The 56,085-nt window shown below is 64.7% G+C and carries 53 protein-coding genes (2 of these 53 running past the window's edge); 27 read left to right on the top strand and 26 right to left on the bottom strand.

Annotated elements, in window-relative coordinates:
- From iscU to uvrB, 8 genes are all read right to left on the bottom strand, one after another.
- Positions 1–387 carry the 5' portion of a Fe-S cluster assembly scaffold IscU gene (gene iscU, locus WD006_RS04830; protein ID WP_008649297.1) on the bottom strand. The gene continues 15 nt to the left of window position 1, outside the view, so the window shows 387 of its 402 coding nt (coding positions 1–387); the start codon lies at positions 385–387; its stop codon lies off the left edge, out of view.
- 56 nt (positions 388–443) lie between these two features.
- Positions 444–1,664, bottom strand: coding sequence for an IscS subfamily cysteine desulfurase (locus WD006_RS04825; protein WP_011515819.1), 1,221 nt, complete (start codon positions 1,662–1,664; stop codon positions 444–446).
- Positions 1,665–1,739: 75 nt separating this feature from the next.
- Positions 1,740–2,294, bottom strand: a complete 555-nt coding sequence (iscR, locus tag WD006_RS04820) for a Fe-S cluster assembly transcriptional regulator IscR (RefSeq protein WP_008649299.1) — start codon at positions 2,292–2,294, stop codon at positions 1,740–1,742.
- A gap of 97 nt (positions 2,295–2,391) precedes the next feature.
- Entirely contained in the window at positions 2,392–4,503 is a 2,112-nt protein-coding gene (locus WD006_RS04815) for a site-specific recombinase (RefSeq protein WP_029308220.1), read from the bottom strand.
- Positions 4,503–4,982, bottom strand: a complete 480-nt coding sequence (locus tag WD006_RS04810) for a low molecular weight protein-tyrosine-phosphatase (RefSeq protein WP_011515817.1) — start codon at positions 4,980–4,982, stop codon at positions 4,503–4,505. Before WD006_RS04810 ends, WD006_RS04815 begins: the two co-directional genes overlap by 1 nt.
- Before the next feature lie 49 nt (positions 4,983–5,031).
- Positions 5,032–5,271: a hypothetical protein gene (locus tag WD006_RS04805; protein WP_008649302.1), complete on the bottom strand. Its 240-nt coding sequence runs from the start codon at positions 5,269–5,271 to the stop codon at positions 5,032–5,034.
- A gap of 50 nt (positions 5,272–5,321) precedes the next feature.
- Positions 5,322–5,543 carry a hypothetical protein gene (locus WD006_RS04800; protein WP_008649303.1) on the bottom strand — a complete coding sequence of 74 codons (222 nt, stop codon included), beginning with the start codon at positions 5,541–5,543 and terminating at the stop codon, positions 5,322–5,324.
- A 94-nt stretch (positions 5,544–5,637) separates the two neighbouring features.
- Positions 5,638–7,731 carry an excinuclease ABC subunit UvrB gene (gene uvrB / locus WD006_RS04795; RefSeq protein ID WP_029308221.1) on the bottom strand — a complete coding sequence of 698 codons (2,094 nt, stop codon included), beginning with the start codon at positions 7,729–7,731 and terminating at the stop codon, positions 5,638–5,640.
- Positions 7,732–7,928: 197 nt separating this feature from the next.
- Here uvrB and WD006_RS04790 point away from each other — a divergent pair, with 197 nt between their 5' ends.
- Positions 7,929–9,125, top strand: a complete 1,197-nt coding sequence (locus WD006_RS04790; RefSeq protein ID WP_011515815.1) for an amino acid aminotransferase — start codon at positions 7,929–7,931, stop codon at positions 9,123–9,125.
- Positions 9,126–9,377: 252 nt separating this feature from the next.
- Positions 9,378–10,622, top strand: coding sequence for a polyhydroxyalkanoate depolymerase (locus tag WD006_RS04785; protein WP_008649308.1), 1,245 nt, complete (start codon positions 9,378–9,380; stop codon positions 10,620–10,622).
- Positions 10,623–10,700: 78 nt separating this feature from the next.
- On the opposite strand, the gene WD006_RS04780 is transcribed toward WD006_RS04785, so the two are convergent.
- Positions 10,701–11,333, bottom strand: a complete 633-nt coding sequence (locus WD006_RS04780; RefSeq protein WP_011515814.1) for a TetR family transcriptional regulator — start codon at positions 11,331–11,333, stop codon at positions 10,701–10,703.
- Between the two features lie 194 nt (positions 11,334–11,527).
- Between WD006_RS04780 and rsxB the strand changes: the two genes are divergently transcribed.
- Entirely contained in the window at positions 11,528–12,367 is an 840-nt protein-coding gene (rsxB, locus tag WD006_RS04775; protein WP_011515813.1) for an electron transport complex subunit RsxB, read from the top strand.
- Positions 12,364–13,008 carry an endonuclease III gene (nth, locus tag WD006_RS04770; protein WP_011515812.1) on the top strand — a complete coding sequence of 215 codons (645 nt, stop codon included), beginning with the start codon at positions 12,364–12,366 and terminating at the stop codon, positions 13,006–13,008. Before rsxB ends, nth begins: the two co-directional genes overlap by 4 nt.
- 21 nt (positions 13,009–13,029) lie before the next feature.
- Here the strand turns inward: nth and WD006_RS04765 are convergent, their stop codons facing one another.
- On the bottom strand, positions 13,030–13,659 hold the full coding sequence (locus WD006_RS04765; RefSeq protein WP_008649315.1) for a TetR/AcrR family transcriptional regulator: 630 nt from the start codon (positions 13,657–13,659) through the stop codon (positions 13,030–13,032).
- A 74-nt stretch (positions 13,660–13,733) separates the two neighbouring features.
- Between WD006_RS04765 and WD006_RS04760 the strand changes: the two genes are divergently transcribed.
- From WD006_RS04760 to WD006_RS04750, 3 genes are read left to right on the top strand one after another with little or no spacing between them, the layout of a single operon-like run.
- A complete protein-coding gene (locus WD006_RS04760) occupies positions 13,734–15,251 on the top strand; it encodes a flavin-containing monooxygenase (protein ID WP_029308222.1) in 1,518 nt (505 codons plus the stop codon).
- Positions 15,248–16,216, top strand: coding sequence for an alpha/beta fold hydrolase (locus tag WD006_RS04755; RefSeq protein WP_029308223.1), 969 nt, complete (start codon positions 15,248–15,250; stop codon positions 16,214–16,216). Before WD006_RS04760 ends, WD006_RS04755 begins: the two co-directional genes overlap by 4 nt.
- Positions 16,217–16,245: 29 nt before the next feature.
- The gene (locus WD006_RS04750) at positions 16,246–16,971 is read left to right on the top strand and encodes a Coq4 family protein (protein WP_029308224.1); all 726 of its coding nucleotides are present in this window, start codon (positions 16,246–16,248) and stop codon (positions 16,969–16,971) included.
- 96 nt (positions 16,972–17,067) lie between these two features.
- Here the strand turns inward: WD006_RS04750 and WD006_RS04745 are convergent, their stop codons facing one another.
- Both WD006_RS04745 and WD006_RS04740 read right to left on the bottom strand, forming a co-directional pair.
- Positions 17,068–17,655: a malonic semialdehyde reductase gene (locus WD006_RS04745; RefSeq protein ID WP_008649321.1), complete on the bottom strand. Its 588-nt coding sequence runs from the start codon at positions 17,653–17,655 to the stop codon at positions 17,068–17,070.
- An 87-nt stretch (positions 17,656–17,742) separates the two neighbouring features.
- Positions 17,743–18,681 (bottom strand): DMT family transporter, encoded by a 939-nt coding sequence (locus WD006_RS04740; protein WP_029308225.1) that lies wholly within the window; start codon positions 18,679–18,681, stop codon positions 17,743–17,745.
- Between the two features lie 150 nt (positions 18,682–18,831).
- Between WD006_RS04740 and WD006_RS04735 the strand changes: the two genes are divergently transcribed.
- Both WD006_RS04735 and WD006_RS04730 read left to right on the top strand, forming a co-directional pair.
- Complete coding sequence (locus tag WD006_RS04735) at positions 18,832–19,263, top strand: DUF1841 family protein (protein WP_011515807.1); 432 nt, start codon at positions 18,832–18,834, stop codon at positions 19,261–19,263.
- 156 nt (positions 19,264–19,419) lie between these two features.
- Positions 19,420–20,721, top strand: coding sequence for a phospholipase A (locus WD006_RS04730; RefSeq protein ID WP_029308226.1), 1,302 nt, complete (start codon positions 19,420–19,422; stop codon positions 20,719–20,721).
- On the opposite strand, the gene WD006_RS04725 is transcribed toward WD006_RS04730, so the two are convergent.
- Together WD006_RS04725 and grpE are read right to left on the bottom strand one after the other, a co-directional pair.
- Positions 20,710–21,114, bottom strand: a complete 405-nt coding sequence (locus WD006_RS04725; protein ID WP_011515805.1) for a thioredoxin family protein — start codon at positions 21,112–21,114, stop codon at positions 20,710–20,712. The two genes, WD006_RS04730 and WD006_RS04725, sit on opposite strands and share 12 nt — an antisense overlap.
- A gap of 78 nt (positions 21,115–21,192) precedes the next feature.
- A complete protein-coding gene (grpE, locus tag WD006_RS04720) occupies positions 21,193–21,735 on the bottom strand; it encodes a nucleotide exchange factor GrpE (RefSeq protein ID WP_011515804.1) in 543 nt (180 codons plus the stop codon).
- 284 nt (positions 21,736–22,019) lie between these two features.
- Here grpE and WD006_RS04715 point away from each other — a divergent pair, with 284 nt between their 5' ends.
- Positions 22,020–22,175 (top strand): hypothetical protein, encoded by a 156-nt coding sequence (locus tag WD006_RS04715; RefSeq protein ID WP_024569136.1) that lies wholly within the window; start codon positions 22,020–22,022, stop codon positions 22,173–22,175.
- A 51-nt stretch (positions 22,176–22,226) separates the two neighbouring features.
- Here the strand turns inward: WD006_RS04715 and WD006_RS04710 are convergent, their stop codons facing one another.
- The 3 genes from WD006_RS04710 to hrcA all read right to left on the bottom strand — a co-directional run bounded on the left by WD006_RS04710 (position 22,227) and on the right by hrcA (position 24,944).
- Complete coding sequence (locus WD006_RS04710) at positions 22,227–22,622, bottom strand: RNA-binding S4 domain-containing protein (protein ID WP_011515802.1); 396 nt, start codon at positions 22,620–22,622, stop codon at positions 22,227–22,229.
- A 49-nt stretch (positions 22,623–22,671) separates the two neighbouring features.
- The gene (gene hemH / locus WD006_RS04705) at positions 22,672–23,787 is read right to left on the bottom strand and encodes a ferrochelatase (RefSeq protein WP_029308227.1); all 1,116 of its coding nucleotides are present in this window, start codon (positions 23,785–23,787) and stop codon (positions 22,672–22,674) included.
- Positions 23,788–23,897: 110 nt separating this feature from the next.
- Positions 23,898–24,944 (bottom strand): heat-inducible transcriptional repressor HrcA, encoded by a 1,047-nt coding sequence (gene hrcA / locus WD006_RS04700; protein WP_008649330.1) that lies wholly within the window; start codon positions 24,942–24,944, stop codon positions 23,898–23,900.
- A gap of 100 nt (positions 24,945–25,044) precedes the next feature.
- On the opposite strand from hrcA, the gene WD006_RS04695 reads away from it, so the two are divergent.
- From WD006_RS04695 to mprA, 4 genes are all read left to right on the top strand, one after another.
- The gene (locus tag WD006_RS04695) at positions 25,045–25,962 is read left to right on the top strand and encodes an NAD kinase (protein WP_008649331.1); all 918 of its coding nucleotides are present in this window, start codon (positions 25,045–25,047) and stop codon (positions 25,960–25,962) included.
- Positions 25,963–26,042: 80 nt separating this feature from the next.
- Positions 26,043–27,812 carry a DNA repair protein RecN gene (gene recN, locus WD006_RS04690; protein WP_029308228.1) on the top strand — a complete coding sequence of 590 codons (1,770 nt, stop codon included), beginning with the start codon at positions 26,043–26,045 and terminating at the stop codon, positions 27,810–27,812.
- Between the two features lie 36 nt (positions 27,813–27,848).
- Complete coding sequence (locus WD006_RS04685; RefSeq protein WP_011515798.1) at positions 27,849–28,274, top strand: hypothetical protein; 426 nt, start codon at positions 27,849–27,851, stop codon at positions 28,272–28,274.
- A 99-nt stretch (positions 28,275–28,373) separates the two neighbouring features.
- Positions 28,374–29,996, top strand: coding sequence for an MprA protease, GlyGly-CTERM protein-sorting domain-containing form (gene mprA / locus WD006_RS04680; protein WP_011515797.1), 1,623 nt, complete (start codon positions 28,374–28,376; stop codon positions 29,994–29,996).
- 145 nt (positions 29,997–30,141) lie between these two features.
- Here the strand turns inward: mprA and rrtA are convergent, their stop codons facing one another.
- Complete coding sequence (gene rrtA, locus WD006_RS04675; protein ID WP_035832959.1) at positions 30,142–30,717, bottom strand: rhombosortase; 576 nt, start codon at positions 30,715–30,717, stop codon at positions 30,142–30,144.
- Positions 30,718–30,742: 25 nt separating this feature from the next.
- Positions 30,743–33,598: a bifunctional [glutamate--ammonia ligase]-adenylyl-L-tyrosine phosphorylase/[glutamate--ammonia-ligase] adenylyltransferase gene (gene glnE, locus WD006_RS04670; RefSeq protein ID WP_375199023.1), complete on the bottom strand. Its 2,856-nt coding sequence runs from the start codon at positions 33,596–33,598 to the stop codon at positions 30,743–30,745.
- Positions 33,599–33,928: 330 nt separating this feature from the next.
- Here glnE and WD006_RS04665 point away from each other — a divergent pair, with 330 nt between their 5' ends.
- The 3 genes from WD006_RS04665 to tldD all read left to right on the top strand — a co-directional run bounded on the left by WD006_RS04665 (position 33,929) and on the right by tldD (position 40,502).
- Positions 33,929–38,125, top strand: coding sequence for a YhdP family protein (locus WD006_RS04665; RefSeq protein WP_029308231.1), 4,197 nt, complete (start codon positions 33,929–33,931; stop codon positions 38,123–38,125).
- Positions 38,126–38,153: 28 nt separating this feature from the next.
- Positions 38,154–38,975, top strand: a complete 822-nt coding sequence (locus tag WD006_RS04660) for a carbon-nitrogen hydrolase family protein (protein WP_011515793.1) — start codon at positions 38,154–38,156, stop codon at positions 38,973–38,975.
- A 66-nt stretch (positions 38,976–39,041) separates the two neighbouring features.
- Positions 39,042–40,502, top strand: a complete 1,461-nt coding sequence (gene tldD, locus WD006_RS04655) for a metalloprotease TldD (protein WP_008641746.1) — start codon at positions 39,042–39,044, stop codon at positions 40,500–40,502.
- A gap of 55 nt (positions 40,503–40,557) precedes the next feature.
- Here tldD and WD006_RS04650 read toward each other — a convergent pair whose 3' ends face one another.
- On the bottom strand, positions 40,558–41,613 hold the full coding sequence (locus tag WD006_RS04650) for a class I SAM-dependent methyltransferase (RefSeq protein WP_029308232.1): 1,056 nt from the start codon (positions 41,611–41,613) through the stop codon (positions 40,558–40,560).
- A 455-nt stretch (positions 41,614–42,068) separates the two neighbouring features.
- Here WD006_RS04650 and aroG point away from each other — a divergent pair, with 455 nt between their 5' ends.
- Positions 42,069–43,148, top strand: coding sequence for a 3-deoxy-7-phosphoheptulonate synthase AroG (gene aroG / locus WD006_RS04645; protein ID WP_011515790.1), 1,080 nt, complete (start codon positions 42,069–42,071; stop codon positions 43,146–43,148).
- A gap of 97 nt (positions 43,149–43,245) precedes the next feature.
- Here the strand turns inward: aroG and WD006_RS04640 are convergent, their stop codons facing one another.
- Together WD006_RS04640 and WD006_RS04635 are read right to left on the bottom strand one after the other, a co-directional pair.
- The gene (locus tag WD006_RS04640) at positions 43,246–43,644 is read right to left on the bottom strand and encodes a c-type cytochrome (RefSeq protein ID WP_029308233.1); all 399 of its coding nucleotides are present in this window, start codon (positions 43,642–43,644) and stop codon (positions 43,246–43,248) included.
- Positions 43,645–43,657: 13 nt separating this feature from the next.
- Positions 43,658–44,002, bottom strand: a complete 345-nt coding sequence (locus tag WD006_RS04635; RefSeq protein WP_008641741.1) for a c-type cytochrome — start codon at positions 44,000–44,002, stop codon at positions 43,658–43,660.
- Positions 44,003–44,444: 442 nt separating this feature from the next.
- Here WD006_RS04635 and WD006_RS04630 point away from each other — a divergent pair, with 442 nt between their 5' ends.
- Genes WD006_RS04630 through WD006_RS04620 form a run of 3 tightly spaced genes read left to right on the top strand, consistent with a single transcriptional unit; the run spans position 44,445 to position 47,119 of the window.
- Positions 44,445–45,323 (top strand): AAA family ATPase, encoded by an 879-nt coding sequence (locus WD006_RS04630; protein ID WP_029308234.1) that lies wholly within the window; start codon positions 44,445–44,447, stop codon positions 45,321–45,323.
- A 10-nt stretch (positions 45,324–45,333) separates the two neighbouring features.
- Entirely contained in the window at positions 45,334–45,927 is a 594-nt protein-coding gene (locus tag WD006_RS04625; RefSeq protein ID WP_029308235.1) for a GNAT family N-acetyltransferase, read from the top strand.
- A gap of 16 nt (positions 45,928–45,943) precedes the next feature.
- The gene (locus WD006_RS04620) at positions 45,944–47,119 is read left to right on the top strand and encodes a vWA domain-containing protein (protein WP_008641734.1); all 1,176 of its coding nucleotides are present in this window, start codon (positions 45,944–45,946) and stop codon (positions 47,117–47,119) included.
- Positions 47,120–47,171: 52 nt separating this feature from the next.
- On the opposite strand, the gene WD006_RS04615 is transcribed toward WD006_RS04620, so the two are convergent.
- Positions 47,172–48,074, bottom strand: a complete 903-nt coding sequence (locus tag WD006_RS04615) for a LysR family transcriptional regulator (protein ID WP_024569128.1) — start codon at positions 48,072–48,074, stop codon at positions 47,172–47,174.
- A gap of 148 nt (positions 48,075–48,222) precedes the next feature.
- Here WD006_RS04615 and WD006_RS04610 point away from each other — a divergent pair, with 148 nt between their 5' ends.
- From WD006_RS04610 to WD006_RS04600, 3 genes are all read left to right on the top strand, one after another.
- Positions 48,223–49,209 carry a Bug family tripartite tricarboxylate transporter substrate binding protein gene (locus WD006_RS04610; RefSeq protein WP_011515786.1) on the top strand — a complete coding sequence of 329 codons (987 nt, stop codon included), beginning with the start codon at positions 48,223–48,225 and terminating at the stop codon, positions 49,207–49,209.
- A gap of 20 nt (positions 49,210–49,229) precedes the next feature.
- Positions 49,230–50,102: an N-formylglutamate amidohydrolase gene (locus WD006_RS04605; RefSeq protein ID WP_011515785.1), complete on the top strand. Its 873-nt coding sequence runs from the start codon at positions 49,230–49,232 to the stop codon at positions 50,100–50,102.
- A 251-nt stretch (positions 50,103–50,353) separates the two neighbouring features.
- Positions 50,354–51,148, top strand: a complete 795-nt coding sequence (locus WD006_RS04600; RefSeq protein WP_375199021.1) for a BspC domain-containing protein — start codon at positions 50,354–50,356, stop codon at positions 51,146–51,148.
- A gap of 95 nt (positions 51,149–51,243) precedes the next feature.
- Here WD006_RS04600 and WD006_RS04595 read toward each other — a convergent pair whose 3' ends face one another.
- Positions 51,244–52,386, bottom strand: coding sequence for a M14 family metallopeptidase (locus tag WD006_RS04595; RefSeq protein ID WP_011515783.1), 1,143 nt, complete (start codon positions 52,384–52,386; stop codon positions 51,244–51,246).
- Positions 52,387–52,404: 18 nt separating this feature from the next.
- Positions 52,405–53,190, bottom strand: a complete 786-nt coding sequence (gene yaaA, locus WD006_RS04590; RefSeq protein WP_011515782.1) for a peroxide stress protein YaaA — start codon at positions 53,188–53,190, stop codon at positions 52,405–52,407.
- 40 nt (positions 53,191–53,230) lie between these two features.
- On the opposite strand from yaaA, the gene WD006_RS04585 reads away from it, so the two are divergent.
- Both WD006_RS04585 and WD006_RS04580 read left to right on the top strand, forming a co-directional pair.
- Positions 53,231–53,770, top strand: coding sequence for a putative toxin-antitoxin system toxin component, PIN family (locus WD006_RS04585; RefSeq protein ID WP_011515781.1), 540 nt, complete (start codon positions 53,231–53,233; stop codon positions 53,768–53,770).
- 48 nt (positions 53,771–53,818) lie between these two features.
- A complete protein-coding gene (locus tag WD006_RS04580) occupies positions 53,819–54,988 on the top strand; it encodes a pyridoxal phosphate-dependent aminotransferase (RefSeq protein ID WP_011515780.1) in 1,170 nt (389 codons plus the stop codon).
- Between the two features lie 60 nt (positions 54,989–55,048).
- Here the strand turns inward: WD006_RS04580 and WD006_RS04575 are convergent, their stop codons facing one another.
- On the bottom strand, positions 55,049–55,690 hold the full coding sequence (locus WD006_RS04575; protein WP_011515779.1) for a glutathione S-transferase: 642 nt from the start codon (positions 55,688–55,690) through the stop codon (positions 55,049–55,051).
- A 176-nt stretch (positions 55,691–55,866) separates the two neighbouring features.
- On the opposite strand from WD006_RS04575, the gene WD006_RS04570 reads away from it, so the two are divergent.
- On the top strand, positions 55,867–56,085 hold the 5' portion of the coding sequence (locus tag WD006_RS04570) for a 3-hydroxyacyl-CoA dehydrogenase (protein WP_029308236.1). It continues 1,305 nt past the right edge of the window; 219 of the gene's 1,524 nt are visible here — the first part of the coding sequence; its start codon is at positions 55,867–55,869; the stop codon falls past the right edge of the window.

Genomic DNA, 56,085 nt, shown 5'->3' with positions numbered 1-56,085 from the left:
CTCGGCGCCCGGGTGCTTCTTCTTGTAATCATCGACGGCCGCCTTGATGGCGTCCTCGGCGAGGATCGAGCAGTGGATCTTCACCGGCGGCAGAGCCAGTTCCTCGGCGATCTGGGTGTTCTTGATCTCCAGCGCCTGGTCCACGGTCTTGCCCTTGACCCACTCGGTCACCAGCGACGACGAGGCGATCGCCGAACCACAACCATAGGTCTTGAACTTGGCGTCCTCGATCACGCCCGCCTCGTTCACCTTGATCTGCAGCTTCATCACGTCGCCGCAGGCCGGGGCGCCGACCATGCCGGTACCCACCGCGTCGTCGTTCTTGTCGAACGAACCGACGTTACGCGGATTTTCATAGTGGTCGAGAACCTTGTTGCTGTAAGACATTTTGGCTACCTCTAATCAATCTTTTAATGGGGTTGTTCTTTTTACGTGTGCCGCAATCAGTGCGCGGCCCACTGGATCGAATTCAGGTCGACGCCGTCCTTGAACATTTCCCACAGCGGCGACAGGTCGCGCAGCTTGCCGATCTTGTTCTTGAGCAGTTCGACGGTGTAGTCGATTTCGGCTTCGGTCGTGAAGCGGCCCACGGTGAAACGGATCGAGCTGTGCGCCAGTTCGTCATTGCGCCCAAGGGCGCGCAGCACGTACGACGGCTCCAGCGAAGCCGACGTGCAGGCCGAACCCGACGACACGGCCACATCCTTGATCGCCATGATCAGCGACTCACCCTCGACGAAGTTGAAGCTGACGTTGAGGTTGTGCGGCACGCGGTGTTCCATCGAACCGTTCAGATACACCTCTTCCATGCTCGACAGACCATTCCACAGGCGGTCGCGCAGCATCCGGATACGTTCGTTTTCCGTGGCCATTTCCTCGCGGGCCAGACGGAATGCCTCGCCCATGCCGACGATCTGGTGCGGGGCCAGCGTGCCCGAACGCATGCCACGCTCGTGACCGCCGCCGTGCATTTGCGCTTCGATGCGCACGCGCGGCTTGCGGCGAACATACAGCGCGCCGATGCCCTTCGGACCATAGGTCTTGTGGGCCGAGAACGACATCAGGTCGCACTTCAGCGTGCTCAGGTCGATGGTCACCTTGCCGGTCGCCTGCGCGGCGTCGCAATGGAAGATGATGCCCTTCTCGCGGCAGATCTCACCGATCTGCTCGACGTCCTGGATCACACCAATCTCATTGTTCACGAGCATCACCGACACCAGGATCGTGTCCGGGCGAATCGCCTGCTTGAACACATCCATGTCGATCAGGCCGTCATCCTTGACGTCGAGGTACGTCACCTCGAAGCCCTGACGCTCCAGTTCGCGCGTGGTATCGAGCACGGCCTTGTGCTCGGTCTTCACGGTGATGATGTGCTTGCCCTTGCCCGAGTAGAAATTCGCCGCGCCCTTGATGGCGAGGTTGTCCGACTCGGTCGCGCCCGACGTCCAGACGATTTCGCGCGGATCGGCGTCGACCAGCGCGGCCACCTGCTCGCGCGCCTCTTCCACGGCGCGCTCGGCGTCCCAGCCATACGCGTGGCTACGCGACGCCGGATTACCGAACTGCTCGCGCAGGTACGGAATCATCTTGTCGGCCACGCGCGGGTCCACCGGCGTCGTTGCCGAGTAATCCATGTAGATCGGGAAATGTGGGGTGGTGCTCATCGTTATGACTGCCTTATAGGTACAGCTAATCGCTTAATGTCTACCGATAGTTTACTGCAGCCGCGAAATCCCTGCTCAGGACTGCGCGAGGCTGAATACCGAATTGACCACGCGGGGGCGTGCCGGCTTTTCCTGCTTGTCCGCCTTGCCACGGGACACGGCGACCGGCTGCTGCGCGGCGTCTTCGCGCATGTCGTGCAGCACCGCCGGCTGGCGGGCGCGCTGCTGGTCGACCAGATTCTTCAGGGAGACGGAGTCGAGATACTCAACCATCTTCTGGTTCAGCGTGGCCCACAGTTCGTGGGTCATGCAGCGTCCGCTTCCGTCATCTCCGTTACAATTGCCTTTTCCCCCGCACTGCGTCGCATCGAGCGGTTCGTCCACAGCGATGATGATGTCCGCCACCGTGACGTCCTCGGCCTTGCGGGCGAGACTGTACCCGCCGCCCGGGCCACGCACGCTCTCCACGATTTCGTGGCGACGCAGCTTGCCGAACAGCTGTTCCAGGTACGACAGGGAGATCTTCTGACGTTGACTGATGCCTGCCAGGGTGACAGGACCCTGATCCTGGCGCATGGCCAAGTCGATCATGGCGGTTACCGCGAAACGGCCTTTGGTGGTCAGTCTCATGATGCTCGGGGAGGAATACTTGAGGATTTCGGTCGAGTATAAGATTTTCCGACTAAATCAGTCAAGTACCCCTTGCTGCAATGCAGTGTTCCACTCGCTATAACGACGGGCTTCCCTCGGGTGCCGAATCCGGCGCTTTACGCGGCGGAATCAGCAATGAAAGCGGATGCCGGAGAATGCGCTGACGCACCGCCCGCACCACTTCCCGCCGGTCGACCCGACGCAGGTTGCGCGAGCGCAGCGCCATGTTGAAAGCCAGCGCGAAGCTCACCGCCACGTTCAACACCCCCATCAGCGCGATCCCCGCCACCGCTAGCCACAGGGACGGCATGCGCAGCGCATCGAGCCCAAGCACGCCAATGGCCGCGCCGATCGAACCAGTCGAAAGCGTCACATGACGCACTTCCATGTGCGGACCGAAGAAGCTCAGGATCTCCGGCCCCAGCCCAAGCAGGAAGCCCAGCGACACGTTGGCCGTGATGCCCGAGAGATTGCGTTTCCAGAAATCGGCCAGGCGCATCGCACCGCGTTGACCGAGCACATAGCGCAAGCGCCGGTTGTAGGCCATGACGTCGTGCACGCGATGCAGCGCGAACCAGTTGTCGGCCCATCCCGCGATCAGGCTCGACAGCCAGAGCAGCACGCCCGTGAAGATCGCATAGAGCGGCGTGGGACCCAGGATCGAGAACGATTCGATCGTCGCGATCGCCTTCGCGGGCGTCAGCAAGTGGGCGCCGAACGCCTTGCCCACGCCCCACTCGATCGCCAGCGCCACCGGGAACACCACGGACAGGTTGCCGAAGATCGCGGCCGCATTTGACCGGATCATGGCGATCGTGTCGTCGACGAAAATCTCGCGCCCTTCCGGCCGCCCCGCGCCGTCGAGCCGGTGCGCCAGCGCCGGCCCGGTCATGGCTGGCTGCTTGGTGGCCAGCGTGAAATGTGCGAAATGGATCGCGAGGAAGCTGCCCGCGTAGTTCAGCGAGGCCAGGAAGCCTTCGATGAACTTGTCCAGGTGAAGCCCGTAGATCAGGAACTTCAGGTAGACGGTAAGGACGGTAACCAGACCACCGCCCATCGCGGCGCGCATCAGTTCGCCATACTCCTTGCGATCGCGCGTGATGTAGTGCTCGCCGCTCTCGGCCGAACGCTCGACGACCTTGCGCGCGAGTTGCGCGAACGACGAACTCATCAGATGCCCGACGCTGCGCCGCGCCTGCGTCGACCGGATCAACTCGGCAATCAGGTGCGCGTGCCGCCCATGGTGCGAGGGATCAACCCATGCGGTGAGGAGCAGATCGATACGTGCCAGGCGAGCCTTCATCCGCTCGATCTGGAACACCACTTCTACGGAGACGCCGTTTTCCTCGAGATCCTCGTAGACCTGGCGCGCGGCTGCGTGGCAACCATCGAGCAGGCCGCGGAAGTAATTGAGCCGATGGACGAATGCACCATCATCGTGCGCCAGTCCGTCCTCGCACAATGCCGCGACGGCGCGGTCCAGGCGGAAGAACGGTGTCTCGTCCACGCGCCCGCGCAGGCGGCTGCGGATCGCCTGACTCAGCCCCGTCGCCCTCACCTGGCTCACCAGAACCTGGATGCTGGCCGTCAGCGTCGCCTCGCGCGCCTTGCGCAGGCGCTTGACGCCATCGCCTTCTTCCGCGCCACCATCCGCCCCATCCTCAGCGCCCACCAGCAGCGCCTGGGCAAACCGCTCGACCAGTTCGTCGTCGAGTGCCTCTACCCAGTCGGCGTCGTTCTCATCGACAAACAGCAGCGCGAACAGACCTGCCATATCGCTGCGATTGGGGGGCGGCGGCAGGAAGCGCGCCTGGAGCCGGTCTGCCATCTCGCTCCAGATCCCCGGGTGGGAGGCCACGCCGGTATCGCAGAACAGCGAGGTCGGATCGTTGTCGCGCACGATCGAGCGGACCGTGCGGGCGAAGCTGTCGGCCCAGTCGGGATGCCGGGCCAGCACCTGCAGCAGGTAACGCAGGCGAACATGGACCGGGAAACTGCGGCTGCCGGCCCCGCCCGCCTCCGCGCCGGCATCGAGATTGCCGTCCCGGCGCAGCCAGTAGGCGAGTTCGATCAGCCATTGATTTCGGTCGGCGAGCAGCGCATCGGGGTCGGCCGCGGCCAGGATGGCATCCAGCTGCAGGCTGGCATTGCGTGACTCGCGCCACTTTCGAAACAGGGAACGCAGCATCAGGTCAGCCGCTTCCGCAACATCTCGATCACGCCGTCACAGGCATCCTCGATATAGTCCAGCACGCGCTCGAAACCATCGCCCTCGCCGTAGTACGGGTCGGGCACTTCCTCGGCGTTGTGCTGCGTGGCAAAGCTCATCAGCAGGCGCAGCTTGTCGGCGCCGGCATCGGCATGGAGCGCGTGCAGCGCCGAAAGGTTGGCCTGGTCCATCGCAAGCACCAGGTCGAAGCGGCTGAAGTCCGCCACGACCACCTGCCGGGCACGCAGTGCGGACAAGTCGTAGCCGCGTCGCAGCGCATGGCGCTGGCTGCGCGCGTCGGGCGCCCTGCCCACGTGATAGTCATGCGTGCCGGCCGAATCGAGTTCGACCAGATCGGCAAGGCCGGCGGCCTCGAGCTTGGCGCGCAGGACACCCTCCGCCGTCGGGGAACGGCAGATATTGCCCATGCAACACATCAAAATGGCGTACTTTTTCATCGGCGCGATTCTACCGCCTGCCGACTGACGCCGAAACGACTTCGCCCGGTCAGAGTTGCTCGGCGATCGCCTTGCCTCGTGCGAATCCGGCCGCCTCGGCTTCTTCGGGCGTTCCGTACCGCTCGGAGGGTGGCGCTGTTTCCACCATCGTGCTGGCAGCGCGGATATTCGTGCCCTTGCGGCACACCCGCACCGTGTATTCCCATGCGATCGGTGAACGGGGTTTCACCAGCACCTGAATCTCGTGCGTCTCGAAAACCCTCTTCTTCCACTCACTGCTATAGGCCATTGCCTGTCTCCTGCGACCTGCGCTTCCGGATGTTTCGCCTTGCCGGCCCGTCAGTTCACTTCACCGGCGTCGATCGTACGCATGGCCTCGGCTTCCGCCAGGGCAAGCGCAGCCTCGGGCGAATGCGCCGTGCCGGTTTCCGTCTCGAAAGTCGGGCCGCCGGGCTCGCCGAACGCGTCGGCAATCGTCAATACCCCGGCAAACCCACCGCCCGCGTGCGGGACTGCACGGGCCACTACCGCATAACCACCATATTCGAACTGACTCACCATGGTGTGCTCCTTGTCCGTGATCCGGCGTCTCCGCCCCAACCACTATAGGATGCCGGCGATACGCCGTGGCTCGGGGTGATCCCCGATCGACCTCTTACGCGGACGGCGGCAGGAGATGATCGCCTTCGGCCCCAGCCCCGAACACCTGCGACCGCAGCTTCGCGAGTTGATCGCGCACCTGGGCCGCCTTTTCGAACTCCAGGTTCTTGGCGTGGTCGAGCATCTGCTTCTCCAGGCGCTTGATCTCCTTGGCCACCTGCTTTTCGCTCATGTCCTCGTACCTGGCCCGCTCGGCGGCGGCCGTCAGTTCGGCCTTGACGTCGTCGGCGTTGTAGACCCCGTCGATGATGTCCTTGATGCGCTTGACCACGCCTCGCGGCGTGATGCCGTTGGCTTCGTTGAAGGCCATCTGCTTCTCGCGGCGACGCTCGGTTTCCCGGATCGCCACCTTCATCGAGTCGGTCATACGATCGCCGTACAGGATGGCCGTGCCATTGACGTTACGCGCGGCGCGCCCGATGGTCTGGATCAGAGAACGCTCGGCGCGCAGGAAGCCCTCCTTGTCCGCATCGAGGATCGCCACCAGCGACACCTCGGGGATGTCGAGCCCCTCGCGCAGCAGGTTGATACCCACGAGCACGTCGAACGTGCCAAGCCGCAGGTCGCGAATGATTTCCACGCGCTCGACGGTATCGATGTCCGAATGCAGGTAGCGGACCTTCACGCCGTTTTCCGAAAGGAATTCGGTCAGTTGCTCCGCCATGCGCTTGGTCAGCGTCGTTACCAGTACACGCTCATTGACCTTGACCCGCTGATGAATCTCCCCAAGCAGGTCGTCCACCTGCGTCGTGGCGGGCCGCACCTCGATCACCGGATCGACCAGGCCCGTCGGCCGCACCACCTGCTCGACCACCTGCCCCGCGTGCTCCTTCTCGTAATTCGCCGGAGTGGCTGTCACGAACACCGCCTGGCGCATCTTGCGCTCGTACTCGTCGAACTTGAGCGGTCGGTTGTCCAGCGCCGAGGGCAAGCGGAAGCCGTACTCGACCAGCGTGGTCTTGCGCGCGCGGTCGCCGTTGTACATGCCGTTTAACTGGCCGATCAGCACGTGGGACTCGTCCAGGAACATCAGCGCGTCTGGCGGCAGATAGTCAACCAGCGTCGGCGGCGGCTCGCCCGGCTTCGCGCCCGACAGATGGCGCGAATAGTTCTCGATGCCCTTGCAGAAGCCCAGTTCGGTGAGCATTTCCAGATCGAACCGCGTACGCTGCTCGAGCCGCTGCGCCTCTACGAGGCGGTTCTCCTTGTAGAAGAAATCCAGCCGCTCGCGCAGCTCCACCTTGATGTCCTCGATCGCGCGCAGCACCGTTTCGCGCGGCGTCACGTAGTGGCTCGAGGGATAGACCGTGAAACGCGGAATCTTCTGGCGCACGCGGCCGGTCAGCGGATCGAAGAACTGCAGCGAATCCACCTCGTCGTCGAACAGTTCGACGCGCACCGCCATCTCGGCGTGCTCGGCCGGAAAGATGTCGAGCGTGTCGCCGCGCACGCGGAACGTGCCGCGCTGGAAGTCGGTCTCGTTGCGCGTGTACTGCATCGCGATCAGGCGGGCGATGACATCGCGCTGGCTGATCTTGTCGCCAGTACGCAGCGTCAGGATCATCTGGTGGTATTCGCTCGGATTGCCGATACCGTAGATCGCCGACACCGTGGCGACGATGATCGTGTCGCGCCGCTCCAGCAGGCTCTTGGTCGCCGACAGCCGCATCTGCTCGATATGCTCGTTGATCGACGAGTCCTTTTCGATGAACAGGTCGCGCTGCGGCACGTAGGCTTCGGGCTGGTAGTAGTCGTAGTAGCTGACGAAATACTCGACCGCATTGCGCGGGAAGAACTCCCGGAACTCGGAATACAGCTGTGCCGCCAGCGTCTTGTTTGGCGCGAAGACAATGGCCGGCCGGCCCATCCGGGCGATCACGTTGGCCATCGTGAAGGTCTTGCCGGAGCCGGTCACGCCCAGCAGCGTCTGGTACGACAGGCCGTCCTCCACGCCCTCCACCAGTTGGCGGATCGCCTCCGGCTGGTCGCCCGCCGGCGGATACGGCTGATAAAGCTGGAATGGAGACCCCGGAAACGTGACGAATTTGTCTTCATCCAGGGCGGGGGCGGCTTCAGCAAGGTTCGTCATAAACGTAGGGAAATACCTGAGGAAAACTGGCGGATACGCTAGAATCTTGGGGTTGCGCGGCTTGGTTCAAGCACAGTCTGCCCGACGCTGCTGTCAGGTTCTGTCAGGAGTGTGTTCCAGGTTCCGCTGCAGCCACTGCGCAGTCGAAGCGATTCTACGCCCTCCGTTTTGTTACACAGCTGACCACGAGATCCCAAATGAGTTTGTTTTCTGCCGTCGAGATGGCCCCGCGCGACCCGATCCTGGGCCTGAATGAAGCGTTCAATGCCGATACCCGCGCCACCAAGGTGAACCTGGGCGTTGGCGTGTACTTCACCGACGAAGGGAAAATTCCGCTGCTGCGCGCCGTGCAGGAGGCCGAAAAGGCCCGCCTGACGACCGCCACGCCGCGCGGCTACCTGCCGATCGAAGGCATCGCCGCCTATGACCAGGCCGTGCAAACCTTGCTGTTCGGCAAGGAATCGCCCCTGATCACCGAAGGCCGCGTGGTGACGGCTCAGGCACTCGGCGGCACTGGCGCCCTGAAGATCGGCGCCGACTTCCTGAAGCGCCTGTACCCGAACGCGTCGGTCGCGATCAGCGATCCGAGCTGGGAAAACCACCGCGCGCTGTTCGAAGCTGCCGGCTTCCCCGTGGTCAACTACGCCTACTACGACGCTGCCAGCCACGGCCTGAACTTCGCCGGCATGGTGGAATCGCTGAAGTCGTACCCGGCCAACACGATCGTCGTGCTGCACGCCTGCTGCCACAACCCGACCGGCGTGGACCTGGACGAAGCCCAGTGGAAGCAGGTCGTGGAACTGGTCAAGGAACGTAACCTGATCCCGTTCCTGGACATGGCCTACCAAGGCTTTGCCGAGGGTATCGAGCCGGACGGCGCCGCTGTGCGCCTGTTCGCGGAGTCGGGCCTGCCGTTCTTCGTTTCCAGCTCGTTCTCGAAGAGCTTCTCGTTGTACGGCGAGCGCGTTGGCGCCCTGTCGATCGTGACCACGGGCAAGGAAGAAGCCCAGCGCGTGATGTCGCAGATCAAGCGCGTCATCCGCACGAACTACTCGAACCCGCCGACCCACGGCGGCACTGTGGTGGCCACCGTGCTGAACAGCCCGGAACTGCGCGCCATGTGGGAGCAGGAACTGGCCGAAATGCGCGACCGCATCAAGCTGATGCGCCATGCGCTGGTCGACAAGCTGGCCGCCAAGGGCGTGCCGGGCGACTTCTCGTTCGTGAAGGCCCAGCGCGGCATGTTCTCGTACTCGGGCCTGACCTCGGCCCAGGTTGACCGCCTGCGCACCGAACACGGCATCTACGCCGTGGGCACGGGCCGCATCTGCGTGGCAGCGTTGAACAGCCGCAACATCGACGCCGTGGTGAACGCGATCGCCGCCGTCTACTAAACCGGCAACATCGAACGGGTGCCGCACCAAAATGTGGCATCCGGCAGCGAAAGGCGACCTGGAGGCCACTCCGGTCGCCTTTTTCTTTGGCCGCTCGGAAATGTCATCTGGAATATAGGCAAATGCCCTATTGTCTTCCCCACTTGCAGGTACAACGATGAGGTTTATGCTGCAAAGCACGATCGTTCTATTCCGTGCATAATCGGTTGCACGACATCCGTTGGCGACAAGAAAGGCTAGACAGGTACCCCCATGCTTTATCAACTGCATGAATTCCAGCGCACGATGCTGAACCCGCTTACCGCGTGGGCCCAAGCGACTGCAAAGACATTTACGAACCCCCTCAGCCCCCTTTCACTGGTCCCCGGCGCCCCTCGGCTGGCAGCAGGCTACGAACTGCTGTACCGATTGGGAAAAGCCTACGAAAAGCCGGAATTCAACATCAAATCCGTCCGTTCGAATGGCCGCGACATTCCGATCGTCGAACAAACCATCCTGGACAAGCCGTTCTGCAAGCTGGTGCGCTTCAAGCGCTATGCGGACGATCCGGACACCATCAAGCTGCTCAAGGACGAGCCGGTCGTGCTGGTCTGCGCGCCGCTGTCCGGTCACCACTCCACGCTGCTGCGCGATACCGTGCGTACTTTGCTGCAGGACCACAAAGTCTATGTGACCGACTGGGTGGACGCCCGCATGGTGCCGGTGGAGCATGGTGAGTTCCATCTGTCCGACTACATCCGTTACATCCAGGAGTTCATCCGTCACATTGGCGCGGAGAACCTGAATGTGATCTCCGTGTGCCAGCCGACTGTGCCGGTGCTCGCCGCGATCTCGCTGATGGCGTCGGCAGGTGAGAAGACCCCGCGCACCATGACGATGATGGGTGGCCCGATCGATGCGCGAAAGAGCGCAACGGCGGTCAACTCGCTCGCCACCAACAAGTCCTACGAGTGGTTCGAGAACAACGTCATCTACACGGTGCCGGCCAACTACCCGGGCCACGGCCGCCGCGTCTATCCAGGCTTCCTGCAGCACGCTGGCTTCGTGGCGATGAACCCGGACCGCCATGTGTCATCGCACTATGACTACTACCTGAGCCTGGTCCAGGGCGGGTCCGACGACGCCGAGGCGCACGTCAAGTTCTATGACGAGTACAACGCCGTGCTCGACATGGCGGCCGAGTACTACCTTGAGACGATTCGCACGGTGTTCCAGGAATTCCGCCTGGCCAATGGCACGTGGGTCGTCGACGGCGAGCCCGTGCGTCCGCAGGACATCAAGAGCACTGCCCTGCTGACGATCGAAGGCGAGCTCGACGATATTTCGGGCGCCGGCCAGACCGCTGCCGCGCACGACTTGTGCACCGGTATCGCGAAAACCCGCAAGCAACACCTGACCGCCGAGAAATGCGGCCACTACGGGATTTTCTCGGGCCGCCGCTGGCGCGATAGCGTCTATCCGGAACTGCGCGATTTCATCCGCAAGTACCGCGCCTGACCGTCGCGCGTCGCATCAAAGTCAAACGCCCGCGAAGACTCGCGGGCGTTTTTTTATCTGCCGATGCCGGCGACAGCTTCAGCGCTTCAGGTACGACAGCAGCATCTCGGTATGCAGATCGGCAAAGCGATCGTGCTCCTCCTCCGAGGCCACGTCCCGGCCGATCACGGCACTGATCGTGTAACGATTCGACAGCACGTAATAGCCGAGCGCCGAGATGGTCAGATAGAACTGCGGCACGTCGATGTCATCGCGGAACAGGCCCCGCTTCTGTCCTCGCTTGATGATGTCGGCCAGCACGTCGACCACCGGGTTGACGAGCTGATGCAATTGCGCGGACTTCTTCAGGTGCCGCGCCTCGTGCAGGTTCTCGCTGTTCACCAGCCGGATAAACTCCGGATGCTTGTAATACCAGTCCCAGACGAAGCGGGCCAGCGTGCGGACGGCGGCAACCGGGTCTTCGTCGGTGATGTGGAGACGCTCCTCGTCCGCGCGAAATTCCGCATACTGCTTTTCGAGCACCGCCAGGAACAAGCCCTCCTTGCTGCCGTAGTAGTAATACAGCATCCGCTCGTTGGTCTCGGCACGGCGTGCGATCTGGTCGACGCGCGCGCCGGCCAGCCCGCCCTTGGCAAACTCTTCCGTGGCCGCAGCCAGAATGCGCCGGCGCGTGCCCTCGGGGTCCCGCTTGGTTCTTGGCTCGTTTGACATGAATTCCTGGTCTGTGAGTTGCGCGGATTATGGCACACAGCAATGTCGCGTCGCCCTGCTCCTCCCCGAACAGGTGACGCAGCGCATCATCGCTTTTTCTGGCCCGCGACGAAATCGGGGATAATCCTTGCCGCGCACACGCTCGCCAGAAGCGTGCCAAATTCCAGCCGTCCCTCGATATACGTTTCGCAGTCGTGACTACCACCCCCTCAGCCGCCGCCAGCCTGGCGGATCGCCTTGAAGCCCTGCTGCCACAAACCCAATGCACCAAGTGCGGGTTCGATGGCTGCCGCCCCTACGCCGAAGCCATGGCGCGCGGTGAAGCGGCAAGCAACCGTTGCCCCCCGGGCGGCGCCGAAGGCATCGTGCGGCTGTCAGCGGTGCTCGGCGTCGCGCCACAGCCGCTCGACCCGGAACGCGGCGTGGAGCAACCCCGCGCGGTCGCCCGGATCGAAGAATCGCTCTGTATCGGCTGCACCCTGTGTATCCAGGCCTGCCCAGTCGATGCCATCGTCGGTGCGCCCAAGCAGATGCACACCGTCCTGCCAGACTGGTGCACGGGCTGCGACTTGTGCGTGACGCCCTGCCCGGTCGACTGCATCGAGATGATTCCGGTCACCGGCGAGCAAACGGGATGGGCTGCGTGGTCACAGGAACAGGCCGACGCGGCACACGCGCGCTACGCCGCACGCGGCGTGCGGCTGGTGCGGGAGCGCGAGGAAAACGATGCAAGGCTGGCCGCCAAGGCCGCGGCCAAACTCGAGGCGCTGCAGGCCGAGCCCGTCGCCAACACCGCGGAACAGGAAGCCCAGGCGCGCAAGAAGGCGATCATCCAGGCGGCCATTGAACGCGCGCGACAGAAGCAGGCTGCGGCCCGGCCGCTCAACACTGAGAACGTTTCGCCGGCCGTCCAGGCGCAGATCGACGCTGCCGAAGCACGGCGGGCAAAGCTTGGCATGACCACGCACGAACCGGCCGGCGAGCAGGGCAACAAACAGGAAAACAAGCAGGACAACAACAACCCTTCGACATGAACTCCGCCAAGTGCCGCGCCATCTTCGAAACCCTGCGTGAGGTCAATCCGACGCCGACCACGGAGCTGGAGTACAGCTCGCCGTTCGAATTGCTGATCGCGGTGCTGCTCTCCGCGCAGGCCACCGATGTCGGCGTCAACAAGGCCACGCGCCTGCTGTTCCCGGTTGCGCATTCGCCGCAGCAGATCCTGGCGCTTGGCGAGGCGGGCCTGATCGACTACATCAAGACGATCGGCCTCTACAAGACCAAGGCCAAGCACGTAATGGAAACGTGCCGCATTCTTGTGGAGAAGTACGACGGCAAGGTGCCGCCGGTGCGCGAGGCGCTGGAGTCGCTGCCCGGCGTCGGCCGCAAGACGGCAAACGTGGTGCTCAACGTTGCGTTCGGCCAGCCGACGATCGCCGTGGACACGCACATTTTCCGCGTATCGAACCGTACTGGCCTGGCGCCCGGCAAGAATCCCGATGCAGTGGAGCAGAAGCTGCTGAAGGTCGTGCCGAAAGAATTCCTGCACGATGCGCACCACTGGCTGATCCTGCATGGTCGCTACGTGTGCAAGGCGCGCAAGCCCGAGTGCTGGCACTGCGCGATCGAACCCCTCTGCGAGTTCAAGGAAAAAACGCCCGCGCCCAAGCAGTAATCGGTATCCAGTCGCCGGTCGTCAGGAACGCTGACGATCCTTCAGCACCAGCGCCAGCTGCAGCGCCGTCGCCGCAACGGTATCGACATCGGGCGCATAGCCGTGACGGATCCAGTGCAGCGCCACATGAATGATGCCGCCAGCCACACCGGCCAGCAGCATCGGATCCGGCTCTTTGCCTTCCGGCATCAGGACACGCGCCAGCAGCCCGCCGAAATCGCGCAGCGAGAGGCCGAGCGCCTCATCCACCAGTTTGCTGACACCCCGGATCTCCACCAGAAAGACCCGCGCCGAGCGGGGCTCGCACTGCAGCGTGCCGAAGTAGGCACGCAATATCGCCAATGCGCGGTGCTCGCCATCGCCGCCGGCCGCTTCGCCGGCCAGTTCGATCTTCTGCAGCAACAGGTCCGTGACTGTTTGAAACGACGCCAGCAGCAAGGCCTCGCTGTTGGCGAATGACTCGTAGAAGTACCGCTCGGTAAGACCGGCGGCCTCACAAACGGCCTTGACTGTCGCGTTCTGGTAGCCGCGCTCGCCATAGACCTGTACGGCCGCGGCAATAAGTTGCCCGCGGCGCTGGGCGCGCCGTTCTTCGGCTTCGGCGCCACGGTAGCGGCGCGCGGGAGAGAGCTCGGTAGTCATGGGCGCCATTATGACATTCCCTATTGTCAGATTGCTTCTGACAACCTATGTTGTCAGAAACGCCACTGATCCGGGTTCCCGTCATGACCGCCCCCACTTCTGATGACGCAGTCCTTGATGTTCTGATCGTCGGCGCCGGCCTGTCCGGTATCGGCGCCGCCCGACAATTGCAGGACCGCTGCCCCGGCAAGCGCTACGCCATCCTGGAAGCCCGGCAGGCCATGGGCGGTACCTGGGATCTGTTCCGCTACCCGGGCATCCGTTCCGACTCGGACATGTACACCCTGGGGTACCGCTTCAAGCCCTGGAGAGGCGCCAAGGCAATTGCCGATGGCCCGTCGATCCTGTCGTACATTCGCGAGACCGCCGACGAGGCGGGTATCACAAAGCACATCCGCTACGGGCACAAGGTGGTCAGCGCGGCTTGGGATAGCCGCTCTGCCTGCTGGACGATCGAGGCCGAGCGCACCGCCGATGGCAGCCGGGTCCGCCTGCGCGCGCATTTCCTTTACGTCTGCGCCGGCTACTACAGCTACGCGGAGGGACACCGGCCAACGTTTCCGGGCGAGGAGAACTTCCGTGGCCGCATGGTGCATCCACAGTTCTGGGACCCGTCGATCGACTATGCCGGCAAACGCGTGGTGGTAATCGGCAGCGGCGCTACGGCCGTCACGCTGGTACCGTCCATGTCGCAAACCGCGGCCCACGTGACGATGCTGCAGCGGTCGCCCACGTATATCGTCACGCGTCCAGGCCAGGATGCGATCGCTCACAAGCTGCGCCGGATGCTGCCCGAAGGGCTGGCCTACGCGGCCACGCGCTGGAAGAACGTACTGCTGGGGATGTTCTTCTTCCAGCTTGCCCGCCGCAAACCCGAGAAGGTCAAGGCCCGGATGATCGGCATGGCGGCCGAGCAGCTTGCGCCCGGCTATGACGTCGACACCCATTTCACGCCGCGCTACAAGCCGTGGGACCAGCGCGTCTGCCTGGTGCCCGACGGCGACCTGTTCCGCGAGATCCGCGAGGGCCGCGCCTCGATCGTGACCGACACCATCGAGCGTTTCACCGAGGACGGCATCGTGCTGGCCTCGGGTCAGACCTTGCCGGCCGACATCGTGGTGATGGCCACCGGCCTGAAGCTGAACATGCTGGGCGACATCGTCGTCACCGTGGATGGCGTGCCGCGCCGCCCGGCCGAGGCGATGGCCTACAAAGGCATGATGCTCAGCGATGTGCCCAATCTCGTGCTGGCCTTCGGCTACACCAATGCATCGTGGACGCTCAAGGCGGACCTGACCGCCGAATACGTCTGCCGGCTGCTGCGTTACATGGATCGCCACTGCTACCGCTCCGCCGCGCCGCACGTTGATCCAACCGTGCAGACCATGCCATTCCTCGACTTCTCTTCGGGCTACGTGCAACGCGCCGCCAGCGTGCTGCCCCGGCAGGGCGACCGCCGGCCGTGGCGCGTCTACCAGAACTACTTCATGGATATGATGACCATTCGCCATGGCCGCATCGCGGATGGCGTGCTGCAGTTTGATAGACAAGGCGCCGCGACCTTGCCGCAGGAAGATGCCCTGGCGGAGGTGCAGTCGTGAACGCCCTGCTCCCCGTCATCGTCGCCGTCGTTGGGCTGCTGGTACTGATCGGCCTCGCGCTGTTCCTGTACACGTGGCGCACCACCCGGAAGATCGAAGCCGCCTTGCCGCCGACCGGGCGTTTCATTGACGTCCCTGGCGCGCAGTTGCATGTTGTCGAGCGCGGCACTGGCCCCGCCATACTGCTGGTGCATGGCCTGTCCGGCCAGCTTGGCAACTTCGATTACGGGATGATCGAACCGCTCGCGCGCGATTTCCGGGTGGTGGCCATCGACCGGCCTGCCGCCGGATACTCGACTCGCGCGCCCGGCACCCCTGCCGACCTGCCGGCGCAGGCCGACACGCTGGCCGCCCTGATCGACAAGTTGGGCCTCGACAAGCCACTGGTGGTCGGCCACTCGCTGGGTGGCGCGATTGCGCTGACCCTGGCGAGTCGCCACCCCGAGCGTGTGGGCGGCCTGGCCCTGATCGCCCCGCTGACGCATCCGCCCGAGCATATCTCGCCCGTGTTCGAGGCAATGACGATCCCGAGCGCATGGAAGCGAAAGCTGCTGGCGTGGACACTACTGATCCCGATGTCGATCAGGAATCGCGAGCAGGTCATGGACATCGTCTTCGGCCCCGACCGCGCGCCCGACGACTTCCCCATGCGCGGCGGCGGCCTGCTGGCAATGCGCCCGAGCCATTTCCTTGGTGCCTCGGAAGACCTGATCGGCGCAGCCTCGAGCCTGCCTGCCGTCGTGCCGCACTATGGCACGCTGAGGATGCCGGTCCACGTCCTTTACGGCCGCGAGGACCGCATCCTCGACTACAAGCTGAACGGCGAGGCATTCGCCGCGAAGGTCCCTGGCGCCAGGCTGACATTGGTAAGCGGAGGGCATATGCTGCCAGTTACCGCGATCGATACCAGCGTGGATTTTGTCCGAAACGCGGCACTGCAACTGCACGAGCCAGTGTCCGCCTGATCCGCCCGCCCGAAAATAGGAGCCCAACGATGGCCGCTTCGACCGGTTTCAACCCTTACAAGCGGGACTTGCCCACCGCCTTCGATGCCATCCGCAAACTGCTGGCGGACGGCCACGACACGGAGCAGGTCTTCCGCATCATGCGGGCGCTCAACGGCCCGAGCATGCCGAAGAACTACAGCCGTCTGCTGAGCACGCCGGAAGGCCGCCGCCTTGCTTACCTGCGAGAAGAACTGGCCGAGCGACTCTGCGATCCCACATACATCGCCAGCTTTGCCCCGGGAACGGTCGGCGCGGCGTACCGTGGTTTTCTCGAAAAGACTGGCTATAGCGCGGATGGGTTGGCGAAGGTCTCGAACCTGAACCAGGAACCGGTGGTCGAGGACGCGTATATGTGGTTCGGCCGGCGCACACGGGACATCCACGATATCTGGCACGTGTTGACCGGCTACCGTGCCGATGAAAGTCTCGGCGAGGCGGCGCTGGTCGCATTCAGCTATGCGCAGACCGGCGGCAAGGGCTGGGCCTTCATCGCGGTCGCCGCTGCCCTGAAGAGCTGGCGGCTGACCGGCAGCCTCGCGTTCGCGCGCGCAGTGCTCGAAGGCTACCGCCTGGGCAAGCGGGCGAAGTGGCTGCTGGCCGAAGACTACGATGCGCTGCTGAACGAGCCGATCGACGCGGCCCGGGAGCGACTTGGCATCTCGGAAGCAAAGCGATACCTCGCCTGCAATCCGATGGAGGAATGGTCGGCCTGAGCCCTGAGCCCCAGAGCCCTTGAGCCCCTGAGCCGTCCACGCGCCAACAAAAAAGCGACCTCGATGGGTCGCTTTTTGTTTCGGGTCAGCGGCGTCTCAAACGATGCGGCAGGCTTCGTCGAACGTCAGGCGCGGACCACGCGGGAACAGCTTGTCGGCCTCGCCATAGCCCAGGTTCACCAGGAAGTTGACCGCCCACTTGCCGTCGGGGAAGAACGTGGCGTTGAGCTTGTCGGCATCGAAACCGGCCATCGGGCCGCAGTCCAGACCCAGTGCGCGGGCGGCCAGGATGAAGTAGCCACCTTGTAGCGAGCTGTTCATCAGCGCGTCACGGGCAATCTTCTCGTCGTTGCCGGCGTACCACGAACGCGCATCGGCGTGCGGGAACAGCTTCGGCAGCTGGTCGTGGAAGTTGCGGTCAAACGCGATGATCGCGGTCACCGGCGCCGAGCGGGTCTTGTCGGCATTGCCAGCCGATACGCACTCGACCAGACGGGCCTTCTCGGCCGCTGACTTCACGAACACGATGCGTGCCGGCGAGCCATTTGCGGCGGTCGGACCGAATTTCATCGCTTCGTAGATCTGCTTCAGCAGCGCATCATCCACATGCTTGTCTTGCCACACGTTGTGGGTGCGGGCTTCAGTGAACAATTGTGCAAGGACTGCCTGATCGACGGATTTCATTGCGCGTTTTCCGGGTTTTGTGATGAAAGAAAGCGCGATTGTACCCAAGCGTCCGCCGTGCGCCCACAAGCGCTTTGACGAACCCGTTCAATTCCGTTCGTCGGAGGCCTTCAGTGGGGGCGTACCGCTGGCCCGGCGTGTCAACCAGAGCACACCGGCGAGGATCAATCCGCCCCCGACGGCCTGCGTCGGGCCAATGTGTTCGCCGAGCAGCACGGCGGCCAGCACTACGGTCACCACAGGCTCCAGCGTCGACAGCATCGATGCCTTGGAGGCACCGAGCCGCTGCAGTCCGGCGAAGAACGTCAGGATCGCGAGCACGGTCGATACCAGCGCGATGGCCACCAACGCCAGCCAGCCGCCTGCACTGGCCGGAAATTGCGGCGGCACGCCAGCCCCCGCGCGCAAGAGCCCAAGCGTCACATAGACCAGTGCCGCCGCCGTACAGATCACCGTGGTCGTGGCAATGGCATTGACGCCTGCCGTCACGCGCGCGCCCACCACGATATAGATCGAATAGATCACCGCCGCGGCCACCCCAAGGGCGATGCCGAGCGAGCTGCCCTCGCCGCCACCTACGGTCAAACCCGCGCCCACCGAGCAGAGCACCAGTGCGATCACCGTGGAAGTGGTCAGATGCTCCTTCAGGAAGACGGCGGCCAGGATCGTCACGAACAGCGGATAGAGATACAGCAGTAGCGCCACGAGGCTGGCCTGCGCGTAGTTCAATGCCGTGAAAAAGCAGTACGACTGGCTGACATAACCGATGCCGCCCATCGCCGCCAGCGCCAGCACGCGGCGCCACGGCGGCAGGCTGATCCCCCTGACACGCATCACGAAGCCCATCGCAATCGCGGCCAGCAGGAAGCGCACGGCCAGCAGGCCATAGACGTCCGCCCCTGCTGCATAGGCAAAGCGCGCGAAGATGGCCATGGCGCCGAAGGCGCTGGCGGAGAGCGCGATCAGCAACACGCCCGCGAGCTTGTCGCGGGCGTGGCTCATGGTGCCGGTGGCGGATGCAGTCATCGGTGGCGGATCTGAAAAATGGCAGGGGCTGAAGTTTGTTCGCGATAGTTTGTCAGCGTATTGAACGGCGGCGAACAAACTTCCGCATTCTACTAATGCGCGGGGCCCCGTCGGCAGAGCCGCGACCGCTGCACTACAATAGCGGCCATCATGTTCAATCCCTCAAGAGAAGAAGTCCGCCGGTTCTTCTGCGAAGCCTGGCAGAAGCGCGTCGCGGGCAACGTCCTCACGCCGCTTGAAGCGATCGCGGTCGACTGGATCGACCAGCATCCCGAGTACCAGTCCCTGCTGACCGACACTGAAGGCGCGCTTGCGCGCGACTACACGCCGGAAGGCGGCCAGACCAACCCGTTCCTGCACCTGGCGATGCATCTGTCGATCTCCGAACAGGTCTCGATCGACCAGCCGCCCGGCATCCGCGCCGCCTACGAGGCACTGAGCCGCCGACTGGATTCACCGCACGAGGCCCAGCACCAGATCATGGAAGCACTCGGCCAGATGCTCTGGAACGCGCAGCGCAACGGCATGCCGCCGGACGGGCAGGCCTACGTGGACGATATCCGACGCCGGGCCGCCGGCTGATCCGCACCCACCCGGTTTGGCCACGCCCCGTGGCTAACCATTCGTCACATGCCGCACGCGCCACACATGGTACGCTTGCGGGCATCGCAACTCTTGTCGCGTCCACGTCACCGGAGTGCTGTCGATATCCCGCCGGTGCGGCGCTTATTGCTCCCGATGCCACGTTACGTGTCAGGCCGTGTTGCACTTCCACGCACGGCCTTCCGCCTGCTGTTGCCTACGCTGGCCTCGTCGGCCGTCCTGTTCCACGCCACGCCAGCCGATGCCGCAGTATCCGTGTTGCAGCCACCGCGTGTCATTGATGCCACTCAGCCCCTCACACTGACCCTGCTGATCACTGGGGATCGGGACATGCGGCGCTATGCCGTACCGGACTCCCTTGAGGTGTCGGCCTCTGGAGACCTTGTGGCGCCGGCACCCATGACGCTCAAGCGCGTCGGCAAGGGGCCAACCGTCCTGAACCTGCGGCAAGGCGAGCATCAGACCGTCAGCTTCCGCGGGGAATGGCCTACGACATTGCGTGGAGTGGTCCGCCTGGACATCTCAGGGATCGACGCCGCGCCGGTCCTGATCACGCTGAACCAGGCGCCGGGCGCAAACCCGGCCACAGTTACTGCGCCAGTGGTCGCCGGCACGCCGGCCGAACCGAAAGTGGCCGTCGCGCCTGTCAGCGCTGGTCAGGTCACCCCGGTCGTATCGGCCGAGAATGTCCCCGCATCCACCCCAGCGCCAGCCGACCTGCGCGACGCGCAACGGCTTTCCTTCAACGAGCCGATGTACATCATGTTCGGCGCGCACGACGGGGCCAACGCCAAGTTTCAGCTCAGCTTCAAGTTCCGGATCTACGAGGGCAAGGATCCGGCGTCGAAGCGCTTCATCGACAACCTCTACTTCGCCTACACGCAGTTCTCGTTATGGGACCTGCACAGCGCCTCGAAGCCGTTCGAGGACACCAACTATCGTCCGAGCCTGTATTACTACCTGTCCGACACGGGTGTGAAGAACAGCGTGATCAGCCGGCTGTCGATCGCTTCGGGCTTCGAGCACGAGTCGAATGGCCGGGCCGGTGCCGACTCACGCAGCATCAACACGCTGTTCCTCAAGCCGACGATGTACTTTGGCGACCAGAACGACTGGCACTGGCGCGTGGCGCCCAAAGTCTATGCGTACCTGGAGAAAAGCGAGAACGAGGACATCGCGCACTATCGTGGCTACATGGACCTGAACCTGGCCTATGGGAAGCCCGACTCGTGGGAATTCGCCGCCACGCTGCGCAAGGGCACGCGGCAGATGTACGGTAGCGTCGACGCGCAGGCCTCTTACCCGCTTTCTCGCCTGATTCCGGGCACGGCTGGCTACCTGATGCTGGGCTACTTCTATGGCTATGGCGAAAGCCTGCTCAACTACAACCAGAAGACGCCCTGGCAGATCCGCCTGGGCTACGCGCTATCCCGCTAGCGGTTTGCCGCTGGCCTTGAGCCGCGCATTGCCCACGGCCGCCGAGAACTGCCCATGGCCGTGCCAGCCCGTGGCGCGGCCGAGCTTCTTGCCCTTGTGGAAGAACATGAACACGGGAATCCCATGCAGGCCGAAGCGCCGACCCAGTTCGGGATGGGCATAGACGTTGGCATGTAGCCAGCGCAGGTCGAGCGCGCGAATCGGTTCGGGATTGGCCAGGATCGCCTTCTTGGCCATCTCGCAGTTGAAGCAGTCCACACCCCAGAAGAACACGCAGACCAGATCGTCGCCAGCGTTGGCGATTGCCGCGTCGATGTTCTCGCCATCGACTTCGGCCATGTCGAGCGCCTCGAACGCGCGGTGATCGAGGTGCGGCTGGTTTTCTTCAGACATTTCGATCGCTCCTGAAACGACAACGCCCGGCGCCAATGGCCCGGGCGTTTCGTACTGCCGTATGCGGACGACTCGCGCTCAGCGCGGCGCCGAGACGGTCACCAGCGCCGGGCGCAGCACGCGGTCGGCAATCATGTAGCCGCGTTGCAGCACGTTGACCACGGTGTTCGGTTCCTGCTCGGACGGCACCATCGAGATGGCCTGGTGGCGATGCGGATCGAACTTCTCGCCCACCGGGTTCACTTCGACGATGCGACCACGTTCGAACGCGGCGGCCAGCTGGCGTGCGGTCAGTTCCACACCTTCGCGCAGCTTGCCGAGGTCACCGGTACCGTCGGCCAGCGCGGCCTGCAGGCTGTCCATCACGGGCACGAGGTTATCGGCAAAGCTCTCGATGGCGAACTTGTGGGCCTTGGCCACTTCGTCCTGCGAACGGCGGCGGATGTTCTCGCCCTCCGCCGTGGCGCGCAGGAACATGTCGTAGTGTTCCTTCGCCTTGGCTTCCAGTTCGGCCACCTGTTGCGTCAGGCGGCCCACCTCGTCGGCACCGGCTTCCGGCGTGCGGGCGGCGTCCTCGGCTGCCTGCGTATTGGGGGTTGGCGTCTGGTTCTGTTCTTCCATGTCGATTCGTATCAAAACAAAAGCACGGCCCGCTCTGGCGGCAGGCCATCGGGTGAGTCGGGTGTCAAACCGGCAAGTCTAGCCGCAGTTGGTGTCAGTCCCCGATTTTTCAAGTGTGGAGGTTCAGAGACGCAGAAATACGTCGTTACAAAGCCTTGCCCGATGAAATCGAGCCGTCATTGCTTTGCTGCATCGCACACACTAAGATTCACTTAATAAAAAATGTCAAAAATAACGGGAGCAGAGAGGTGGATCATTTTGGTGCATCCTTCGGAAGGTTCGCCATGCACAAGCTGCCAGTCGTTACCCTTTGCCTGATTGCCGCGCTCTCGGCCATGACGGTCTTCATCTGCCTGTCCGATACGGTTGCCCCGCGCGACACCGAGTATGGCAGCGGCAAGGCCGTATTCAAGCATTACCTCGTCCAGTACGTCCGCTAACCCGCCACATTACGGCCAGCCGGAGCGCCCCGCCCCGGTTAGCCGCAACCATCACCCCTTGAAGCCGTCGATTCTGCGCCGGTCGCGCTTGGTCGGTCGCCCGTGCATCTGCGCGGCCGGCTCGTGCTGGAAGCGCCGCCGTTCCGCGTCTGTCTGGCGCCTGGCCTGGCTTTCCTCGGTCTCCGCATAGAGCGTCTGGGCGATCGGCGCCGGCCCGCGTGACGCGGCCACGCCCTTGACCACCACCTCCCATTGCTGTTGATGCGCCTCCAATATCACGGTGTCGCCCGGCTTGACCTCGCGCGAGTTCTTGCAGGGCTGCCCGTTGACGCTCACGCGGCCCCGCTCCACCGCCTCGGCAGCCAGCGAGCGCGTCTTGAAGAAGCGCGCGCACCAGAGCCATTTGTCGATGCGCAGCCGCGCATCGGGTTCGAAATCGACTTGCATGATTACCGTCCGTTACTAGCCGTGGCCACCCGTGACTGCCGTTACGGCCTCAGGCTCCCGCGCCACGCGCCTGCGCGCGGGAGCGTCTCGCTTCCAGTTCGTGGGGATGTGGAACATTGAGCGGCCACCCCTGCAAATGCTGCAATGCAATATCCGCCATTCCGGCGATCCACGCCTCGGCATCGTTGAGGCACGGGATGAAATGGAAATCCTGGCCGCCGGCCACGCGGAATTCCGACTGACCCTCCATCGCGATCTCCTCGAGCGTCTCGATGCAGTCGGCGGGAAAGCCGGGACAGAACACGTCCACGCGCTGCGTCCCGACCTTGCCCAGTTCGGCCAGCGTCGGCGCTGTATAGGGCTGCAACCACTCCGCCTTGCCAAAACGAGACTGAAACGTCACCTGATACTGGCCGGGCTGCAAGCCCAGCGCCTCGCCGAGCAGACGACCGGTCTTCAGACACTCGCAGTGATAGGGATCACCCAGGTCCAGCAACCGGCGCGGAAGGCCGTGGAACGACAGAATCAGCTTGTCACCGCGCGCGAAGTCCGGCTTGCCATGCTGGGCCCAATAGCCGCCCACCTGCTTGTGCAGCGCAGAGATATATGCCGGGTGATCGTGGAAATGCTTGACCAGCCGTAACTCGGGCTGGTTGCGCCATGTCGACAGGACACGAAATGCCTCGTCGAAGGCGGTGGCCGTGGTCGTGCCGGAGAACTGCGGATACAGCGGCAGCAACAGGATCTGTTCGGTACCCTGCCGGCGCAGCGCTTCCATGACCGATTCGATCGACGGATTGCCATAGCGCATCGCACAGGCCACCGTTACGTCGTGACCCTGCTGCTGCATCAACAGTTGCAGCGCATGAGCCTGGCGCTCTGTATACACAAGTAGCGGCGACCCGGTCATATGCGCCTCGCGCAGCCAGATCGACTCGTACTTCATGGCCGACGCCCGCGAGCGGAACGGCAGGATCAGGCCGTGCAGGATCGGCAGCCAGGCCAGGAGCGGGATCTCTACCACGCGCGGGTCGGACAGGAACGCCTTCAGGTAGCGCCCCACCGCCTTAGGCGTGGGCGCGTCCGGGGTGCCGAGGTTGATCAGCAGGATCGCGGTGCGCGGCGGCTGGCCGTGCTGGTGTGCCGGTTCAGGCGAAAACGTCATAGGGTTTCCGTTGGGACTGCCGGGGGCGCTGGCGAATCAGGGGCCGGCCGCAAGCCGTTGCAGGCGGCCGACTCAGGACAGACACGTCCACCGTGTCAATAGTTCGTGGCTCAGCTCTGGCTGAGCGCGCTGGACAGGAGCCGCGCGGTGATATCGACGATCGGGATCACCCGTTCGTAGGCCATCCGCGTGGGGCCGATCACGCCCAGGGTGCCAACGATCTGGCCATCCACCCCGTACGGCGCGGTGATCACGGCCATGTCCTCGATCGGCACAAGCTGGCTTTCGCCGCCGATGAAGATCTGCACGCCTTGCGCGTGACTCGACACATCGAGCAGCTGCAGCAGGCTCGTCTTGTGCTCGAACACGTCGAACAGGCGACGCAGCTTGTCCATGCTCGATGACAGGTCTTCCACTTCCAGCAGCTTGCGCTCGCCTGAAATGAACACCTGCTCGTTGTCCTCGGCCATTGCGCTGCTGCCCGCCTCGACCGCCGCCTGCATCAGCGCGGACATGTCGCGGCGCAGGTCCTGCAACTCCACGCGCAGGTGGTCGCGCACGGCGTCGAAGCTCATGCCCGCATAGTGCGAGTTGAAGAAGTTCGCCGCCTCGATGAGCTGGCCCGGCGTGTACGCCAGGTCGGTCTGGATGATGCGGTTCTGCACATCCCCTTCCGGGCTGACGATGATCAGCAGGATGCGCTTGTCAGACAACCGCATGAATTCCACCTGACGGAACGACTGCGCGCGCCGTGGCGTCATCACCACGCCAGCGAAATGAGAAAGATTCGAAAGCGTATGCGCTGCCGCCGTGATCATGCGCTGCGGCCCGAACTGCTGGCCACCCAGTTGCCCCTGGATCTGGCCGGTCAGCTCCGCCAACTCGGCACTGAACTCCGGCGCGCGCTCCAGCGGGCGCGCCGTCAGCATCGTGTCGACAAACAGCCGGTACCCGCGCGGCGTGGGGATTCGGCCAGCCGAGGTATGTGGGCTGGCGATGAAACCCATCTCCTCGAGGTCCGACATCACGTTGCGGATGGTGGCCGGCGAGAGATCAAGCCCCGAGAACTTCGACAGGGTGCGCGAGCCCACGGGCTGCCCCTCGACGATGTATCGCTCGATCAGGGTCTTGAGAAGCTTTTTTGAACGTTCGTCCATGATGCCCCGATTTTAATCAAACTTTGGCGGTTCAGGCGTCACCTGGAGCGGCGGCGGCCCAGTGCTGACAACGATCATGCCGGTATGGTCTAATCCCGGCATGTCTGCCCCCCACAAGACCGGCGCCGCGCGCCCCCCGTTCAAGACTGTAGCCCTGGTGGGCCGACATTCGACCGCTGGCATCGAAGGTCCGCTGGAAGAACTCGCGTCTTGCATCTCCCGTAACGGACAGGATGTGGTGTTCGAACGCGAAACCGCAATGGCTACCGGGCTGACAGGTTACCCGGTGCTGACCCCCGACGAGATCGGCCGCGAAGCTGATGTGGCGGTGGTGCTGGGCGGCGACGGGACGCTGCTCGGGCTGGCCCGCCAGCTAGCCGGGCACGATGTGCCGGTGATCGGCGTCAACCACGGCCGGCTGGGCTTTATGACCGACATCCCGCTCGATGCCATCTCCACGGCACTGCCCGAGATGCTGTCCGGCCGGTATGAGGCCGAAACCCGGATGCTGCTGGAGTCGCGCGTGATCCGCGACGACTCGGTGATTTTCTCCGCGCTGGCGTTCAACGATGTGGTGGTGAACCGCTCGGGGATCTCCGGCATGGTCGAACTGGCGGTCTCGGTCGACGGCTATTTCATGTACAACCAGCGCTCGGACGGCCTGATCGTCTCCACGCCCACCGGCTCCACCGCCTACGCGCTGGCCGCGGGGGGTCCGATCCTGCACCCGACGCTGTCCGGCCTGGTGCTGGTGCCGATCGCGCCACACGCGCTGTCGAACCGGCCCATCGTGCTGCCGTACGACGCCGAGGTCACGATCGAAGTGGCCAGCGCGCGCGATGTCAGCGTCAACTTCGACATGCAGGCGCTGGCCTCGCTGCTGCCCGGCGACCGCATCGTGGTACGCCGTTCGGCCAAGACCATCAACCTGCTGCACCCAGTGGGATATAACTACTACGCCACACTGCGCAAGAAGCTGCACTGGCACGAGTATCCGACTGAAGACAACCGGCTCTGATCCGCAGACGCCTCAACGTTCCGTCCTGATCCTCGTTACCCGACCTTACCGCCCTTACCCGCCACCGCTCACCGCCCACGATGCTGCGCAGCCTCTCGATCCGCGACTTCGTCATCGTCGACACGCTCGACCTCGACTTCTCCGCCGGCTTTACCGTCTTCACGGGTGAAACCGGCGCGGGCAAGTCGATCCTCATCGACGCGCTCGCCCTGGTGTTGGGTGAACGGGCCGACGCAGGCGTGGTCCGCGAAGGCGCGGCACGTGCCAGCATCAGTGCCACCTTCCACACCCACCCAGCGCTGGATGCGTGGCTGGCCGAGCGCGAACTGTCGAGCGACATGGAAGACGACGACGGCGGCACCGTGCTGCTGCGCCGGACTGTCGACGCCAGCGGCCGCAGCAAGGCCTTCATCAATGGCGCCGCGGCAACGCTGGCGCAGTTGCGCGAGGTGGGCGACCAACTCGTCGATATCCACGGCCAGCACGCGCACCAGTTGCTGCTGCGCCCGGATGCTCAGCGCCAGTTGTTCGACGCCCACGCAGGTCTGACCGAACAATCCGCCGCCGTGGCCGAGGCCTGGCGTGTGTGGCGCGCCTGCGTCAAGCAGCGCGAGGCGGTCGAGCACCAGTCGCGCGAGATGCAACTCGAGCGGGAGCGGCTCGAATGGCAGGTTGGCGAGCTGGACAAGCTCGCGCCGCAGCCGGGCGAATGGGAAGAGATCCAGGGCGAATACAACCGCCTGTCGCACGCGGCGGGCCTGATCGACGGCAGCCGCGCCGCGCTCGACGCACTATCCGAATCGGACGGCGCAGTGACCTCCGTGCTCAACGGCGTGGTGCACCGCCTCCAGCAACTGGCCGATGTCGACCCGGGCCTGCGCGACGTGCTGGCCGCGCTCGAGCCGGCGCTGGTGCAGGTCGAGGAAGCCGCGCACTCCCTGAACCGCTATGTCGACCGGCTCGAACTCGATCCAGAACGGCTGCAGGCCGTGGAAGAGCGCATGCAGGCGCTGCACGCCACCGCCCGCAAGTATCGTCTGCCGCCGGAACAGCTATCCGACGAGTTGCTGGCCCGCCGCCAGCAACTTGACGACCTCCAGGCCGCCCAGGACATCAACAAGGTGCTGGCGCGCGAAGCCGCGTCGCGCGCTGCCTACCTGACCCTCGCCCAGCATCTGTCGGGCGCGCGCAAGGTGGCAGCCGAAGCCTTGTCCGCCGCGGTTACCAATGCGATGCAGGGCCTGTCGATGGCCGGTGGCACGTTCGCCGTGGCACTGCATCCGCTAGAGGAAGGCCAGAGCCACGGGCTCGAGCAGATCGAGTTCCTGGTGGCGGGCCACGCCGGCGTGAGCCCCAGGCCGCTCGCCCGCGTGGCATCGGGTGGCGAACTGGCGCGGATCAGCCTGGCGATTTCGGTCATCACGAGCGAGGCGGCGCCCACGCCAACGCTGATCTTCGACGAAGTGGATACGGGGATCGGCGGCGCGGTGGCCGAAGTGGTTGGACGCCGCCTGCAGGAACTCGGACGTTCACGGCAGGTACTCTGCGTCACGCACCTGCCACAGGTGGCGGCGCAGGCCGGGACCCACCTGCTGGTCAGCAAGGAAACCAGCAAGGACGACAGAAAGGCCGGAGGCGACAATGGCGGACCGGTGACGCGGTCGCGCATCCGGACACTCGATACGGATGGCCGCGTCCAGGAAACCGCGCGTATGCTTGGTGGTACCACGGTCACTGCCACGACCATGCAACATGCCGAGGAAATGCTGGCGCAAGGCACCAAGGCAGCCCAAGCGGCCAACTCGCCGCGCGAAGCCAGTGGCAAGCGCCCGCGCCGCGCGGCCGGCTGATTCCGGCACGCCGAACCACACAGGAGTTTCAAACCGATGACCCATGGCAAGTCGCCATCGCTCCACCGCCGCGTCGTCGCGGCCACCTTTGCCGCGCTGGCTGTGACGGCAGTGTCGGGCTGCGCCTCGGAATCGAAGTCATTCGCGCCGCCGCGCGGCAGCATTACGGACGACCGTGCGATCGGTGACATCCTCGTCAAGTTCACGCCGCCGGATGTGACAACGTCGGAAGACGCCGGCAAGCTGCTGGCAGCGGTCGAGGGGCCGGTGCGCTATGTGGTCAAGCGCCCGATGTCGGGAGGGGTCTGGCTGGTCACCGCGATCACGAAATCCCCCGACATCACCGCCGACCAGGCCGTCGCCACGCTGCAGGCCGCGCCGCGCGTGGAATCGGCAACGCCCGACCGCATGTTGAAGCCGCACCGGTCCATGCCGGTTGGCCGCGACATGCCCCAGCAATAAGGTTCAGCATCGCCTAATCTGAGAGCCGAGTACCTCAGCAGTTCGCATCGCCGGTTGCCTCGCCAAGCTCTAGCCGACAAAGCCCCTTAAGGAGCGATGATGCCGTACAGGTTGCTGAAGTCCCGGCTCACGTCCGCCGCGCCAGCCGCGCTGTTGGTCATCGGCGCGGCCCTTGCTCACGCCCCTGCCGCCCATGCCGATACCGGCACGGCAGCGCGCCGCGCCCCGGTCTACACCGGCAACTACATCGTGCGATGGCGCGACGGCAGCCAGACCGTCGACACCCCCGCCGACACCACCCGGATGCGCCAGGTGGCCTCCAGCACGGGGCTCGGCCTGACCGTCAAGCGTCCGATGTCCGGCGCCATGCAGTTGCTGACAGTGAAGGACAGTCGTGGCGACGATCCCGAGACCGTCGCGAAGCGGCTGCGCAACGATCCGCGCATCGCCGACGCCGTGCCGGACCGATGGCTGCGGTTACATGACACGATTCCGAACGACCCCGAATTCGCCACCAACCAGACGTATCTTGGCCCGCCATCGCAGGTAGTTGGCGGCGTCAACCTGCCGAAGGCGTGGGACCGCACGCGCGGCAGTAGCAGCGTCGTGATCGCGGTGGTCGATACCGGGTATCTGCCCCACCCCGATCTGGCCAGCCGGATAATCGCCGGCTACAACTTCGTGTCGACGAACGGCGCGACGCGCACCAGCGACGCCACGGATCCCGGTGACTACGTCCCATCCGGCGTCACCTGCCCTGACGGCTCGGCCGGCCCAGAGGCCAGCACCTGGCACGGCACACGCGTGGCCGGCACGCTGGGCGCGTTGACCAACAACGGCCTCGGCATCGCCGGCGTGGACTGGTCGGCACGGATTCAGCCAGTGCGGGTATCGGGGCGCTGCGGCGCGCTACTGTCCGACACCGTCGACGGCATGCGCTGGGCCGGCGGCCTGAGCGTGCCAAATGTGCCGAACAACCCGACCCCGGCGCGGGTGATCAATGTCAGCCTGGGTGGTGGCACGTGCTCGACGATTGAACAACAGGCGATCAACGATCTCAATGCAGCGGGCGTGGTGGTGGTAGCCGCCGCCGGCAACTCGGCCGGTCCCGTGGAAGCCCCCGCCGACTGCTCCGGCGTGGTCGCCGTGACCGCGCACGCGAACGATGGCGAGAACGCGAGCTACGCCAACTTCGGGACGCAGGTAACGCTGAGCGCGCCGGGCGGCGGCTGCGGCAACTCGAAGGTCGGCACCATCGCGGGTCAGCCAGTCTGCACGGCGGTGGGCGGCCAGTCATACATCCGGACGCTCTCGAACGATGGCGCGACGACCATCGGCAACTACACGATCGTCAGTTCTCAAGGCACGAGTTTCGCGACACCGATGGTGTCGGGCGTCGTCGCATTGATGTTCGCGGTGAATGGCGCACTGACGCCGGCCCAGGTCACGACTGCTCTGCAGAGTTCGGCACGTCCGCACCCGGCCAACACGTTCTGCACCACCGGCAGCAATGTCGGCAAATGTGGCGCCGGGCTGCTGGATGCCGATGCTGCATTGGCGGCGGCAATTGGCACGCCGGCCAGTTCCACATCGACGTCGACTGGCAGCGGTGGCGGCGGGGGGGGTGGCGGCGCGATGGTGCCGTGGAGCGCTGCCTTGTTGCTGGTGATCGGTGTGATGGGGTTCGCGATACGGCGACGGGTGGGAGTGAAGCGGACATGACCACGTAGCGGGCCCTTGCCCTCTGCCTCTGCCCCTTCCCCTTTCCTGCCAGCAGAGTCGCGGCAGAACACCGCGGGAGTATCAAAATCGAAGGCTGGCAATTTGCGCTGCTCGCCGGCTGGCTGGAAGGGCGACAACCGCTCAACTATCCTTCACGCTTCCCACGCGCCACCCACCATTCCTGCAGCAACCAGCAGCCCAATCCCGCCACGGCGCCCGCCGCGTGCGCGCCGCGCACCACGCCGAACCCCCACGACGGATCGAACACCACGGCCGCGAGCCACGACTGTTCGAGCCAGACCTTGCCCAGCACGATCACGCACGTCACCACGCCAATCAGGCGCGACCAGCCGGGTGCCTGCAGCAGCCGCAACGCCGTCCATAGCGCAAGCCCGTGTGTCGCCCCGGACAGCCCGCCATACCAACCTACCGCCGGCATCGCGAGCAACACCAACTGGACGGCCAGTCCGCAGATCACCAGCACCGTCAGCGACTCACGCACCCGCGCCTCACGCCCGGCCAGCAGCATGAGCCCGGCGGTGGCGGCAACATCGGAGAGATAGTGTCTGGTGTCGAGGTGCACCCACATCGCGGTGAACAGACGCCACCATTGACCCTCTATCCGCACGGCATCGCGCAGATAGAGGCCGTGCGCGTGCATCCACGGCACAAACGTGAACAACGCGGCCAACGCCGCCACACCCGCCACTGCGGCGAGCATGGCCGGCCAGCCCGGCAAGGCGCGCTCAGCCTTCACCAAATACCGCGCGCCACAGGGTGCGCACCTGCGTGGCCTGTTCGCGCACGCTCTCCGGTGGCACCCGCGCCTGGTCGAACCCATCGAGTCGCAGCTTGTGCTGGCGCGCGCGGAACAGCCGGTAGGCGTCGCCCACGGCCTGCGCGAGATTGGCGTCGATCAGGTTCAGCACGCCCGCCATACGCAGCAGCGCGATGTTGCCGGCATTGCGGGTCAGCTCCGGATGCGCGCCGCTGTGCAGCAGCACCAGGTACTGCACGGTGAACTCGATATCGACCATGCCGCCGCGATCATGCTTGAGGTCGAACAGGTCGGTCGGGTTCGGATGCCCCTCCGACACCTTGGCGCGCATCTCGACGATCTCGCCGCGCAGCGCGGCACCATCGCGCGGCTGGCGCAGGATCTCTTCGCGAAGATCCTCGAAACGGGCGCCGATTTCCGGGGCGCCGGCGCAGAAGCGGGCGCGCGTCAGGGCCTGGTGTTCCCAGACCCATGCGGCGTTGTCACCCTCACGCAACTGGTAGCGTCGGAACGCGTCGAAGCTGGTCACCAGCAACCCGGCCGCGCCGTTGGGCCGCAGACGCGTGTCCACGTCGAACAGCATGCCCGCCGCGGTATGGCTGGTCAGCCAGGTGATCAGGCGGCGCGCGTAGGCCGCATAGACGTCGGGCGCACGTTCGTGATCGTCGTCGTAGAGGAAGATCAGGTCCAGATCGGACGCGTACCCCAACTCCTTGCCGCCGAGCCGGCCATAGGCAATCACCGCGAAACGCGGGGTGTCGCAGTGGCGCGTCGGCAACTGGCGCCACACGGCCTGCAGCGTGACGTCGAGCATCGCATCGGCCAGATCGGAAAGACGGTCGGCCACCTGTTCGACGGTGAGCATCCCCTGCAGATCCTGCAACAGGATGCGGAACGTTTCGGCATGGTGCTCGCGACGCAGGATATCCATCTGCGTCTCGATCTGGCCGTCCGACGCCTGCAGCCGCTCGCTCAGCCGCGCGCGGAAAGCGGGCCAGTCCGGCGCTCCGGCCAGCGCGTCCGCATCGAGCAGTTCGTCTAGCAGTTGCGGGTGACGCGTCAGGTAGGTTGCGGCCCAGCGCGATGCGTGCAGCGTCTGCGCGACGCGGTCCATTGCCTGCGGATACTCCGACAGTAGCGACAGATAAGACGCCCGCCGGCTGATCGCATCGAGAAAATCGAGAAAGCGCGCGATCGTGCTGTCCGAATCGTCCTGCTTGGCCGCGAGATCGAGCGCCCGGTTGACGAGCTGGTCGAAGCGCGAGCGACTGGTTTCGGACAACGCGCGATAGCGCATCGACGTGGCGATCGCGCGGAGCCGGTCGTACAGGCCCGTGCAGTCGCTAAAGCCCGCGGCCTGCAGGCGCTGGCATGGTGACGATTCGGGATCGGTCTCCTCGCCATCACCCGGAGTGTCCTGCGAGGCGCGGGAGCTCTGCTCCTCACGCACCAGCGCGGGCCACAGCGCCTCGCACTCCGGCGTATCCGGATTGGTGAACGTTGCTTCGAACTGCTGCGCCACGGGGTCCATCAGCGCGTTCATCTGCGCGACCAGCGCTTCCCAGTCCGCATAGCCCATCATCTGCGCCACGGCGACGCGCTCCTCATCCGACGTCGGCAGGTGATGCGTCTGGGCGTCGTCGCGATACTGGAGCCTGTGCTCGAGCTGGCGCAGGAAGCGGTAGGCATCGGCAAGCTGCAGTGCCTGCCCGGCGGGCAACAGGTTGCGTTCCAGGGCCACGTCGAGCACCTCGAGCGTCGGCCGCACGCGCAGCGCGGGGTCCTGGCCACCGCGAATCAACTGGAACACCTGCGCCATGAACTCGATTTCGCGAATGCCGCCACGGCCGAGCTTGATATTGAACGAGCGCTGGTTCACACCGTGCCCGGCCAGACCACCGCTGCGCTTGGCGGCTTCGGCGCGAATCTGGGCATGGAGCGATCGGATCGCCGCGATCACGCCGTAGTCGAGGTAACGCCGGAATACGAACGGCGTGGTCAGGCGCGAGAGCATGGACGCGACGCGTTCGGCGTGCGGCGTATCGCAGGCCGACACCACACGCCCCTTGATCCAGGCATAGCGTTCCCACTCGCGGCCCTGCACCACCAGGTATTCCTCGAGCATCCCGAAGCTGCAGACGAGCGGCCCCGCGTCGCCATTGGGGCGCAGGCGCATATCGACGCGGAAGACGTAGCCATCAGCCGTGACCTCGGACAGCAGCGTGATCAGCCGGCGGCCAAGGCGAATGAAGTACTCGTGATTGGACAGGCTGCGCGGTCCGCCCTGCGTCTCGCCATCCTCGTCATAGAGGAAGATCAGGTCGATGTCGGACGAGACGTTCAGTTCGCGCCCGCCGAGCTTGCCCATGCCCACGACCACCAGTTCCTGCGCCTCGCCGCTCTGCTCGCCGATGGGGCGCCCATAGGTCGCACCAAGGTCCGCGCCGAGCACGCGCAGGCCGAACTGGATCGCCAGCTCCGCGAGGTCCGTCATCGCACCGGTGATCTCCGCCAACGTGGCCAGACCACGCAGATCGCGCTCGATCAGCACGCACATGACCTCGGCACGCAACCGGCGCAGTGCCTGAGCCGCGGCGGCCTCCGCATCGGCGGACGGCGCGACCAGCGCCTGCAGCCGCGACTCCATCCATGCGCGGGACACCGGTGTCGCGGCGGCCTCGCCGACGATTGCCGGCAGGCCCGGGCGTGCCGCGAGCACTCGACGTGCGTAATGAGAGTACGCAGCCGAGTACAATACATGGCCTTCGCAATCCGCGGCGGCAAGCCCCTGAGCCGCGATCGTGGCATAGGCCCCCTGGGCCATGTTGCCGATCGGACCGGCCTCGCCGGGTAATGTCACATTCGAAGTGGTTCCTGCGCCATCTGCCGTGCGCTGCAGGTCAGTCGAAGCCGGGGCATTGCCCTCGGCGGAACTCGTCGGATCAGGGACAGTCATTCCAGTTACTTTTTGCAATTTCGCAGCAGGCGCCGTGACAACACGCGGCATTCGCGTGCGCACCACTTTGGAGAGCGGCTAGTATTGTCGGATAATCTGCCCATGTCCAGCCGCCCTACCGCTCCACACGACGGTTCCGCATCTCCGCGTGCAGGTGGCGAAGACCAAGTCGCGCTTGCCGTTGCTCCCCGGAGTTCGATGCCCACACCTGGCGCTGGTCGCCGGGCGGCGGCGTTCGTCCGCGCCACGCTGCGCGGGCTCTGGATCGGATTGTGGACAGCCATCCGCCATCCGGTCTGGCCGCGACTCTGGCGGATGATCGTGCGCGTCGTGGCGGCGCTGCTCGCACTGGCGATCGTCGCCGTGCTGCTGATCCGCTTCGTGCTCTGGCCGCAGGCCCACACCGCGCGCGAATGGCTCGAACACCAGGGGTCGACCGCGCTCTCCGCGCGCCTCACTATCGGCGAACTCGACACCTATTGGGATGGCTGGCATCCGGCGTTCCGTGCCCGCGACGTACGCGCGGTGGACGCGCAGCAGCGCGTGCTGCTGGCCGCCGGGTCGCTCGACGGCAAACTGTCGTGGCAATCGGTGCCGACGATGGCGCTGCAGTTCGTCAGCCTGACGGCCGACCGTACCGACGTGCTGATCCGCCGCACTCCCGAAGGCAAGCTGCTGGTAGCCGGTGTGCCTGTGGAAACACAAAAGACCGGCGCGCAGGACGATCCCTTCCTGCACTGGCTGCTGTCCCAGGGACGCATCGACCTTATCAGCGGTAACCTGCGCTGGCTGGACGAGAAGGCCCGGCTGCCCCAGCTCGACGTGGCGGACATCCACTTCACCACCGAGCGCGATGGCGCCCAGCACATTGTGCGGCTCGAGGCGCGCAGCGCCGCGCTGGCGCCGCGACCGCTGGTATTCCAGGCCAACCTGCGCCACGACTACCTGCACGGCACGGGCAACTGGCAGCACTGGACCGGTCAGGCAAGCTGGGCCTTCAACCAGCTCGAATTGCCGGTCGTGCAACGCTACCTGGCCATCTTCGACAGCGTGCAGGATGGCGTCTTCAGCACCGACGGCACCGTCGACTTCCGTGGCGGACAGGTACAGCGCAGCCAGATGCGGCTGCGTGCATCTGGCGTCGACCTGCATCTGGCTGGGGCGCCGGAGCCACTCAAGCTGGCCAACGCCCAGGCCCTGCTACTGCACAAGAGCGACCGCAACGGCAACCACCAGCTGACCATCGACACCCTGCTCTGGCAGGCCGAGCCGCAGGCGGGCCCGCCGTCCAACGCGGACGCGTCGTGGCGCGAAGGGATGCGCAAGGTGACGATCGACTGGAACCGTGACAGCTCCGGCCAGTTGCGCAAGTTCGCACTGCGCGCGCCGACTTTCGACCTCAATACGTTGCGCGCGCTGGCCACGTCGATGCCGCTGGACACCGCCGTGCTGCGCCAGCTCCGCGCGTTGCAGCCGGCGGGCCATATCGACAACCTCGACGTCGCGTGGTCGCGCGACCGCGCCGGCCTGCTGTCGCGCACCCCTGGCACCCAGCACTACAACGTGCAGGGCACGCTGCGCAACGTTTCCGTGAATGGCCAACCCGCCGTGCCGGCCGTGGATGCGGACGGCCTCCCGCGCGCCGGCACGCCCGGCTTCAGCCAGCTCTCGGGCAGCTTCAACTTCGACGACAAGCAGGGCGTGGCGAGGGTCGACACTACCGGCGGCGCCCTGATCTTCCCGGGTGTGTTCGAGGATCCACGCCTACCGTTCGACACGCTGCGCGGCGAAGTGCGCTGGACGCACGAGGGCGACAAGCTCGTGGTCCGTACCGATGGTATCCAGTTCGCCAACGCCGATACTGCCGGCACAGTGCGCGGCACCTGGCGCCAAGGAGGCGACAGCCACGCCGGCGTGGCCGATCTGACTGGCGAACTCGAACGCGCCCAGGCCAACCGTGTCCCGCGCTACATGCCGCTCACGCTGCCAGCCACCCGCCACTATCTGGCGGGCGCGCTGGTCGGCGGCGAAGCGCACGACGTCAAGTTTCTGGTCAAGGGCGACCTCACCCACTTCCCGTTCCATCCGCCGCTGGCCAAGGCTGGCGACTTCCGCGTGGAAGTGCCGGTGCGCCGTGTGAACTACCAGATCGCACCAGACGAAACCGGCCCCAATGGCGCAAGCGGGCAAAAGGCCGGCACGGCATGGCCCGAATTCACGGACATCGAAGGCACGGTGATGTTCGAACGGGGCAGCATGTCGTTCCTGGCGAAGCGCGCGGGCGTGGCGGGTATCCAGGGCGTAACCCTGCGCGACGTCAGCGGGCGCATCGAGGACATGGGTGACCACGGCCATCTGCAGGTCGACGGCAGCGCCAGCGGCCCGGTGCAGAGCTTCCTGCGCTTCGTGGCTACCAGCCCGGTCAAGGAATGGACGGCCAACGTCACCGAGACGTCGCACGCGCCGGGCAATGGCGAGCTCAAGCTCAAGTTGGACCTGCCGCTCAATCACGCGGCGGGTTCTAAGGTCAACGGCGAGTTCCGTTTCCCCGGCAATGACGTGACCCTGTTCCCGGAACTGCCGACGCTCTACGGCGCCACCGGCGCGGTGGCCTTCGACGAACACGGCTTCCGACTCGACAACGTGCGTGGCCGATTTGTCGGTGGCGAGACTCGCCTCGGCGGCGGCACGCAGCCAGACGGCACCACACGCGTGACAGTCAGCGGCACGGCCACGGCCCAGGGCCTGCGCGAGGCGCTCGGCACGGAAATGTCAGCCCTCGGCAGCCGCATCGACGGGACCACCGCCTATAGCGCCGTGGTCGGCGTTCACGACAAGCATCTGCAGGTGGAAGTGGCATCCAACCTCAACGGACTCGCGCTGGACCTGCCAGCGCCGCTGGCCAAGACCGCCGCGCAGGACATGCCACTGCGCTTCGACCTGCGACCGTCGACCGCGCCCGGCCGCGCGGGCCTGGACGAAGTCACTGTGCAACTCGGCAATGCGGCCAGCGCGCGCTATGTGCTGCGCCGTGGCGGCGATGCGCTGGAAGTCGTGTCCGGCGGCATCGGCCTTGGGCAATCGGCGCCCCAGCCTGCCAGCGGCATCACGGTGGCGATGACCACGGACCGGCTCAATGTCGATGCCTGGCGCACCTTGCTCAGCGGCCCGGATAACAAAGGCGGGGACAAACCCGCCGGTGACATAGGGCGTTCGTCGCCATTCCTGCCCGATCGCATGACGGTGCGCGCCAAGGTGCTCGATGCGTTCGGCCGCAGTCTCGATGACGTTTCGCTCGATGCCGGCCGGGAGCGCGGCGACGGCGGCTGGAACATGCAGATCAATTCGCGCCAGATCGCCGGCACCGGACAGTGGCGCCGCAACGCGAGCAATCCGTCCGGGATGCTCACCGTGCGGCTCGCGCATCTGGACATCCCCGACGCCACCGATGACGGCCACATGACCGAAGCCATCACGCGCAGCGTCGAGGAAATGCCGGCGCTCGACCTGAGCGTCGACAGGTTCGTCCTGCACGGCCGTGAATTCGGCAAGCTCGAGGTCAAGGCCCATACGAGCCATGACGACAACCAGCCGGTCTGGACGCTCGACAGCCTGACCATCGAACAGCCGGGCGCCAAGCTCACCGGCAATGGCTCCTGGCGCCTGCCAAGGCGCTTGCGTGAAGCGGCGGCTCAGGGCGATGCTTCCTCGACCGAAGGCCGCCGCACGCTGCTGAACTTCAAGCTCGACATCCGCAACGGAGGCGACGTGCTCGAACGCATGGGCCTGCCCCACACGCTGCGCGATGGCAAGGGCACGTTCGAGGGTCGCATCGCCTGGCGCGGCTCGCCGATGTCGATCGACTACCCCACGCTTTCGGGTCGCCTGAAACTGAATATCGAGAACGGCCAGATCCTGAGCGTCGACCCGGGTGCCGCGCGGCTGCTCGGCGTGCTGAGCCTGCAAAGCCTGCTGCGCTTCGCCACGCTCGACTTCCGCTCGCTCTCGAGCCGGGGGATGGTGTTCGACAGCCTCAACGGCACCGGCACGATCGAAAACGGCGTGGGCAAGATCGAAGAGTTCAAGTTCAAGAGTGGCCAGGCCATGGCCTCGATGTCTGGCACGGCGGACCTGCTGCACGAGACGCAGGACCTGGAAGTGGCCGTGACGCCGCGCATCAACGCCACCACCACGTCAGTGGCCGCCGCGTTCATCAATCCGGTGCTGGGCATCGGCACGCTGGCCGCCCAGTTGATGTTCGCCGACGAGATCTCGAAGGTGTTCACGCAGCACTACCGCGTGTCCGGATCGTGGGCCGACCCCAAGGTCACCAAAGTGGAAGACAATAAGACGCAACCGCCGATCCAGGAGCGTTCCGGCGCCTATCCGCGCTGAAGCCCCTGCTCCAGAGAAGGAAGCCAAGATGACTGCCACTGCCCCGATGCGCGTTGCCGCCATCCAGACCGTCACCGGCATCACGCTCGACGACAACCTCGCGCGTGCCGATGCGCTGATCGCCGAGGCCGCGCGCGGCGGCGCCGAACTGGTGCTGCTGCCTGAGTACTTCTGCATGATGGGCCGCCACGAGACCGACAAGGTCGCCATCCGCGAACAGGATGGCGACGGTCCGGTGCAGAGCTTCCTGGCCGATGCCGCGCGGCGCCATCGCGTCTGGCTCGTGGGCGGCACGCTGCCGATGTGGTGCAACGACGATGCGCGCGTCTACAACACGTCGCTCGCCTTCGATCCGCATGGCCGCCGCGTGGCGCGCTACGACAAGATCCACCTGTTCGGCTTCACGAAGGGCACCGAGAGCTACGACGAATCGCGCACGATCCTGGCCGGCAAGACACCGGTGGCCTTCGATGCGCCGTGCGGACGGGTGGCGATGTCGGTCTGCTACGACCTGCGCTTTCCGGAGCTCTATCGCGGACTGGCGGGCAAGAACGATGTCAGCCTGATCCTGATGCCGGCGGCTTTTACCTACACCACGGGCCAGGCTCACTGGGAGATCCTGCTGCGCGCCCGCGCGATCGAAAACCAGTGCTATGTGCTGGCCGCGGCACAAGGCGGCAAGCACGAAAATGGCCGCCGCACCTGGGGTCACTCGATGCTGGTGGATCCGTGGGGCGAGTTGATGGGCGTGTTGCCCGAGGGCGAAGGCATAGTGTCGGGTACGGTCGACCCGACCCGTCTTGCCGAAGTGCGTCAGAACCTGCCGGCACTGCGTCACCGCGTGCTGTAGGATTGACGGAAATTCACATTGCAGGCCACCGTGGCAGACCGCCACGGGGTATCGAAAAGGACAATCATGAACGCTGGCGATCTCGGAATCCGCAACCTGGCCACCGCCCAGCAACTGCTGCTGGCGCCGTACGGGCTCGATGAAGCCAAGCTCCAGCGCGTGCTGGCCGACATCTTCACGCACAAGGTCGACTACGCCGACCTGTATTTCCAGCACACCCGCAACGAGGCCTGGAGCCTCGAGGAAGGCATCGTCAAGTCGGGCAGCTTCAGCATCGACCAGGGCGTTGGCGTGCGCGCCGTCTCGGGCGACAAGACCGCCTTCGCATACTCCGACGACATCAGCCTGCCGGCCCTGAGCCAGGCCGCCGCGGCTACCCGCACGATCGGCAAGAGCGGCGGCGGGCGCGTCAAGGTGGCGGGCTCGCTCGCCTCGCACACGGGCCGCAACCTCTACGCGCCGAACGATCCGCTCGATTCGATGACCGCCACCGAGAAAGTGGCGCTGCTCGAGAAGATCGAAAAGCTGGCACGCGCCAAGGATCCGCGCGTGGTGCAGGTCATGGCCGGCCTGGCCGGCGAGTACGACGTGGTGCTGGTGGCGCGCAGCGACGGCGTGATCGCCGCCGACGTGCGTCCGCTGGTGCGCGTGTCCGTGACCGTCATCGCCGAACAGAACGGTCGGCGCGAGATCGGCTCCTCGGGCGGCGGCGGCCGCTATGCCTACGGCTACTTTACCGACGACCTGCTGCGCAAGTACGTGGACGAAGCGGTGTCGTCGGCGCTGGTCAACCTGGAGGCGCGTCCCGCCCCGGCTGGCGCGATGACCGTGGTGCTCGGACCGGGCTGGCCCGGCGTGCTGCTGCACGAGGCCGTGGGCCACGGCCTGGAGGGCGACTTCAACCGCAAGGGTTCCTCGGCGTTTGCCGGCCGCATGGGAGAGCGCGTGGCGGCCAAGGGCGTGACCGTGGTCGACGACGGCACCATCGCCAATCGCCGCGGATCGCTGAACCTCGATGACGAAGGCAACCCCACGCAGTGCACCACGCTGATCGAGGACGGCATCCTGCGCGGCTATATCCAGGACACGCTTAACGCGCGCCTGATGAAGATGCCGGTCACCGGCAACGCACGCCGCGAGAGCTACGCCGCACTGCCGATGCCACGCATGACCAACACCTACATGCTTAATGGCGACCGCGATCCGCAGGAAATCCTCGCCAGCGTCAAGCGCGGCCTCTATGCCGTGAACTTCGGCGGCGGTCAGGTCGACATCACCAACGGCAAGTTCGTGTTCTCGGCCAGCGAGGCATACATGATCGAGGACGGCAAGATCACGTATCCGGTCAAGGGCGCGACGCTGGTCGGCAACGGCCCCGAGTCGCTCAAGGACGTCACGATGATCGGCAACGACATGCGTCTGGATTCGGGAGTGGGCGTCTGCGGCAAGGAAGGCCAGAGCGTGCCGGTGGGCGTGGGTCAGCCAACGCTGCGGATCGAGAACATGACGGTGGGTGGCACGGCCTGACGGCCGAAGTTCGCCCCTCTCCTGCCTGCGGGAGAGGGGTGCCGCCTGGTCAAGACTACGGCCTCACCTCATACACCAGATTGAACGGCGTCTGCGCCGTGCGGCGGAAGCTGCCGAAGCCGCCCTGCTCCGTCACGCCACGCATGCGGGCCTCACCGGCCTGCGCTCCCAGGCACATTGCCCCCTCCTGCGACCGCGATCCCGGCGTGCAAATGAATGTCGACGCCGAATAGAACACGCGCCCGATCGGATTGAGGTTGTCCTGCAGCCGGTCATTGGCAAACGGCTCCACAATCATCCAGCACCCGTCGGGCTTCAGCGATTCGCGGATGTGCCGCGCGGCGCCAACCGGGTCGCCCATGTCATGCAGGCAGTCGAAGACCGTCGCGAGGTCATATCCGCTACCGGGATAATCCTTGGCCGCCGCCACTTCGAACGTCACGCGGTTGCTCACGCCAGCACGTCTGGCAGACTCGGTCGCGTACCGGATCGACGGCTCGTGGTAGTCGAAGCCGCGAAACGTGGAAGCCGGATAGGCCTGCGCCATGATGATCGTCGAGGCACCATGCCCGCACCCCACGTCAGCCACCATGCCCCCCGCCTTGAGCCGGGCGTCGATGCCTTCCAGCGACGGAATCCATTCGCCGACCAGATGTGCCGCGTAGCCGGGGCGGAAGAACCGCTCGGTACCATGGAACAGCGCCGGGTCGTGTTCGTGCCAGCCAAGCCCTCTGCCGTTATGGAAGATGTCGACCATCTTCGGAATCGCGCGGAACTGCGCCACCGCAATCTGGAATGCGCCGGGAATGAACGCGGGGCTGCCCTCCTGCGCCAGCGCCAGCGCCTGTTCCTCGTTCAACGAGAAACTGTCGGTGTCCGCGTCGTATTCGACGTAGCCGCTGGCGGCCTGCGCTGACAGCCACTCGCGCAGGTAGCGCGCATCCGTGCGGGTTTTTGCCGCCAGCACGTCGGCGGTCATCGGTTTTTCCGCCAGCGCCTTGTACAGCCCAAGCTCGTCGCCCAACACCACCGTCGCCGCGTGCATCACGGCACCGATGTCATGGACGAATTTCTCCATGAAGGCATTCAGCCTTGCTTCATCGACTGGCATGATGGGTACCCTCCCTCCACCTTGTTCTTGTGATTCCACTATAGGAAGCATGGGTACTCTGCAATTGCTTAAATCTATCGATTGGCCGCTTGCCATCTTCGTTGAAAAGCGATATAAAGATGCTTCGTTGTCGTGCGAGCGGCGATTGCACCCCGTGGTTTCTCCCGCGAGTGCGCAATAAAATGCCTTTTGATCGCGCACCGCAGCATAAATTTCACGCATTGCCGCATAACCGACACAAGCTGACTACAGCCGATCCGATTTCCGCCATGTCCGCCAAGTTTTACTTTTACTTTTTTTGGCATCTCACACCGCTGGCGGATAGAGAGGGATAGCTGCAAGTAGCCCCGAATACTAAAAAAAGCCGCCAGCGACCCTGGCGGCTTTTTTTATCCCCGCCACCGCCGCAACGCAATTCCAGATCAGACTCACGACCTCACAAACCCGGAGCCATCATGCTGAAGAACACCGACGACCTGCGTATTCGAGAACTCAAGGAACTGCTGCCGCCCGCGCACCTGATCCGCGAGTTTGCTTGCTCGGAGGCTGCGTCCGACGTGATCTATGGCGCCCGCCAGGCCATGCATCGCATTCTGCACGGCATGGACGACCGCCTGATCGTCATCATCGGCCCGTGCTCGATTCACGACACGCGCGCGGCCCTGGAATACGCCAAGCTGCTCAAGGTGCAGCGCGACCGCTTCGCGGGCGAGCTCGAGATCGTGATGCGCGTCTACTTCGAGAAGCCGCGCACGACGGTGGGCTGGAAGGGCCTGATCAACGATCCGCACATGGATGGCAGCTTCAAGATCAACGACGGCCTGCGCACCGCCCGCGAACTGCTGCTGAATATCAGCGAAATGGGCGTGCCGACGGGGACGGAATATCTGGACATGATCAGCCCCCAGTACATCGCCGATCTGGTGAGCTGGGGCGCGATCGGCGCGCGCACCACCGAGTCGCAGGTGCATCGCGAACTCGCTTCCGGACTGTCGTGCCCGGTCGGCTTCAAGAACGGCACCGACGGCAACGTGAAGATCGCCGTCGACGCGATCAAGGCCGCCTCGCAGCCCCACCATTTCCTGTCGGTAACCAAGGGCGGCCACTCGGCCATCGTGTCGACCTCGGGTAACGAGGACTGCCACATCATCCTGCGCGGCGGCAAGACACCGAACTACGACGCGGCCAGCGTGCAGGAAGCCTGCGACGCGATCTCGAAGTCCGGCCTGGCCGCACGCCTGATGATCGACGCCTCGCACGCCAACAGCAGCAAGAAGCACGAGAACCAGATCCCGGTCTGCGAGGACATTGGCAAGCAGATCGCCGGCGGCGAGCAGCGCATCGTCGGCGTCATGGTGGAATCGCACCTGGTAGCCGGCCGACAGGACCATGTGCAGGGCACTCCGGTGGAGAACCTGACCTACGGCCAGTCGGTGACCGACGCCTGCATCGCCTGGGATGACTCCGTGGCCGTACTGGAGACGCTGGCCAACGCCGTGAAGCAGCGCCGTCTGGTGACCGGCAGCGGCAACTGAACCGCACTGCAGAACGAAAAAAGCCGCTCGAATGAGCGGCTTTTTCTTTTGCTTCGATTCCCTTGCGACGGAATCGAAGCGGCTGACGTCTTCCGACTTACTTCTTCAGCACCAGATCGCCGGGCAGCGATTCGATATACGCGGCAATATCCTTCAACTCCTTGCGCGTAAACTCCCGCGGCTTGCCGTCCTTGCCGGTGACGGCCGGGTTGCTCTTGACCTGGCCGGCCATAATCGCATTGTTGCGGCCCACCAGCGGGTTGCCACTGATCTGGTAGGACAACAGGGCGTGATAGATGTAGTCCTGGTGCTGGCCGGCCAGCTTCGGATAGTCCGGCGAGATCGGCGCGTTCAGATCCTTGCCGTGGCACGCCACGCATCCACCCTTTTCCACCAGCGCCTTGCCAGCGGCAATATCTGCCGCCGAGGCGGACATGGCAGCGGCGCCAAGCGCGACAGCACCCAGCGTGAACGAAACAGCTTTCAGCATCTTCATGGTCAGGGGCCTCTTACTTGAGCGGATTGTTCTGCGTGTCGCGCTTCTGCTGCGAGTAGTACGCAGCCACGGCGGCGATGTCCTTGTCGGACAGGCTGTCGGCAATCCCGCGCATGGTCGGATGCTTGCGATCACCCTTCTGGTAGCTCTTGAGCGCGTTCTCGATGTACTTGGCACTCTGGCCGCCAAGCATGGGCACCTGATATACCTCGGGGAACGATGCACGGTAGCCAGGAATGCCATGGCAGCCAATGCACATTGCGACCTTGTCCTTGGCGGCGTCCACGTTGCCCTTGTCCTGGGCCTGCGCAGCCGTTGCGGCCGCGCCCAACACCACCATCGTGAGGAGCTTTTTCATTGTCTTAGCTGAGTGGGAAGTGTTTAAACCGCGTGTGACTGCCCTGCAGGGCGAAACGGCTTTGGGAACGGGGATCTGAAATCGCGGTAAGTGCTGATGTGCCGCGGGTGCTTCCACACCATTCTGCAACCATCTCGCGCTGTCGCCGCCTCCCGGTGAACTGCCATGTCTCAGTGACAGAACTGCCGGGTATGAGGGGGAGATATTGTGACCAGGGGCGCGTCAAACCGGCGCATTGTACCGCAGCGTGCACGCGCCAGTCCACAGAACGGCCTTGGGGTGTCCCCCACTGAACGCGAATCCCGATCTGCTCTTATACTGGCCCATTCCGACCGAAATTCCGATTGTTCATGCCGGTTGTTGCCCGACCGGATCATTGGCCCTAAGCCATTGTTTCCGATTGTCTGCCAACCACGCCCCTTGCAATACGATCAGACCGCCCATGTCCACCACCGCCAACGCCAATCCGTCCCAGCAGATCAAGTTCGAAGGTAGTGCCCAATACGTTGCCACCGACGATCTGAAGCTGGCCGTCAATGCCGCACGCACGCTGCAGCGCCCCCTGCTGATCAAGGGCGAGCCCGGCACGGGCAAGACCATGCTGGCTGAGGAAGTGGCCGCTGCACTGGGTATGCCGCTGTTGCAATGGCACATCAAGTCGACCACCAAGGCCCAGCAGGGCCTGTACGAATACGACGCCGTGTCGCGTCTGCGCGACTCCCAACTGGGCGACAACCGCGTGCACGACATCGCCAACTACATCGTCAAGGGCGTGCTCTGGCAAGCGTTCGAGGCCGACGAGCCCGTGGTGCTGCTGATCGACGAGATCGACAAGGCCGACATCGAATTCCCGAACGACCTGCTGCGCGAACTCGATCGCATGGAGTTCTACGTCTACGAGACGCGCGAACTGATCCAGGCGAAGCATCGCCCGCTGGTGATCATCACCTCGAACAACGAGAAGGAGCTGCCGGACGCCTTCCTGCGCCGCTGCTTCTTCCACTACATCAAGTTCCCGGATGCCGAGACGATGCAGCAGATCGTCGACGTCCACTACCCCGGCATCAAGCGCGAGCTGGTAGCGGCCGCGATGGAATCGTTCTACGAGATGCGCAACCTGCCGGGCCTGAAGAAGAAGCCGAGCACGTCGGAGCTGATCGACTGGCTCAAGCTGCTGATGGCCGAGGACATTCCCGCCGAGGCACTGCGCAGCCCCGACCGCAAGGCTGCGATCCCGCCGCTGCACGGCGCGCTGCTCAAGAATGAACAGGACGTGCACCTGTTTGAACGTCTCGTGTTCATGAACCGCGCCAACCGCTGAGGACAGCACGATGTCGAGGTTCGTTCAACCCGTGACGCTGTCCGGCAGCCACGCCACGCTTGCGCCGCTGTCGATGGACCATGCCGAAGGCCTGCGCGAAGCCGCGGCCGATGGCGAACTCCATCGGCTCTGGTACACCTCGGTGCCCTCGCCCGAAGGCATGGAAGCCGAGATCAAGCGCCGGCTCGACCTGCAGACGCAGGACTCGATGCAACCGTTCACCGTGCTCGATGCCAACGGCCGCCCGGCCGGCATGACCACGTACATGAACATCGACGGCAAGAACCGGCGGGTTGAAATCGGCTCGACGTGGTACGCACGGCGCGTGCAACGCACCGCGCTCAACACCGAATGCAAGCTGATGCTGCTGCGCCATGCGTTCGAGACGCTCGACTGCATCGCCGTGGAATTCCGTACGCACTGGATGAACCACCAGAGCCGCACCGCCATCGCACGCCTGGGCGCCAAGCAGGACGGCGTCCTCCGCAACCATCAACGCATGCCGGATGGCTCGTTCCGCGATACGGTCGTGTTCTCGATCATCGCCAGCGAATGGCCCACCGTGCGTGCGCACCTGCAGTTCCAGCTCGACCGCCCGCGCTGACCGGGGAGAGTTTCCCATGCTGATCGATTTCTTTTTCTCGCTGCGCCACGCCAAGCTGCCGGTATCGGTCAAGGAGTACCTGACGATGCTGGAAGCCCTGCGCGCGCAGGTTATCGCGCCGTCGATCGACGAGTTCTATTACCTGTCGCGCATGACGCTGGTAAAGGACGAGAAGCACTTCGACAAGTTCGACCAGACCTTCGCCGCTTACTTCAAGGGCGTGGAGAGCCTGATCGACTGGAAGAGCGACATCCCGCTCGACTGGTTGCAGAAGACGCTCGAGCGCGAGCTGTCGGCCGAGGAAAAGGCCAAGATCGAGGCCATGGGCGGCCTCGACAAGCTGATGGAACGCCTGAAGCAACTGCTCGAGGAGCAGAAGGAAAAGCACGAGGGCGGCAACAAGTGGATCGGTACGGGCGGCACCTCGCCGTTCGGTCACGGCGGCTACAACCCCGAGGGCATCCGCATCGGCGGCCCGTCCAAGGGCAACCGCACCGCGATCAAGGTGTGGGAGACGCGCGCGTACAAGGATTACGACGACCAGGTCGAACTCGGCACGCGCAACATCAAGGTGGCACTACGCCGCCTCCGCCGTTTCGCGCGCGAGGGCGCCGACACCGAACTCGATCTCGACGATACGATCCACTCCACCGCCGCCAACGCGGGGATGCTCGACATCAAGTTGCGGCCCGAGCGCCACAACAAGGTCAAGGTCCTGATGCTGATGGATGTCGGCGGCTCGATGGATGACCACATCAAGCGCGTGGAGGAACTGTTCTCGGCCACCAAGACCGAGTTCAAGCACCTCGAGTACTACTACTTCCACAACTGTCTCTACGACTACGTGTGGAAGAACAACCGCCGCCGCCACGCGGAGAAGATCGCCACGTGGGATCTCATCCACAAGTACACGCCGGACTACAAGGTGATCTTCGTCGGCGATGCGACGATGAGCCCCTATGAGATCCTGCAGCCGGGCGGCTCGGTCGAGTACAACAATGCCGAGGCCGGCGCCGTGTGGCTCAATCGCATGATCGAGCAGTTCCCGCGTTTCGTGTGGCTGAACCCCGAGCCGGAAGGCCTCTGGCAGTACCGCCAGTCGATCACCGTGATCAACCAGATCATGAAGAACCGCATGTACCCGGTCACGATCGCGGGACTCGAGGCAGCGATGAAAGTACTGTCGAAATAGTGGATGACGTAGCGCCCGGAGTTAGCGCCTGGAATGAGCGCTTGCCGGGCCGCTACGCCACCACGTCGACACCTTCCATCAACCAAGCCCGGAACGTCTGCAGCGCCGGCAGGTGAGCCTTCTGTTCCGGATAGCAGAGGTAATACCCCTTCTTGGCCAGCACGCGCGCGGCATGCGCCACCACCAGCGTGCCGGTGGCAATCTCCTCTTCGATCAGGCAGCGCGGAATCAGCGCGATGCCTAGCCCCGACACCGCCGCCTGTGTCAGCAACGAGAACTGATCGAAACGTGCCCCGCTCCATGCCTGGCGCGTGGACACCCCCAGTTCGGACAGCCAGTCTGGCCACGCCTCCGGCACCGTGGTGTGATGCAGCAGCGGATAACGCAGCAAACCCTCGGCTGATGCAACCGCGCCCCCAGGCTCCTGCGCGAGCAATCCCGGCCGGCACACCGGCAGCACTTCGCGTCCAGTCATATAGTCGGCGAGGCTTCCCGGCCAGACGCCGTCGCCGAAGCGGATCGCCGCATCGAGATCAGGTTGGGAAAAATCGTAGCCCTGCGCATGGGGAACGAACTCCAGCGTGACTTCGGGATGTCGGGCGAAAAACTGCGGCAGCCGCGGAATCAGCCACTTGGCGCCGAGCGTCGGCATGCTGGCGATATGCAGGATGCCGCCCCGCCCCTTGCGCGCGATCAGCTCCACGCTGGCCGCCTCGATCTCGTTCAGGCTCGGCCGGATACGCTCCAGATAGCGCTCCCCCGCGCCGGTCAGCATCAGACGCTGGCGCACGCGCTCGAACAGTTCGACACCCAGAAACGCCTCGAGACTGCGCACCTGCTTGCTGACCGCCCCCTGCGTGACGTGGAGCTCCCGGGCGGCCAGCGTGAAGCTGTTGTGCCGCGCAGCGGCTTCGAATGCCTGCAATTCCGTCAGCGACGGGCATAAGCGTCGCATAGAGCACCTTTAATTCAATACCATTTGGAATGACCTGGGGATTTTATTTCGTTTGCACGCATCTTGCATCGGCAAGCAGAATCATGAGAGCCAAAGAATTCAGCTTTTGCTGAGTTCCGCTCCCTGAATCCCCACCGGAATCCCGACGATGCAACGCCGTCCCCTGCTCAAGATCCTCGCCGCCGCCACCACCTTCGCGGCCGCCGGCCTGACCCTGCCCGCCCTGGCGCAAGGCACGTATCCGACCAAGCCCATCACGCTCGTCGTGCCGTTCCCGGCTGGCGGCACCACCGACATCGTCGCGCGTATCGTCGCCGACAAGCTCGGCCAGCAACTGGGCCAGGCCGTGGTGGTGGACAACCGCGGCGGCGCCGGCGGCAGCATCGGCACCGGCTACCTGGCCAAGGCCACGCCGGACGGCTACACGCTCGGCATCGCCACCGCATCGACCCACGGCATCAACCCGGCCGTGTACCCGCGCCTGCAATACGACGCCACCAAGGACTTCACGCCGATCACGAACCTGGCCTCCGTGCCGAACGTGATGAGCATCAACCCGAACGTGAAGGCCACCGACATGAAGTCGTTCATCGCGCTGGCCAAATCGGAACCGAACAAGATCGCCTACGGCTCGGCCGGCAACGGCAGCGTGTCGCACATGATGGGCGAGCTGTTCAAGATGAGCAGCAAGACCGAACTGCTGCACGTGCCCTACAAGGGCGTGGGCCCCGCGCTGAACGATGCGCTGGCTGGCCAGGTGCAGGTGCTGTTCGACAACCTGCCGTCGTCGCTGCCGTTCATCGAAGGCGGCAAGCTGCGCGCGCTGGCCGTGGCTGCGCCGAAGCGCGTGGCCGCGCTGCCGAACGTGCCGACCTTCGCCGAACTGGGCCTGCCCGAAGTCAATGACGCCGCATGGTTCGGCCTGATCGCCCCGGCCAAGCTGCCGGCCGACATCCAGGCCAAGCTGAACGCCGCCGCCATCAAAGTGCTGGCCATGCCGGAAGTGCGCGCCAAGCTCGAGAAACTCGGCGCCACGCCGGTGGGCGACACGCCGCAGCACTTCGCGCAGCAGATCGCCACCGAAGTAGCCAAGAACAAGCGCGTGGCCGCTGCCGCCAAGATCTCCCTGGACTAATTACGGACCGGTAACCCAGCATGACCGAAGCAGACCGAAAGACCGCGGAAAGCCCGTACTTCCTGCACATGCCGGAAGGCGAGTGCGGCCCGCTCTTTCTTGATTCCCCCCATAGCTGCACCACGTACCCGGCGGACTTCCGCTTCGCCGGCAACCTGCCCCTGCCGCTGCTGCGGCAGGCGGAAGACACGTTCGTGGACGAGCTCTACGCCGACGCGCCCGCGCGCGGTATCCCGCTGCTCTGCGCGGGCTTTCCGCGCAGCTACCTAGACGCCAACCGCGGCCTCGAGGAGATCGACGAAGCCCTGCTCGACGCGCCGTGGCCCGGCGCCAAGCAGGAAACTTCGAAGACGCGCCTCGGCAAGGGCCTGGTCTGGCGCGTGCTGGACACCGGCGAGCCGATCTACGATCGCAAGCTCGGCGTGGCCGAACTGCAGGCGCGCATCGACAACTATTACCTGCCCTACTACGCCCAGTTGCAGCGTCTGTCCGACCAGGCCGTAGCCCGCCACGGCCGCGTGTGGCACATCAACTGCCACTCGATGCCGAGCGAGGCCGCGCAATACGCGACCGAGCACCCGGGCCTGCAGCATCCGGATTTCGTGGTGGGTGACCGCGACGGCACGACTTGCGACACGCGCTTCACCGATCGCGTGGAGAGCGTACTCAAGGAAATGGGCTACGACGTGTGGCGCAACCATCCCTACAAGGGCGTGGAAATCGTGCGCGTGGTAGGTCAGCCCCAGGCCAACCGCCATAGCCTGCAGCTGGAAGTCAACCGGAAGCTGTACATGGATGAAGTCGGCCTGACGCACAGCGCCGGGTTCGACAAGCTCAAGCGCGACCTCAACGCGCTGATGGACGAGCTGCTGCGCTTCGCGCGCACGATCTGACCGACGGATCAAAGGGCTGCCGCAATGGTGCCCTGCCCCGAGGCACGCAGCACGCGTGCCTCGGGGTTCGCCAGAGTTGCGTGACTCGGCAATTCTCTGCTATCGCACACACCCAAATCCACGGGGATCGCGACGGTTGCGAGCAATTAGAATGAAGGGTAACAACATTTAGGAACTTTGCCGCGGGGGATTCCTCTATCATGGCAATCCTTCACTAACCCCTCCTTGCTTCACCGAGCAAAGACGACCCCGTGATCCGACGAATTTCCGAACTGTTCGGCAGCCGGCTGCGTATGCTGTCTGCCGCAGTGGCCGGTGCGATCGCACTCGCCGGTTGCGCCACCGCACCGACGGACGAGACCACAGCCGTGGCTGGCCAGCCCGGCTCGCCCGCTGCCAGCACCTCCACTCCCGTAGCCCCCGGCCCAGCCTCGGCGACGGCCGCCAAGACCCCGACCGCCAACGGCAAGAGCCCGCCCACGACGACGGTCACGCTGCCCGACAGGGGCCGCGTGAGCTTGGCCGAATATCGCGCCCAAATGCGCGATCAGTTGATGAAGACGGAGAATGCATCGGCCGACGTAGCCGATTGCGCCGCGCACGCCAGCTGGGTGGTGCCGCGGTCGGCGACTTATGACGCGCTGAAGATCCCCACGGGCGCGCTCACCCAGGATCAGGCCACCGAGGAGCGCTGGGAAAGCCGGTTCTCGTCGGGCAAGCAGTCCGTGGTCGTCAGCTCTGTCGTGACGTTCGCTGCCAGCGCGCACCGACGCTCGGGGGAACCGCAATGGCAACCGGTCAAGGTCCGCTGCGGCTACGACAACGGCATGATGCTCGCGTACGAACTGCTCAACAGCAGCGGCGAAACGATCAGCGAACCGGCTGCGGCACCCGCCGTGGCCACGTCGCACTCGAAAAAGAAGAAAGGCAAGAGCACCGCCAAGGCGTCGACGTCGTCGAAGTCCAGCAAGGCAAGCTCGACGTCCAAATCGACATCGTCCTCTAAGAGCACATCTTCCAAGACGACAACCAAGAAGAAGCAGTAAGGCCCTGCGCCGACTGCGACTGAGACGCAGGTCCGGCTCCCTCTCCCGCTTGCGGGAAAGGGAGCGCTTGGCGCTTCAAACCCTGATCACGTCCGTCAGCCCAGATACTCCAGCACCGCCTGCAGCATCGACGTACCAAGCAGGCCGCTCTTCGCACCGTTCCAGCCCAGCACCGGGTCTGGCAGGTCGGCGTTGTCCTTGAACGGCATCTCCAGCGTCAGGGCCAGGCAGCCGAAGGTATGGCCGATGTACTTCGAGGCAAGCTTCAGTGCGTCCGCGTTGTACTTGCTTGCAGCGTAGCCGTGCACGTCCTGGAAGTCGGGCGTGGCCCGCTTGAACGCCTCGATGAAGCGCGACTGCTGGTCGCGCTGGGCTGCGGTAAAGCCAGGAAGCATCTCGCTGCCGGCTACGAAGTTGTACGGCAGCGCCTCGTCACCATGAATGTCGAAGAACAGATCGACACCAGTGGCTTCGATCGCCCGGCGCACGTGGTACACCTCGGGGCTCGTCTCGAGGCTCGGCTGCATCCATTCGCGATTGAGGTTGGCGCCCGCGGCATTCGTGCGCAGGTTGCCGCGCGCCGAACCATCCGGATTCATGTTCGGCACGATATGGAACACGGCGCGATCGAGCAGCTTGCGCGCCACAGGATCACCCGCCCACATGCCGGTGCCCGTCAGGCGCTGCAGCACGCCTTCGCAGAACCACTCGGCCATGCTTTCGCCCGGATGCTGGCGCGCGATCATCCAGACCGTCTTCTTGCCCGGCCCTGGCTGACCCAGCGTCACGCAGGTCAGGTCGCGCCCATCGACGGTGCTGCCAAGGTGCGACAGCTTCGCCAGCGGCGAACGCTGGCAGGAGGCCAGCAGCGAAAGGTGCCGCTCCTCGGGATACGGTTCGAAATACGCGAACCAGACGCTGTCGTGTTCAGGCTTGAAGTCGACGGTCATGGTGGTGCCGTCGTAGCGCGTCGGCACGCGGAACCAGTGGGCCCGGTCATAGGAGGCCACGACGCTGTAGTCGCGCCAGCCGTCCGGGTAGGTGCATTCGCCCGCGTTCAGAAACTGGAGTTTGCAGTCCTGCCCGGCCGCGCCCTGCAGCCGGAAGTGGAACCACTGGCGAAAATCGGCGTGCGAATCGGCGCGGATACGCAGGCGGATGTCGTCGGCACGATCGAGGGCTTCGACTTCGATCGCACCCGAGTCGAACAGCGTGGAGATATGCAGCGCTGAGGTCATGAAGTAGCTCCTTGGTTCTCAGTCTTCCAGGCGGCGGCGGAATACCCAACGGGCATCGTCGGACGCGGCCTTGTCGAAGGCGTAGCCGTCTTCGTTGAAGCGCTTCAGTTGCGCGGGATCCGTCACGCGATGCGTGACCGCGTAGCGGGCCATCGTGCCACGCGCGCGCTTGGCGTGGAACGAGATGATCTTGTAGCGGCCACCCTTCCAGTCCTCGAACACGGGCGTGATCACGCGCGCGGCCAGCACCTTCGGGCGCACTACCTTGAAATACTCCTCGGACGCCAGGTTCACCAGCGTCAGCGAGCCCTCGTGCTTGAGCTCGGCCATGTCCTTGTTGATCAACGCCGTGACGTCGTCGCCCCAGAACGCGTAGAGGTCCTTGCCAGCGGCGTTGTCGAGCCGCGTGCCCATTTCCAGGCGATACGGCTGCATCCAGTCCATTGGCCGGAGCACGCCGTAGAGGCCGGACAGGATACGGATGTGCTTCTGCGCGAAGGCAAGGTCGTCGGTCGACAGCGTCTTCGCATCGAGGCCGTCGTAGACATCGCCATTGAAGGCCAGCACGGCCTGCTTGCTGTTGGCGGCCGTGAACTCGGGCGACCAGTCCGCGTAACGCGTGACATTGAGCACCGCGAGCTTGTCGGAAATATCCATCAGCGACGCCACATCCTGCGGGGCGAGCTTGCGCAGGCGCTCGATCAGCGTGGCCGAGCGGTCGATGAAACGCGGTAGCGTATGGGACTTGACGCGTGGGGGTGTCTCGTAGTCCAGGGACTTGGCGGGAGACAGGACGATGAGCATGGCAAAATCGGGGGCAGAAACAAAGACCAGATTGTAGCGAATGCACACCACCCACACCGGCCACGATGCCAACTCCAGCGCCGGCCCTGATGCCGGCGCCCTCTCCGTCACTTCCGCACCCCGGGTAGTCCTCGACTCCAATATCTGGGTAGACCTGCTGGTCTTCCGCGACCCGCATGTGGAACCGATCCGGGCCGCGCTGGCGGCCGGCGCCATCGCACCGGTGATCCGCGCCGACTGCCGCGAGGAGCTGCGCCGGGTGCTGGCCTATCCCCAGTTCACCCGCTTTGCCGTCGATATCGACGCGGCGCTCGCGGAGGTCGACCGCTTCACCACGTTAGAACCGGTGCCCACCCAGGAAGACGCTGACGCGATCCGCCTGCCCAAGTGCAAGGACACCGACGACCAGAAGTTCATCGAACTCGCCCATTTCTCGCGCGCGGCGCTGCTGGTGTCCAAGGACAAGGCAGTGCTCAAGCTCCGCAGCCGCCTGCGCCGCTCCAGCGGGGTGGAAGTGCTGCCGCCGCTGGCATTCGGCGGCTGGCTGGCGGCATGGGTGCCGCCCGATGATCGCGGCTAGAATGTCGCTCTGGCTGATTGCCCCGCTTCTACTCTTTCAAGCTCCGTCATGGCTGAATCCAACCTCGCCCCGCTGAATCCGCCCCCGTCGCGCCTGCCCAACGTGGGCACCACGATCTTTACCGTGATGTCGGCGCTGGCGGCCGAAAAGAACGCCGTCAATCTCGGCCAGGGCTTCCCGGATTTCGACTGCGACCCGCGCATCGTCGACGCCGTGACGCACGCAATGCGCACCGGTCACAACCAGTACCCGCCGATGGCCGGTGTGCCACAACTGCGCCAGGCCATTGCCGCCAAGATCGCGAAGCTGTACGAACACACCTACGACTGGAATACCGAGATCACGGTGACCGCGGGCGCCACGCAGGGCCTGTTGACCGCCATCCTCTGCGCCGTGCATCCGGGTGACGAAGTGATCGTGCTGGAACCTTGCTACGACAGCTATCTGCCTGCAATCGAACTGGCCGGCGCGACGGCCGTGCCCGTGACGCTGGAAGCGCCGCTGTTCCGCATTCCGTTCGACAAGCTGGCCGCCGCGATCACGCCGCGCACGCGCATGATCATGATCAACACCCCACACAACCCGACGGGCACGATCTGGCGCGAAGAGGACATGCAGCAACTGGCCGACCTGCTGGCCGGCACCGACATCCTGCTGCTGTCCGACGAGGTCTACGAGCACATGGTCTACGATGGCCAGCAGCACGAGTCGGTGGCTCGCCATCCCGAACTGGCGCGACGCAGCTTTGTCGTGTCGAGCTTCGGCAAGACCTATCACGTGACGGGCTGGAAGGTCGGCTTCGTGGCCGCCCCGGCCGCGCTGTCTAACGAATTCCGCAAGGTCCACCAGTTCAACGTGTTCACGGTGAACACGCCGGTGCAGTACGGGCTGGCGGATTACATGGCCGACCCGGCCCCGTACCTGAACCTCTCCGCGTTCTACCAAGCCAAGCGCGACTACTTCCGTGCGGGCCTGGCCGGCACGCGCTTCAAGCTTCTGCCATCGGACGGCACCTACTTCCAGTGCGTCGACTACTCGGCGATCTCCGATATGAGCGAGGCCGATTTCTCGATGTGGCTCACGCGCGAAATCGGCGTTGCCGCGATTCCGGTCTCGGCGTTCTACTCCACGCCGCGTGAATCGGGTGTCGTGCGCTTCTGTTTCGCGAAGAAGGAAGAGACGCTGAAGCTGGCGCTGGATCGTCTGGCAAAGCTCTGATCCGAATCGGAGGTTTGCGCGCCCCACTCCCACAACGTGGAAGTGGGGTGATCCCCCTTCTTACTTGTTCCTGGCGGCCATCTGTTCCAGATTCGCCTTGCGATCCGCGTTGACCTTCTGCACGGACGGACGTTCGGCCATCGCCTTCAGGTAGTCCTTGGCCGGCAGTCCGGCCAGCAGGTCTTCGCCGTAGATGATCTTCGTGCACGACGAGATCAGCGGCAGGTGGCAGATAGCGGCGCAATCGGCCAGCGTGAAGGTATCCCCCGCGATGTAGGGCGAGAACTTCGCCAGTTTCGCGAAGCCGGGGATGTACCGCTCGAGCAGCTTGCGCTGGCGCTCCTTGACGCTGTCGCTGACCTTGCCGCCAAAGAACGCTTCCGGGTAGAGTTCACGCGCGGTCAGTTCCAGGTACAACTCCAGAAACGTGATGACCTCGCGTACCTTGGCAGCCTGATAAGGGTCTTTCGGCAGCAGCGGCGACCCCGGATAGGCCGCCTCGATATACTCGTCAATCACCTCGGACTCGCACAACGGGCCCGCATCGGTGATGATGTAGGGGACCTTGCCGAGCGGCGAGGCCTGCAGGTCGGTCTGCCCCAGCCAGGCCAGCACTTCCTCGAATGGCTGGTTCTTCTCCAGCATCGCCAGCTTGACCTTGTTGTAGTAGTTGCTGGCCGCAAAGCCGCAGAGCTTCAGCATGTTGTCTCTCTCCGTAGTAGTGTGAGATCGTCGGAGTCGACCCGGAGTCGCCTCATCGTTCCCCGCACTGCCGTTTCTGTCCGATCAGCGCACGCGGCGTGCGCGCCCCGTCTGTCGCGGCAAGTGCAAAAAACGTACGATCGTGCTAATTTAACCACATCTTTTTTGGACGAACGATGAGCAATTCCACCATCCAAACGCTCGGCATCGTCGGCACTGGCGCCATGGGCCGCGGTATCGCCCAGATCGCCGCGCAGGCTGGCCTGACCGTCAACCTGTTCGACACGAATGCCCAGGCCGTGGCGGCAGCACGTCAGTATCTGCAGGATACCTTCACCAAGCTGGCCGAGAAAGGCAAGATGAGCGCCGCCGACGGCGAGGCCGCGCTGGCCCGC

This window comes from Cupriavidus sp. Met-2, from assembly GCF_049843575.1.
Lineage (GTDB): Bacteria > Pseudomonadota > Gammaproteobacteria > Burkholderiales > Burkholderiaceae > Cupriavidus > Cupriavidus metallidurans.
Note: the sequence above shows the minus strand (reverse complement) of the source record. Positions and strands in the feature narration are given on the sequence as shown.

Excerpts from the sequence above, each read along its gene's own strand:
- rrtA (WP_035832959.1), bottom strand. The coding sequence starts at position 30,717 with ATGCTCGCCGCAGTGGCGGGTGTGGCGGCGTTGGCCGCGTTGTTCACG.
- aroG (WP_011515790.1), top strand. The coding sequence starts at position 42,069 with ATGCTGAAGAACACCGACGACCTGCGTATTCGAGAACTCAAGGAACTG.
- WD006_RS04735 (WP_011515807.1), top strand. The coding sequence starts at position 18,832 with ATGTTCAATCCCTCAAGAGAAGAAGTCCGCCGGTTCTTCTGCGAAGCC.
- WD006_RS04620 (WP_008641734.1), top strand. The coding sequence starts at position 45,944 with ATGCTGATCGATTTCTTTTTCTCGCTGCGCCACGCCAAGCTGCCGGTA.
- WD006_RS04595 (WP_011515783.1), bottom strand. The coding sequence starts at position 52,386 with ATGACCTCAGCGCTGCATATCTCCACGCTGTTCGACTCGGGTGCGATC.
- WD006_RS04580 (WP_011515780.1), top strand. The coding sequence starts at position 53,819 with ATGGCTGAATCCAACCTCGCCCCGCTGAATCCGCCCCCGTCGCGCCTG.
- yaaA (WP_011515782.1), bottom strand. The coding sequence starts at position 53,190 with ATGCTCATCGTCCTGTCTCCCGCCAAGTCCCTGGACTACGAGACACCC.
- grpE (WP_011515804.1), bottom strand. The coding sequence starts at position 21,735 with ATGGAAGAACAGAACCAGACGCCAACCCCCAATACGCAGGCAGCCGAG.
- WD006_RS04745 (WP_008649321.1), bottom strand. The coding sequence starts at position 17,655 with ATGAAATCCGTCGATCAGGCAGTCCTTGCACAATTGTTCACTGAAGCC.
- WD006_RS04740 (WP_029308225.1), bottom strand. The coding sequence starts at position 18,681 with ATGACTGCATCCGCCACCGGCACCATGAGCCACGCCCGCGACAAGCTC.
- mprA (WP_011515797.1), top strand. The coding sequence starts at position 28,374 with ATGCCGTACAGGTTGCTGAAGTCCCGGCTCACGTCCGCCGCGCCAGCC.
- WD006_RS04730 (WP_029308226.1), top strand. The coding sequence starts at position 19,420 with ATGCCACGTTACGTGTCAGGCCGTGTTGCACTTCCACGCACGGCCTTC.
- WD006_RS04625 (WP_029308235.1), top strand. The coding sequence starts at position 45,334 with ATGTCGAGGTTCGTTCAACCCGTGACGCTGTCCGGCAGCCACGCCACG.
- WD006_RS04715 (WP_024569136.1), top strand. The coding sequence starts at position 22,020 with ATGCACAAGCTGCCAGTCGTTACCCTTTGCCTGATTGCCGCGCTCTCG.
- WD006_RS04750 (WP_029308224.1), top strand. The coding sequence starts at position 16,246 with ATGGCCGCTTCGACCGGTTTCAACCCTTACAAGCGGGACTTGCCCACC.
- WD006_RS04630 (WP_029308234.1), top strand. The coding sequence starts at position 44,445 with ATGTCCACCACCGCCAACGCCAATCCGTCCCAGCAGATCAAGTTCGAA.
- uvrB (WP_029308221.1), bottom strand. The coding sequence starts at position 7,731 with ATGACGAACCTTGCTGAAGCCGCCCCCGCCCTGGATGAAGACAAATTC.
- glnE (WP_375199023.1), bottom strand. The coding sequence starts at position 33,598 with ATGGCCCAGGGGGCCTATGCCACGATCGCGGCTCAGGGGCTTGCCGCC.
- WD006_RS04815 (WP_029308220.1), bottom strand. The coding sequence starts at position 4,503 with ATGCTGCGTTCCCTGTTTCGAAAGTGGCGCGAGTCACGCAATGCCAGC.
- WD006_RS04710 (WP_011515802.1), bottom strand. The coding sequence starts at position 22,622 with ATGCAAGTCGATTTCGAACCCGATGCGCGGCTGCGCATCGACAAATGG.
- recN (WP_029308228.1), top strand. The coding sequence starts at position 26,043 with ATGCTGCGCAGCCTCTCGATCCGCGACTTCGTCATCGTCGACACGCTC.
- WD006_RS04765 (WP_008649315.1), bottom strand. The coding sequence starts at position 13,659 with ATGGCGCCCATGACTACCGAGCTCTCTCCCGCGCGCCGCTACCGTGGC.
- WD006_RS04760 (WP_029308222.1), top strand. The coding sequence starts at position 13,734 with ATGACCGCCCCCACTTCTGATGACGCAGTCCTTGATGTTCTGATCGTC.
- WD006_RS04805 (WP_008649302.1), bottom strand. The coding sequence starts at position 5,271 with ATGGCCTATAGCAGTGAGTGGAAGAAGAGGGTTTTCGAGACGCACGAG.
- WD006_RS04650 (WP_029308232.1), bottom strand. The coding sequence starts at position 41,613 with ATGCCAGTCGATGAAGCAAGGCTGAATGCCTTCATGGAGAAATTCGTC.
- WD006_RS04825 (WP_011515819.1), bottom strand. The coding sequence starts at position 1,664 with ATGAGCACCACCCCACATTTCCCGATCTACATGGATTACTCGGCAACG.
- nth (WP_011515812.1), top strand. The coding sequence starts at position 12,364 with ATGAACTCCGCCAAGTGCCGCGCCATCTTCGAAACCCTGCGTGAGGTC.
- WD006_RS04665 (WP_029308231.1), top strand. The coding sequence starts at position 33,929 with ATGCCCACACCTGGCGCTGGTCGCCGGGCGGCGGCGTTCGTCCGCGCC.
- WD006_RS04610 (WP_011515786.1), top strand. The coding sequence starts at position 48,223 with ATGCAACGCCGTCCCCTGCTCAAGATCCTCGCCGCCGCCACCACCTTC.
- WD006_RS04640 (WP_029308233.1), bottom strand. The coding sequence starts at position 43,644 with ATGAAGATGCTGAAAGCTGTTTCGTTCACGCTGGGTGCTGTCGCGCTT.
- hrcA (WP_008649330.1), bottom strand. The coding sequence starts at position 24,944 with ATGGACGAACGTTCAAAAAAGCTTCTCAAGACCCTGATCGAGCGATAC.
- WD006_RS04800 (WP_008649303.1), bottom strand. The coding sequence starts at position 5,543 with ATGGTGAGTCAGTTCGAATATGGTGGTTATGCGGTAGTGGCCCGTGCA.
- WD006_RS04615 (WP_024569128.1), bottom strand. The coding sequence starts at position 48,074 with ATGCGACGCTTATGCCCGTCGCTGACGGAATTGCAGGCATTCGAAGCC.
- WD006_RS04790 (WP_011515815.1), top strand. The coding sequence starts at position 7,929 with ATGAGTTTGTTTTCTGCCGTCGAGATGGCCCCGCGCGACCCGATCCTG.
- WD006_RS04660 (WP_011515793.1), top strand. The coding sequence starts at position 38,154 with ATGACTGCCACTGCCCCGATGCGCGTTGCCGCCATCCAGACCGTCACC.
- WD006_RS04635 (WP_008641741.1), bottom strand. The coding sequence starts at position 44,002 with ATGAAAAAGCTCCTCACGATGGTGGTGTTGGGCGCGGCCGCAACGGCT.
- hemH (WP_029308227.1), bottom strand. The coding sequence starts at position 23,787 with ATGACGTTTTCGCCTGAACCGGCACACCAGCACGGCCAGCCGCCGCGC.
- iscR (WP_008649299.1), bottom strand. The coding sequence starts at position 2,294 with ATGAGACTGACCACCAAAGGCCGTTTCGCGGTAACCGCCATGATCGAC.
- WD006_RS04785 (WP_008649308.1), top strand. The coding sequence starts at position 9,378 with ATGCTTTATCAACTGCATGAATTCCAGCGCACGATGCTGAACCCGCTT.
- WD006_RS04575 (WP_011515779.1), bottom strand. The coding sequence starts at position 55,690 with ATGCTGAAGCTCTGCGGCTTTGCGGCCAGCAACTACTACAACAAGGTC.
- WD006_RS04605 (WP_011515785.1), top strand. The coding sequence starts at position 49,230 with ATGACCGAAGCAGACCGAAAGACCGCGGAAAGCCCGTACTTCCTGCAC.
- WD006_RS04725 (WP_011515805.1), bottom strand. The coding sequence starts at position 21,114 with ATGTCTGAAGAAAACCAGCCGCACCTCGATCACCGCGCGTTCGAGGCG.
- WD006_RS04685 (WP_011515798.1), top strand. The coding sequence starts at position 27,849 with ATGACCCATGGCAAGTCGCCATCGCTCCACCGCCGCGTCGTCGCGGCC.
- WD006_RS04780 (WP_011515814.1), bottom strand. The coding sequence starts at position 11,333 with ATGTCAAACGAGCCAAGAACCAAGCGGGACCCCGAGGGCACGCGCCGG.
- WD006_RS04810 (WP_011515817.1), bottom strand. The coding sequence starts at position 4,982 with ATGAAAAAGTACGCCATTTTGATGTGTTGCATGGGCAATATCTGCCGT.
- WD006_RS04695 (WP_008649331.1), top strand. The coding sequence starts at position 25,045 with ATGTCTGCCCCCCACAAGACCGGCGCCGCGCGCCCCCCGTTCAAGACT.
- WD006_RS04585 (WP_011515781.1), top strand. The coding sequence starts at position 53,231 with ATGCACACCACCCACACCGGCCACGATGCCAACTCCAGCGCCGGCCCT.
- tldD (WP_008641746.1), top strand. The coding sequence starts at position 39,042 with ATGAACGCTGGCGATCTCGGAATCCGCAACCTGGCCACCGCCCAGCAA.